57 protein-coding genes and 1 tRNA gene (1 of these 58 only partly in view) are annotated in these 56,475 nt (G+C 64.9%); 16 read left to right on the plus strand and 42 right to left on the minus strand.

Annotation, left to right across the window (positions count from 1 at the left end; all coding sequences use genetic code 11):
- Positions 1-177: 177 nt before the first annotated feature.
- Positions 178-264 (plus strand) — tRNA-Leu (locus KDC96_RS10670).
- A 116-nt stretch (positions 265-380) separates the two neighbouring features.
- Here the strand turns inward: KDC96_RS10670 and KDC96_RS10675 are convergent.
- From KDC96_RS10675 to KDC96_RS10695, 5 genes are all read right to left on the minus strand, one after another.
- Complete coding sequence (locus KDC96_RS10675) at positions 381-1,307, minus strand: AraC family transcriptional regulator (protein ID WP_212448422.1); 927 nt, start codon at positions 1,305-1,307, stop codon at positions 381-383.
- 103 nt (positions 1,308-1,410) lie between these two features.
- Positions 1,411-2,448 (minus strand): transporter, encoded by a 1,038-nt coding sequence (locus tag KDC96_RS10680; RefSeq protein ID WP_212448423.1) that lies wholly within the window; start codon positions 2,446-2,448, stop codon positions 1,411-1,413.
- A gap of 159 nt (positions 2,449-2,607) precedes the next feature.
- Positions 2,608-3,003 carry a cupredoxin family copper-binding protein gene (locus tag KDC96_RS10685; RefSeq protein ID WP_212448424.1) on the minus strand — a complete coding sequence of 132 codons (396 nt, stop codon included), beginning with the start codon at positions 3,001-3,003 and terminating at the stop codon, positions 2,608-2,610.
- Positions 3,003-3,533, minus strand: a complete 531-nt coding sequence (locus KDC96_RS10690) for a DUF4142 domain-containing protein (protein WP_212448425.1) — start codon at positions 3,531-3,533, stop codon at positions 3,003-3,005. Before KDC96_RS10690 ends, KDC96_RS10685 begins: the two co-directional genes overlap by 1 nt.
- A gap of 70 nt (positions 3,534-3,603) precedes the next feature.
- Entirely contained in the window at positions 3,604-3,816 is a 213-nt protein-coding gene (locus tag KDC96_RS10695; RefSeq protein WP_212448426.1) for a hypothetical protein, read from the minus strand.
- 92 nt (positions 3,817-3,908) lie between these two features.
- Between KDC96_RS10695 and KDC96_RS10700 the strand changes: the two genes are divergently transcribed.
- Together KDC96_RS10700 and KDC96_RS10705 are read left to right on the plus strand one after the other, a co-directional pair.
- Positions 3,909-4,274, plus strand: coding sequence for a DUF4383 domain-containing protein (locus tag KDC96_RS10700; protein ID WP_212448427.1), 366 nt, complete (start codon positions 3,909-3,911; stop codon positions 4,272-4,274).
- Between the two features lie 86 nt (positions 4,275-4,360).
- Positions 4,361-5,029 (plus strand): glutathione S-transferase family protein, encoded by a 669-nt coding sequence (locus KDC96_RS10705; RefSeq protein ID WP_212448428.1) that lies wholly within the window; start codon positions 4,361-4,363, stop codon positions 5,027-5,029.
- Between the two features lie 41 nt (positions 5,030-5,070).
- Here the strand turns inward: KDC96_RS10705 and KDC96_RS10710 are convergent, their stop codons facing one another.
- The 3 genes from KDC96_RS10710 to KDC96_RS10720 are packed head-to-tail and all read right to left on the minus strand — an operon-like array spanning position 5,071 to position 11,458.
- A complete protein-coding gene (locus KDC96_RS10710) occupies positions 5,071-8,874 on the minus strand; it encodes a GMC family oxidoreductase N-terminal domain-containing protein (protein WP_212448429.1) in 3,804 nt (1,267 codons plus the stop codon).
- Entirely contained in the window at positions 8,871-10,307 is a 1,437-nt protein-coding gene (locus tag KDC96_RS10715) for a metallophosphoesterase (RefSeq protein ID WP_212448430.1), read from the minus strand. The genes KDC96_RS10710 and KDC96_RS10715 overlap by 4 nt, the downstream gene beginning before the upstream one ends.
- Positions 10,304-11,458, minus strand: coding sequence for a serine hydrolase (locus KDC96_RS10720; RefSeq protein WP_249171757.1), 1,155 nt, complete (start codon positions 11,456-11,458; stop codon positions 10,304-10,306). The genes KDC96_RS10715 and KDC96_RS10720 overlap by 4 nt, the downstream gene beginning before the upstream one ends.
- A 216-nt stretch (positions 11,459-11,674) precedes the next feature.
- Between KDC96_RS10720 and KDC96_RS10725 the strand changes: the two genes are divergently transcribed.
- The 9 genes from KDC96_RS10725 (at position 11,675) to virB11 (ending at position 20,626) form a co-directional block, all read left to right on the plus strand.
- Complete coding sequence (locus KDC96_RS10725; RefSeq protein ID WP_212448432.1) at positions 11,675-11,875, plus strand: hypothetical protein; 201 nt, start codon at positions 11,675-11,677, stop codon at positions 11,873-11,875.
- Between the two features lie 71 nt (positions 11,876-11,946).
- A complete protein-coding gene (locus KDC96_RS10730) occupies positions 11,947-13,164 on the plus strand; it encodes a diguanylate cyclase (RefSeq protein ID WP_212448433.1) in 1,218 nt (405 codons plus the stop codon).
- Between the two features lie 238 nt (positions 13,165-13,402).
- Complete coding sequence (locus tag KDC96_RS10735) at positions 13,403-13,636, plus strand: type IV secretion system protein VirB3 (RefSeq protein ID WP_249172015.1); 234 nt, start codon at positions 13,403-13,405, stop codon at positions 13,634-13,636.
- Positions 13,615-15,990: a VirB4 family type IV secretion/conjugal transfer ATPase gene (locus tag KDC96_RS10740; RefSeq protein WP_212448434.1), complete on the plus strand. Its 2,376-nt coding sequence runs from the start codon at positions 13,615-13,617 to the stop codon at positions 15,988-15,990. The genes KDC96_RS10735 and KDC96_RS10740 overlap by 22 nt, the downstream gene beginning before the upstream one ends.
- Positions 15,990-17,180, plus strand: a complete 1,191-nt coding sequence (locus KDC96_RS10745; protein WP_212448435.1) for a type IV secretion system protein — start codon at positions 15,990-15,992, stop codon at positions 17,178-17,180. Before KDC96_RS10740 ends, KDC96_RS10745 begins: the two co-directional genes overlap by 1 nt.
- Entirely contained in the window at positions 17,177-17,911 is a 735-nt protein-coding gene (locus tag KDC96_RS10750) for a virB8 family protein (RefSeq protein ID WP_212448436.1), read from the plus strand. The genes KDC96_RS10745 and KDC96_RS10750 overlap by 4 nt, the downstream gene beginning before the upstream one ends.
- Positions 17,908-18,609: a TrbG/VirB9 family P-type conjugative transfer protein gene (locus KDC96_RS10755; protein ID WP_212448437.1), complete on the plus strand. Its 702-nt coding sequence runs from the start codon at positions 17,908-17,910 to the stop codon at positions 18,607-18,609. Before KDC96_RS10750 ends, KDC96_RS10755 begins: the two co-directional genes overlap by 4 nt.
- Positions 18,606-19,652, plus strand: coding sequence for a TrbI/VirB10 family protein (locus KDC96_RS10760; RefSeq protein WP_212448438.1), 1,047 nt, complete (start codon positions 18,606-18,608; stop codon positions 19,650-19,652). The genes KDC96_RS10755 and KDC96_RS10760 overlap by 4 nt, the downstream gene beginning before the upstream one ends.
- Positions 19,649-20,626 carry a P-type DNA transfer ATPase VirB11 gene (gene virB11, locus KDC96_RS10765; RefSeq protein WP_212448439.1) on the plus strand — a complete coding sequence of 326 codons (978 nt, stop codon included), beginning with the start codon at positions 19,649-19,651 and terminating at the stop codon, positions 20,624-20,626. Before KDC96_RS10760 ends, virB11 begins: the two co-directional genes overlap by 4 nt.
- Positions 20,627-20,635: 9 nt before the next feature.
- On the opposite strand, the gene KDC96_RS10770 is transcribed toward virB11, so the two are convergent.
- The 12 genes from KDC96_RS10770 to KDC96_RS10820 all read right to left on the minus strand — a co-directional run bounded on the left by KDC96_RS10770 (position 20,636) and on the right by KDC96_RS10820 (position 32,463).
- Positions 20,636-20,983 carry a TrbC/VirB2 family protein gene (locus KDC96_RS10770; RefSeq protein WP_212448440.1) on the minus strand — a complete coding sequence of 116 codons (348 nt, stop codon included), beginning with the start codon at positions 20,981-20,983 and terminating at the stop codon, positions 20,636-20,638.
- Between the two features lie 18 nt (positions 20,984-21,001).
- Positions 21,002-21,793, minus strand: a complete 792-nt coding sequence (locus KDC96_RS10775; protein ID WP_212448441.1) for a hypothetical protein — start codon at positions 21,791-21,793, stop codon at positions 21,002-21,004.
- Positions 21,794-22,245: 452 nt separating this feature from the next.
- Positions 22,246-22,749 (minus strand): tetratricopeptide repeat protein, encoded by a 504-nt coding sequence (locus KDC96_RS10780; RefSeq protein WP_212448442.1) that lies wholly within the window; start codon positions 22,747-22,749, stop codon positions 22,246-22,248.
- A 1-nt stretch (position 22,750) separates the two neighbouring features.
- Positions 22,751-23,635: an RHS repeat-associated core domain-containing protein gene (locus tag KDC96_RS16620; RefSeq protein WP_212448443.1), complete on the minus strand. Its 885-nt coding sequence runs from the start codon at positions 23,633-23,635 to the stop codon at positions 22,751-22,753.
- A gap of 187 nt (positions 23,636-23,822) precedes the next feature.
- Positions 23,823-24,227, minus strand: a complete 405-nt coding sequence (locus KDC96_RS10790) for a hypothetical protein (RefSeq protein WP_212448444.1) — start codon at positions 24,225-24,227, stop codon at positions 23,823-23,825.
- 298 nt (positions 24,228-24,525) lie between these two features.
- A complete protein-coding gene (locus tag KDC96_RS16440) occupies positions 24,526-25,005 on the minus strand; it encodes an RHS repeat-associated core domain-containing protein (RefSeq protein ID WP_249171758.1) in 480 nt (159 codons plus the stop codon).
- A 240-nt stretch (positions 25,006-25,245) separates the two neighbouring features.
- Positions 25,246-25,374, minus strand: a complete 129-nt coding sequence (locus KDC96_RS16570) for a hypothetical protein (RefSeq protein WP_256439001.1) — start codon at positions 25,372-25,374, stop codon at positions 25,246-25,248.
- A gap of 47 nt (positions 25,375-25,421) precedes the next feature.
- Positions 25,422-25,811: a DUF2750 domain-containing protein gene (locus KDC96_RS16685; RefSeq protein WP_212448445.1), complete on the minus strand. Its 390-nt coding sequence runs from the start codon at positions 25,809-25,811 to the stop codon at positions 25,422-25,424.
- Positions 25,808-26,830: a polymorphic toxin type 8 domain-containing protein gene (locus tag KDC96_RS16625; RefSeq protein WP_305819758.1), complete on the minus strand. Its 1,023-nt coding sequence runs from the start codon at positions 26,828-26,830 to the stop codon at positions 25,808-25,810. Before KDC96_RS16625 ends, KDC96_RS16685 begins: the two co-directional genes overlap by 4 nt.
- Positions 26,831-26,975: 145 nt before the next feature.
- The gene (locus KDC96_RS10810) at positions 26,976-27,398 is read right to left on the minus strand and encodes a hypothetical protein (protein WP_212448446.1); all 423 of its coding nucleotides are present in this window, start codon (positions 27,396-27,398) and stop codon (positions 26,976-26,978) included.
- A 15-nt stretch (positions 27,399-27,413) separates the two neighbouring features.
- Positions 27,414-32,162, minus strand: coding sequence for an RHS repeat protein (locus KDC96_RS10815; RefSeq protein WP_212448447.1), 4,749 nt, complete (start codon positions 32,160-32,162; stop codon positions 27,414-27,416).
- 40 nt (positions 32,163-32,202) lie between these two features.
- On the minus strand, positions 32,203-32,463 hold the full coding sequence (locus tag KDC96_RS10820) for a hypothetical protein (protein ID WP_212448448.1): 261 nt from the start codon (positions 32,461-32,463) through the stop codon (positions 32,203-32,205).
- Positions 32,464-32,812: 349 nt separating this feature from the next.
- On the opposite strand from KDC96_RS10820, the gene KDC96_RS10825 reads away from it, so the two are divergent.
- Entirely contained in the window at positions 32,813-34,042 is a 1,230-nt protein-coding gene (locus KDC96_RS10825; protein WP_212448449.1) for a nucleotidyltransferase family protein, read from the plus strand.
- Here KDC96_RS10825 and KDC96_RS10830 read toward each other — a convergent pair.
- A complete protein-coding gene (locus KDC96_RS10830) occupies positions 34,009-34,509 on the minus strand; it encodes a flavin reductase family protein (RefSeq protein ID WP_212448450.1) in 501 nt (166 codons plus the stop codon). The genes KDC96_RS10825 and KDC96_RS10830 overlap by 34 nt on opposite strands.
- Positions 34,510-34,732: 223 nt before the next feature.
- Between KDC96_RS10830 and nhaA the strand changes: the two genes are divergently transcribed.
- Positions 34,733-35,950, plus strand: coding sequence for a Na+/H+ antiporter NhaA (gene nhaA / locus KDC96_RS10835; RefSeq protein WP_212448451.1), 1,218 nt, complete (start codon positions 34,733-34,735; stop codon positions 35,948-35,950).
- Between the two features lie 82 nt (positions 35,951-36,032).
- The gene (locus tag KDC96_RS10840) at positions 36,033-36,809 is read left to right on the plus strand and encodes an alpha/beta fold hydrolase (RefSeq protein ID WP_249171759.1); all 777 of its coding nucleotides are present in this window, start codon (positions 36,033-36,035) and stop codon (positions 36,807-36,809) included.
- A 2-nt stretch (positions 36,810-36,811) separates the two neighbouring features.
- Here the strand turns inward: KDC96_RS10840 and KDC96_RS10845 are convergent, their stop codons facing one another.
- The 19 genes from KDC96_RS10845 to KDC96_RS10930 form a co-directional block, all read right to left on the minus strand.
- On the minus strand, positions 36,812-37,186 hold the full coding sequence (locus tag KDC96_RS10845; protein WP_212448452.1) for a hypothetical protein: 375 nt from the start codon (positions 37,184-37,186) through the stop codon (positions 36,812-36,814).
- A gap of 6 nt (positions 37,187-37,192) precedes the next feature.
- Positions 37,193-38,626, minus strand: a complete 1,434-nt coding sequence (gene fliD, locus KDC96_RS10850; RefSeq protein ID WP_212448453.1) for a flagellar filament capping protein FliD — start codon at positions 38,624-38,626, stop codon at positions 37,193-37,195.
- Between the two features lie 30 nt (positions 38,627-38,656).
- A complete protein-coding gene (locus KDC96_RS10855) occupies positions 38,657-39,793 on the minus strand; it encodes a flagellar biosynthesis protein FlhB (RefSeq protein WP_212448454.1) in 1,137 nt (378 codons plus the stop codon).
- The gene (locus KDC96_RS10860; RefSeq protein ID WP_212448455.1) at positions 39,790-40,587 is read right to left on the minus strand and encodes a flagellar biosynthetic protein FliR; all 798 of its coding nucleotides are present in this window, start codon (positions 40,585-40,587) and stop codon (positions 39,790-39,792) included. The genes KDC96_RS10855 and KDC96_RS10860 overlap by 4 nt, the downstream gene beginning before the upstream one ends.
- A gap of 6 nt (positions 40,588-40,593) precedes the next feature.
- Positions 40,594-40,866, minus strand: coding sequence for a flagellar biosynthetic protein FliQ (locus tag KDC96_RS10865; protein WP_212448456.1), 273 nt, complete (start codon positions 40,864-40,866; stop codon positions 40,594-40,596).
- A 9-nt stretch (positions 40,867-40,875) separates the two neighbouring features.
- Entirely contained in the window at positions 40,876-41,676 is an 801-nt protein-coding gene (gene fliP / locus KDC96_RS10870; RefSeq protein WP_212448457.1) for a flagellar type III secretion system pore protein FliP, read from the minus strand.
- A complete protein-coding gene (locus KDC96_RS10875; protein WP_212448458.1) occupies positions 41,676-41,957 on the minus strand; it encodes a flagellar biosynthetic protein FliO in 282 nt (93 codons plus the stop codon). Before KDC96_RS10875 ends, fliP begins: the two co-directional genes overlap by 1 nt.
- The gene (locus KDC96_RS10880; protein ID WP_212448459.1) at positions 41,954-42,283 is read right to left on the minus strand and encodes a FliM/FliN family flagellar motor switch protein; all 330 of its coding nucleotides are present in this window, start codon (positions 42,281-42,283) and stop codon (positions 41,954-41,956) included. The genes KDC96_RS10875 and KDC96_RS10880 overlap by 4 nt, the downstream gene beginning before the upstream one ends.
- A complete protein-coding gene (locus KDC96_RS10885) occupies positions 42,280-43,191 on the minus strand; it encodes a FliM/FliN family flagellar motor switch protein (protein ID WP_212448460.1) in 912 nt (303 codons plus the stop codon). Before KDC96_RS10885 ends, KDC96_RS10880 begins: the two co-directional genes overlap by 4 nt.
- Before the next feature lie 2 nt (positions 43,192-43,193).
- Complete coding sequence (gene fliL, locus KDC96_RS10890) at positions 43,194-43,604, minus strand: flagellar basal body-associated protein FliL (protein ID WP_371815475.1); 411 nt, start codon at positions 43,602-43,604, stop codon at positions 43,194-43,196.
- A gap of 41 nt (positions 43,605-43,645) precedes the next feature.
- On the minus strand, positions 43,646-43,786 hold the full coding sequence (locus tag KDC96_RS16690; protein WP_371815476.1) for a hypothetical protein: 141 nt from the start codon (positions 43,784-43,786) through the stop codon (positions 43,646-43,648).
- 34 nt (positions 43,787-43,820) lie between these two features.
- On the minus strand, positions 43,821-45,146 hold the full coding sequence (locus KDC96_RS10895; protein WP_212448461.1) for a hypothetical protein: 1,326 nt from the start codon (positions 45,144-45,146) through the stop codon (positions 43,821-43,823).
- Positions 45,147-45,337: 191 nt separating this feature from the next.
- Complete coding sequence (locus tag KDC96_RS10900) at positions 45,338-45,793, minus strand: hypothetical protein (RefSeq protein ID WP_212448462.1); 456 nt, start codon at positions 45,791-45,793, stop codon at positions 45,338-45,340.
- Positions 45,786-47,114 carry a FliI/YscN family ATPase gene (locus tag KDC96_RS10905; protein ID WP_212448463.1) on the minus strand — a complete coding sequence of 443 codons (1,329 nt, stop codon included), beginning with the start codon at positions 47,112-47,114 and terminating at the stop codon, positions 45,786-45,788. Before KDC96_RS10905 ends, KDC96_RS10900 begins: the two co-directional genes overlap by 8 nt.
- Positions 47,111-47,740, minus strand: a complete 630-nt coding sequence (locus tag KDC96_RS10910) for a FliH/SctL family protein (RefSeq protein WP_212448464.1) — start codon at positions 47,738-47,740, stop codon at positions 47,111-47,113. The genes KDC96_RS10905 and KDC96_RS10910 overlap by 4 nt, the downstream gene beginning before the upstream one ends.
- Positions 47,724-48,767 carry a flagellar motor switch protein FliG gene (fliG, locus tag KDC96_RS10915; protein ID WP_249171760.1) on the minus strand — a complete coding sequence of 348 codons (1,044 nt, stop codon included), beginning with the start codon at positions 48,765-48,767 and terminating at the stop codon, positions 47,724-47,726. Before fliG ends, KDC96_RS10910 begins: the two co-directional genes overlap by 17 nt.
- Entirely contained in the window at positions 48,764-50,416 is a 1,653-nt protein-coding gene (fliF, locus tag KDC96_RS10920) for a flagellar basal-body MS-ring/collar protein FliF (RefSeq protein WP_249171761.1), read from the minus strand. The genes fliG and fliF overlap by 4 nt, the downstream gene beginning before the upstream one ends.
- Before the next feature lie 3 nt (positions 50,417-50,419).
- Complete coding sequence (gene fliE / locus KDC96_RS10925) at positions 50,420-50,785, minus strand: flagellar hook-basal body complex protein FliE (protein ID WP_212448465.1); 366 nt, start codon at positions 50,783-50,785, stop codon at positions 50,420-50,422.
- Positions 50,782-52,101, minus strand: a complete 1,320-nt coding sequence (locus tag KDC96_RS10930; protein WP_249171762.1) for a sigma-54-dependent Fis family transcriptional regulator — start codon at positions 52,099-52,101, stop codon at positions 50,782-50,784. The genes fliE and KDC96_RS10930 overlap by 4 nt, the downstream gene beginning before the upstream one ends.
- A gap of 249 nt (positions 52,102-52,350) precedes the next feature.
- Between KDC96_RS10930 and KDC96_RS10935 the strand changes: the two genes are divergently transcribed.
- Complete coding sequence (locus tag KDC96_RS10935; RefSeq protein WP_212448466.1) at positions 52,351-53,169, plus strand: flagellin; 819 nt, start codon at positions 52,351-52,353, stop codon at positions 53,167-53,169.
- A 96-nt stretch (positions 53,170-53,265) separates the two neighbouring features.
- Here KDC96_RS10935 and KDC96_RS10940 read toward each other — a convergent pair whose 3' ends face one another.
- Positions 53,266-55,716 (minus strand): HAD family hydrolase, encoded by a 2,451-nt coding sequence (locus tag KDC96_RS10940; protein WP_212448467.1) that lies wholly within the window; start codon positions 55,714-55,716, stop codon positions 53,266-53,268.
- A gap of 47 nt (positions 55,717-55,763) precedes the next feature.
- On the minus strand, positions 55,764-56,475 hold the 3' portion of the coding sequence (locus KDC96_RS10945) for a flagellar motor protein MotB (protein WP_212452618.1). Its footprint extends 194 nt past the window's final position; 712 of the gene's 906 nt are visible here — the last part of the coding sequence; the start codon falls outside the window, past its right edge; it ends in the stop codon at positions 55,764-55,766.

Genomic DNA, 56,475 nt, shown 5'->3' on the forward strand with positions numbered 1-56,475 from the left:
TAACCCTGTTCGCAAGTGATTTGGAAAGGTGGTCCCGGGCCGGGACACACGCGCGGGCGCAGTCAGACGCGGGGTCGCGATGCCCAGGTGTCAAAAGCCTTGCGGAAGGCAGGACCGCTTGCTAATGGCGCGCGCCTACCAAGGGGCAGCGCCGCGGCGCACCCCGGACTCCCGAGTGCGGTCGTGGCGGAACTGGTAGACGCGCAACGTTGAGGTCGTTGTGGGCTAACGCCCGTGGAAGTTCGAGTCTTCTCGACCGCACCAAAAAGTCTTTGCGAGTACCGAAGAATCCTGTTGGCGACTTTCCGGCGCCATGAGCACACTGGCTGTAACCGGTCGGTGGGGCGGGAGAGGCAGCGTCATCCGCGCCACTGGCAGGTTCAGCCGGTTCTGCGCTTCAATTCCCGTGGTGAGCAGCCGAACCGCGAGGTGAAGGCGCGGGTGAAGGCTGCGGGCGACTGGTACCCGGTTCCGGCGGCTGCCTGCTGCACCGAGCATCGTGTGTCCTCGAGCAGCGAGAGGGCCTTCTGCAGGCGCCACTCCGACAGATAGCTCATCGGCCCCATGCCCAGCAACTCGCTGAAGCGATCGGCGAAGCTGCTTCGCGACATGCCGACTTCGCTGGCGAGAAGGCTGACAGTCCACGGCTGTTCCGCGTGGCGATGCATCAACTGGAGTGCCTTTCCGATCTGGCGGTCGGACAGGGCCTTGAGAAGCGAGGTCATTTCTGGCGTCCGACCCACCCCGAGCCGGAGCAGTTCGATAAAGAATACCTCGGAAAGGCGCGTGATCGTCGCGTTGGCGACCGCTCCTTCGCTGAACATCCGGCGCGTGAGCAATCGCAAGACCTCGTCCAGCCACACTTCGCGTGCGCGGATCGAGGAACAGGTGAGCAGATAATCGGGCAAGGCCCGCAGGAGCGGGTGATCGGCACCGTTGCGGAACGAGAAATGGCCGCAGATCAACTGGGTCGATGCGTTCGGGTCTCCGTCTCCGACGACCAACACACCTTCGCCGTCATACTCGGCATCGGCCAGGACCGATTCGAGCGCAGGAGCACCATCCGCCTGCGAACAGGAGATCGTGTGCGACCTGCCGCGCGGCACGAGGATAAGATCGCCGGCTTTCAGTTCGACGCGGTCGCCACTGGCAAAGCCGACGAAGCAGGTACCTTGCACGCACAGGTGAAACCGCGCTGCCTGGTCCAGCTCGGGCACGGCAACCGCCCAAGGGGAAGACAAATCGGTTCTGAAGTACAGCACGCCCTTGAGATTGAGGGTGCTGAGAATGTCATCGAGGACGTTCATGGCCGGCTCCTCTCGGGTGGACCGGAGAAGCAACGGCTACCGGGCGACCCGCGGGATGGAGCGTCGGTGTCCGTCCCGCGGTCGTCAGCATGGGAGCGCGAGTTCAAAGGGATAGCGCCACCCCGAGCTTGAAGCGGATGTCGGTATCGTTCTGGATACCGTTGAGATCTTCATGCACCGGAATTCCCAGAGAGGAATAGATCGCCCAGCCATGGGCCGAGCTGTAGCGCAATCCGGGAGCGAGGAAGATCTGGGTCCCGCCGCTGTGCACGTCCCGCACCGCACCGACCCGCTCGCGCTCTTCCCACTCGCCGTTGACCTCGACGATTAGGTCGAGCGCCTGGTGCCGCTCGAAAGTCCCGTCTGCGTGGATGTGCGGGCCTTTCCCGATCCGCCAGCTCAACCCCGCATTGAACGCGAGATGGTCGCCCAGATTGGTATCCTGCGAGCCTTCGGTGCGAAGCGTGTAGAGCACGCTGGCGTCGAGCGAGACCGGGCCGAAGCCCTTCCCGATCGCCAGGCCGATGCGAGGATCCCACGAGCCAGAGCCGGGTTGGAACTCGGTTTCGAACCTTTCCCCGTCGTTGGTATCTTCGTCGGCGTTTCCGGTGGGAATGCTGAGCCCGGCGAGCAATGCGAGGCCAACGCCATCGGCATTGCGATCGAGCACCGCGTACTTCGCGCCTAGCTGAAGATCGCCGATCCCGGTCGAGCTTCCGAGCTGTTCGATCTCGGGGTGGGCGCTGGCAGCAGCGCCGTCGTCTTCGTGGTGCTCGGCCTCGCGAATGCCGGTCCGGATGAAGAACGGGACGGTCAGGCTCACGCTGAGGCGGTCGAGCAGCCCGTATTCCACATTGAGCGACGTGACATAGGCGGCATCGGTGTTGTGCACGCCGTCAAGGTCCATCTCGGCGAAGTCGAGCAGTTGCGCGTCGCGGAAGGCATCGTAGTCTTCGATGTAGAAATCGGTTCCGATGGAAAGCGTGCCTTGCTCGGGCGTAGCCGCGGTGATGGTCGTGATCGGGCCGGCCTGGTTGGAGGGGCCGGACACCGACACATGGTGTGCCCAGGCAGGTCCGCCCGATACCGCCCACAGGGCGATTGCCGGCACAATGAGAATGGATTTGGTATTGCTGATCATGGATCTGGTTTCTTTGCGATTGGGGGCATCCGGCTCGAAGCGCTTGAAACGTCTCGTGCGGACTTGAGAAAGCGTGGCCGAACCCCGGCTTCAGGACGGTTGGCCATGCAGGCCTGTCGATCGGTTGGGGGATGCGCGTGGCTCGGCCCGGTGTCGGGGTCACTCGACCACGATCTTGCCCTTCATGGCCGGATGATAGGCGCAGATGTATTCGATCGTGCCCTTGCGGGTGACCTTCAGGCTCCAGCTCTGGTTTCGGACGAGGTTGCCCGAATCCCATGCCTCCGCCGTCGCGGTATGCGGCGCGATATCGAGGTTCTTCCAGACGATCACATCGCCCGGCTTCGCCTTGATCATCGCAGGCAGGAACTTGAACTGTCGTATCTCCACCACGTGCGTGCGCGACCGGGAGCCGGCTTCCCTGGCGTAGGCCGGGTTGCCGTGGTCGGCCGCGAAGCCGACGACCAGGTAGGTCAGCGGAGCCAGCAGCAGCGTTGCATAGATCAGGAGGCCGCGCGCGCGGCCTCCTGATGCGGGGGTTGCCTGCTTCCGCATTACCGCAGCGCCTGAACCATCTGTTCGGCGTGCTGCTCGTGAACCTTGAAGACCTGCAGCGCAGACTTCAGCAGATTCTTGAACTCGCGATTGTCGACCGCCGGAATGAAGCTCGTTTCGACGGTCTGGTTGACGAATTGATGGTACCCCAGCTCGTTGGCCGCATAGGCGCGATCGAAGGCCGCACCATCCATCCGCGCCATTTCGTTGAGCTTGGTGTTGGCGCTGGCCGTCAGCTGCTGGCTGGTCGGGTTGTCCTCGGGCGTGGCGCCCAGCTTGGTCAGCAGCGCGACGGCTTGTTCGTTCACCGATTCGTGGTCGCGGATCATCAGCTCGGCGAACTTGCGCACTTCGGGGTTGTTCGATTTCGCCAGCGCCAGGTGGGCGTAGCGGATGTCGAGATTGCCGGCCGTATACGCGATATGCGCGATCTGCATGTCGGACGGGCCTTCCTCCGCCGCAGCGGGGGTTGCAAGGGCCACTCCGGTGAGAAGAACAGCAGCGGCCGCGTTGGTAAGCTTGCGGATCATTGGGATTTCCTTGTTTCGGTTAAGGGGCGTTCGAATGTGCGAACGCACAAGGACTGGCACTCCCGATCGATCAGGAAAATAGGCTCACCTGCATAAAGGACTGGCGGCACAGCACTTCGGACGATCGGCAAGAAAAATCGAAAAAAAGCGCGCCGCAGACCAGCAAACGACCACCTATCGGCAATGTATCGGCAGTGGTTCGCGACAGGCAATAAGTGCCGGCCCAGCGTTCAGCGGCCCCCATATCTTGCACGCGATCCGGAATGCATTGCGCAGCGTCCATATTTCCGTGCGCAGTCTGGTTTAGTCGCGTCCAACCGATCTAGCTGCGAGCGACATTCAACAACAAGTCACCGCCAGAACAAGGAACCAGACATGATCGAAGCAAAGCTTCTCGCGCGCGTGCTCGGCGCAACTTTCATCGGGGTCGGCCTGCTGGGCTTCGTTCCCAATCCACTCGTCTCGCCGGACGGACTCTTCGCGGTCAACACGATGCACAATCTCGTGCACATCGTAACAGGGGCCGGCTTCCTGATTGGCGCGTCGATGGGCAAACCGAGACATACCGTCATCGGTATCGGCGTCGCCTATGTCGCCGTTGCTCTGCTTGGGTTTGTGACGACCGGCAACATGCTGCTCGGCATCATCCACATCAACGAAGCTGATCGCTGGCTTCACGCCGGTTTGGCGGTGGCGATCCTGGGATCCGGCTTCATCTCGAAGCAGCGCGCGCTCGCCTGACGCAACCGCATCTGGAACGGACACCGCCGCCACCGGGGACCGCAGCCCCGGGAGCGACGGTCGCATCGACAACGCATCTCACGAACATGACATTAGCCCTTACACTGATCAGCCATGACCTGTGCCCGTATGTCCAGCGGGCGCTCATCGCTCTGGCGGAAAAGCAGGTCGAACACGAGCGGATCTACGTCGATCTCGCGAACAAGCCCGACTGGTTCGCCGAATTGTCCCCGCTGGGTAAAACGCCGCTGTTGCTGGTCGGGCAAACGGCGATATTCGAGTCTGCGGTGATCCTGGAATACCTTGAGGAAACCCAGCCCCGCCCCCTGCACCCGGCCGATCCGCTGAAGCGCGCCGAGCATCGATCATGGATCGAATTCGGCTCGAGCATCCTCGACGATATCGCCCGCCTCTACAACGCAAGGGACGAGACCGGGTTCGACGCGGCCATCGTCACGCTGTCGCAAAAGTTCGCCCGCGCCGAAAAGCGTCTCGTTGGGGCACCGTGGTTCGATGGAAATCGCTTTTCTCTGGTGGATACGGTCTTCGGGCCGGTGTTCCGCTACTTCGACACATTCGACAAGATCGCGGACTTCGGGTTCTTCGCAAACACGCCGAAAGTGGTGGAGTGGCGCCACGCCCTTTCCGGGCGAGACAGCGTCGTCGCAGCGGCCCTGCACGATTATGACGAGCGTCTCGGCGTATTCCTGGCCAACCGCGACTCGCACATCTCGGAGCTGATGCGGCGAATTTGACCGCAGCGCGAGTGGACGCAGCGCCAGGCTCGAGGAAATTCTCAGGCGGTATCGCGAACCTCTTCGAAGCCACCCTGTCGGTCGAGCCGATCGAGCTCTTCCACGATCAACGGCGTCACATCCCGGTGCGCGTTGCGGCCGATGAACAGGTCCATGTGACCGTAACCGGGAATGATCTGCTGGCGATACAGCTCACTGCCATTGTGTTCCGCCAGCCAGACGCGGGTGCGCTGACCGCTTTCAGGGTAGAAGATCTGGTTGGTCGCGCCCGACAGGAACGTGATCGGCAAGGCCAGACGCCGCGCCGCTTCCTTTCCGGTGTAGATCGCTTTGCCCTCGACATCGACGGCCAGCCCCTTGTGCATGATCTCGCCCAATTGCTTGAACGGCGACAGCGAGACCCGGCTGAACATGCTGCCGAGCGCCAGATGCGTGTCGTGGCCGAGCTGGCGGTGATCCCAGCTTGGACCGAACGTGCCGAACACGCGGCGGCAGGTCGGGTTCTTGCACGCCTGCCCTTCGGGCACGGGAATCTGGTACGCGACCGCATCGATCTCGTAATCCGCTTCGGTGCCCTGGCTGACGAAGTCCATATGCCCGTCGAGCAAGGAAATCTCTCCGAGCATCCCCGCGACGCCGAGATCGGCCTTCATGTAGTTGAGCCAATCGGTGACCGGATGCAGGGTCAGCTGTGAGCTGATCAGCGAGCTGACACCACTGACCCAACCCGCACCGATGCCCATCAGCAGGCTCATCGATCCGACGCAATGTGCGAGCGCCTGGACGCTGTCGGCACCGGTCACCGCGCGGATTTTCGTGACGGCAGCAGGCCAGTCGTAGCGAGCGATATCGTCGATGGTGAACTCGGGCGGATGCTCGGTGTCGTTGCCCGAATCCGCACTCGCGCGATAATCGAACAGCCACACGTCATATCCCTGCGCAACGAGGCTTTCGGTGAGGTTCTCGTCGACCGTGGGAGTCGCGAAGCTCGACGCGCGCACCGAGAAACCCGGGGCCAGCACCACCGGACCTCGCGCGCCGCCGCGATAGCGTGTGAGGGCGATGTTGACCCCGTCGCCGGTCGGCACGATGTGGCGCTCCGCAGGCGGAAGGTGCAGGTCGCGCAGCTTGAGTGCCGCCGCGTCCTTGCCCGAGAAATCGTTGAGCGTCGCCAGCATCCCTCCATAGGCGCGGAACACCGTCATCGCGAAAAAGCCCGCATACTTGGCGACGAAATAGGTCTCGATCGCCTTCTTCGCACGCGGGATCAGGTTGACGACATGGCCAACCAGCGTGTCCGCATCGTGGACGGTGATGGTGGTGAGCTGGCGCATGAACTCATCGATCCCGAGCTTCAACACGCCGCGCCCGATCAGTTTGCCGGTCGCGTCTTCGCCGTGGCGCAGGGTGACGAACAGCGTGGTCAGATCGGTCCACGGGTCGGACTTTGCGCTCCCTTGGCCGCGCTCTTCCAGCGTCTTGAAGCCATGAAAATGGATCGGTCCCTTGGGCCCCTCCAGCACCATGTCGTAGAGCATTTTCCAGCTCTCAGCCTTCTCCGGATTGGCGACCAGCAAGCGGAATGTGCCTTCGCGCACCGGCATAGGATCGGGCGCGATTGCGGTCAGCAGCACTTCGCCCGTGATCCGCGAACGGTGCTCCGGCTCCTCGATCATGCGGTGGAGATTGTCGGTCGTGACGGTCAGCTTGAAGCTGCACACGCTCTTTTCCACCTGACCCCATGCCGCACCGTTGGCGTAGTCGTCGCGAATGCGCTCGACATGGCCGCAGGGGCGATGGTGGCAACCGGTGGCGCTGATGTGGCCCGCCATGGTTTCGGTGAAGGCGAGACCCGGGCTCATCGCTTCGGGATGCTCCTTCACCAGCTGGCGGATCGCGGCCTTTCCTTCCTCGATCGCCCCGCTTTCGAAGTGTTTGGCGGCATGGGTGACAGCATCGGCAACGGGTTCGATGGCATGACCGCCGACCCATTTGGCGATGGAAAGCTTGAGGTGCTCGGGATGCGGAAGCTCTTGCGGCTCCGCTTCGTCCAGCTCTTCGGCAGGGACCTCCTGAGGCAGCGGCCCCTCCTCGCCGAGCGAATAATCGATGGTCCAGCCTTCGCGCTGGACGAGCTTTTCGACCGCGCGCTCGGCAACAGCCGTGATGGTCAGCAGCGGATTGACCCCGACTGCGCCCGGGAGCGCGGCACCGTCACAGACATAGAGGCCTTGGTGAACATCGGTGCCGCTGGTGCCCGCGAACACCCGGCAGGTATCGTCGACCACGCCCGAAGCGGCGTCGTCGCCCATGCCGCAACCGCCGATCGGGTGCACGGTGATCAGTTTGCGGCCCAACTGTTCGGACCATAGCGGGTCGGAGAAGTACTGCGCCTCGATCGCTTCGGCCGCCTCGCGCATTGTGTCGTCGTCGTGACGGAACGTCGCTTGCTGGCCATCTTCGGCCCAGCGGATGGTGATGCGGTCGTCTTCGAGCGCGAGTTGCCCTTGGGAGTCGTCCACGCTCATGACGAGATAGGTCAGCGTGCGCGACATCGGGCCCTTGTACGCCCATTCGGCGATGCTGCCGGGATCGGTCTGCACCGCCTCGCCCATCGCCTTGGCATCGAGCAGGCGCGGCTTGACCTGGTCGAAGCCGAAGCGGGTGAAGCCATCGGCGAGAGCCTCGCCGAAGAAAAAGGCGGGGCCGAGGCCTGCGGCGAGAATTCCAGGGGCGACGCCCTCTTCGATCACCAGTCCCTTGGTCACGTCCTCGCTGTCGCGCATGTCGATGACGCCGGTGATGCAGGGGCCGGGATAGGCTTCCTGTGCGACGTTGTTCGTGCCGACACCCATGGCGTAGATGGGCGCGGCGGTGACATCATCGCCGTCCTTGTGCGCCTTGAAGTAGCTGTCATAGGCGAAGCCGAGCGCATCGCCATTACCCGAGAAACTCTCGCCGAGCCGGTCGGACAGGGGCAGGCCCTTGTCGCGCGAGCGCAGCAGGATTTCGGTCGATCCGATCGCGCCTGCGCCGAGGATTACGTGATCGGCGGTGATGGTCACCGGCGCACCATCCTCGCCATTGTGCTCGACATGCACCCGCCACTGGTCGCCATCCCGCTCGATCCACAGCACCTTCGCCTGCGTGAAGATCTCCGCCCCGTGATTGGCGGCATCGGGCAGGTAGTTCATCAGCGTGGTGTTCTTCGCACCGACATTGCAGCCCGATGTGCAGTCGCCGCAATTGGTGCAGGCGGGCTGCGGGACGCCGAACTTGTTGGTCTTGTCCTCGAAGGTGACGTTGATCGGGGTCTTGTAGAAGCGCTTGCGCATTGCCTTCGCCGAATGCTCGAGCGCTTCGAGCTTGCCGAGCGGCGGGTGCGTGTCGGGATAGACGTTGGGCGCAAGCATTTCGCGCGCGCGCTCGTAATAGGTGTCGATCGCGTGCGGATCGTCGCGGAAGGCCGCGGGCCAGTGCGCCTGGTCGAGCAGACGCTTGTCCAGTTCCAGCGACACGTTGGCATTGATCAGCGAGGTCCCGCCGAGACCGCATCCCACCAGCGCATACTGATCGTCGTTGACGTGAACTTCGAACAGCGCGTCGGGCGATCCGATCCACCCGGCCTTGACGTTGAACTGCATCGCGCCCTGCGCATCGGCCAGCTTGTTCGGATATTCGCCGGGCAGCATTTCCTTGCCGCGCTCGAGCACGCACACGTCCTGCCCTGCCCGCGCGAGACGTGAGGCGGCGACGCCCGCGCCATAGCCAGACCCGACAACAAGAACGGTGTAATGCGATTTCGCCTCGGAAAGGCCGCGAGCGATACGTTTCTGAAGAGTCATTCCGCCGCCTCTCGCAGCTGTTCGTTGGATTTATCGAGCATCTGGCGGACGCGTTTGTCGGCCTCCTCGACAATGTGCGCGTGGACGATGCGCGAGAACTCGGCCCAGTGCCTGGAAGCCCGCTCCACCGCCTCGCCAGCCTCATCGACCAGCCGTGTTTCACGACCGCTGCCCTCGACCCGGACCGGGGCAATCGTGCCGTCGGTCGGATCGTTGAACAGCCGCAGCGATGCGACCTCCAGATCGTCCGAAACCAGCATCGCCGCACAGCCCTGCACCGGCATCAGCGTCGGCTCGTCGAGCACCCAGCCGCCGGTGTTGAAGATGCCGACGGGGACGTCGCAACCATCGACCAGCAGCTCGTCCTGGAATGGCTTGTGCGTATGGCCGAATATGAAGGACAGCTCGCGCGGCGTGTACGCCAGTTCCTGACGCATTTGCTCAGCCAGAGGCTTGCCGAGATACCAGCCGATATCCTCGATCTCGGCTTCGCCAAGCACGTGTCCATAGCCGTCGCGCTGGCGCTCGGCGGCACGACCCGCCGTCAGATCGACCGCAGCGCGGATCAAATTGTCTAGCGTAACCCCATATTTGAGTTCCATCTTCGGGTCGATGCCGAGCCTGGAATGCAGGCCACCGGTCACCCGCCGCGCAATGCTTTCGGCGAAGTCGTGGCTGGCGCCCGCGCTCAGCATCGTCCCATAGAGCGAACCGGCTTCGCCGCCGATCTCGCCCGCGCTGCCGAGGTCGGACCACAGGAAATCGATCCACGGCCCGTTCTCCTGCTCCAGCTGACGCATCGTGGCAGGACGCGGATCGCCATCGCCGAGAAAGCCCCGCACATGCGAGAGCGCGCGGTACATGCCGTCGAGATAGTGCCCGTGATGCATGACCACTGCGCGTCCTGAACCGGCATCGTGTAGTCCCCAGTTCGGGTAGGCGATCCTCACCGATGCGTCCTGCAAATGCGGCCGGTGAGCGATGAGCGATTCCATCATCCGGCAGCGATGCGAGGGCGTTCCGAAGATGGTCGTCACCGCATCGAGATCGCCGGGAATCTGCCCGCCCGCGATCGCGCTGACGAAGCCATGGTCCTGCGCCATGCGCCACAAATGGTGGTCATGGTTGCCAGCGACATAGATGATTTCGCGGTCGAACAGGTCGGTGCCATCCGCAGGGAAGAATGCGTCAAGCAGTTGGAGAAAGCTCTTCGACACGTCGCCGAACGGCGAGAGGCCCAGGTCGAGCGCATCGCCGAGCAAGACGAGTTGCGGCTTTTCTTGATCGGCCAAAGTCTCACGCATACCGTTGGCGAAGGCGGCAAGCACTTCGCACGGACCGTCAGCAATCTCGCCGCTTCCGTGCACATGGGTCAGCAGGCTGTCGCGCGCACCGAGGTGTAGATCGGACAGGACGACGTGGCGAATGCTCATGAGCGGTTCTCCAGGCAGGCATAAAAGGCTTCGCGCACCGTCTTTTCGCGGGGATCGTCCCACTTGCCGGTGCCAAGTGTGTTGGTGATCCAGGCGTAGGCAACGCCGTCTTCGGGGTCACAAAACGCCAGAGAACCGCCGACCGCGAAGCTGCCGAAGGCGCTGCGGGTCCGGGCGAATTCCCATTCACTGAACGGCTTTTCGAAGCCGTAGGAATAGTACATGTCGGCGGTCAGGACCTGATCCTTGAGCCCCTTGCGCGGGTAAGGATGGCCGGCGGAAAGGTTGGCCATGACTTCGGGCGTCACACCCAGCTTGTCACCACCCTCGGCGAAAGCACCGTAGAGCGCAGCCAGCCCGCGCGCCGACGCCATCCCACCGGCCGCGCCCTGCCCCACACGCCAGAACGCTTCGTTGTCGAGCGCCCCCGGCCCTTCGAGGACCAGCGGATTGTTGAGCGTGCGGAAGGCGAGCGTGCCCGGCAGGCACATCTTCAAGGTGAGCGCCCATGGCATCGTGGTATGGTGGAAGAACAGATCCTGCATCCCGAACCCTTCGATCCGCGCGATCCGATCGCGGTCGAAATTTTCGGGCAGGCCGACGAAAACATCGGCCCCAATCGGCCCGGCGATCTCCTCGGCGAAGAATTGCGGCAGGCGGCGTCCAGCCGGGTCGCGGCGATGGATCAGCTCGCTGGCGATCCATCCGAGCGTGTAAGCGTGGTTCCCGGAATGATCGCCCGGCGCCCAGTTGGGCTTCTGTTCGGCGATAGCCGCGCAGATCGCCGCTTCGTCGCCGATATTTTCGAGCGTGAGCCTGGTGTCGATCGCGGCAAGACCCGCCTGCTCGGACAGCGCCTCGCCCACCGATACTGCGCCCTTTCCGTGAGCGGCAAATTCCGGCCAGATGTCGGCAACACGCTCGTCGTACGTGAACAGCCCGCGCGAAACCGCCACGGCGGCAGCCATCCCCGTCAGCCCCTTGGTCAACGAATAGACCAGCGCGATATCGTCGGCTTCCCAGACACGATTGCGCGACTGGTCTTTCCATCCGCCGTGAAGATCCACCAGCGTCTTGCCGCGATGCATAATCGTGCACGCCGCACCCAGTGCCGCGCCCGAAGCGATCGATGCCTGGAAAGCATGGGCCACCGGTTCGAAGCCCGCGGCAACGTAGCCGCCTGTCCGTGGACCAGGTCCTGATCCCTGCGTCACTGACCTTGCAGACAAGCCTGCTGGCAAATTCATTGTGTGCGCCCCCTCGCGCACGAAGGCAAAGGTGCCGTGCGCTCCAGCTCACAGGGCTACTGAAGAATGGTTAATGGCGCGTTTCGGCAGTAAAGATACAAAACGCTTGAAATCTACTGTATGAACAATTTCTCGTCATTACTTGACGATTACACGGCAGCGCGCACGGAACATGCGACCCCCGACCGGGAACGCGATACCGACCATGGCGTGTCCAATCCTTCGGTTCCAGCTGCGCCTGGGGCAGCGGTCGTCGCCTTGTTCGAGTGCGATCCGAACCGCGATGGCATTCCCGCAGCCGACGACCAGAAGCACCGCTGACATAGGGCAGACCCTAAATACGTCTTTAACCTTGTTGCCCTAACCCGCTTGCACGGGAGCGCTACGGGTCGATGCAAACTCAAATCCTAGGACTGTTGCCGCCGCTGATGGCGCTGTTCTTTGCAGCGACATTCACGGCGCTTTGGCGGGCGGGGCGGCTCAAGCGCCACGTGCTGGGCTTTGCCATCGCCTACGTCCTGTCGGCGATCGGATTTCTGATTACCCATTTCCTCCCGGCCGATGCGCTCTACACCTTCCACACCACGCAGCTGTTCTACGCTACGGCTTCGGCCGTCATTCTGGCGGCCGCCTGCGAGCGGGCAGGGCAGCGCCTGCACCTGGGAAGCATGACGTTCGTCTACCTCCTCACCGCAGCGGTGCTGGCGATCACGATCAGCGTTTCCAACGATGTCGCCCCGCGCCTGATCATCGTCAACATGGGCTACGGGGTGATGTTCGCGATGGGCGTCACGACCCTGCTGACCGCACGTCGGCGCGAACTCATCGATCTTGCGGTGATCGCTGTCATGGCGTTTCAGGCGGCCGACTTCCTCATCAGGCCGACGCTGACCTTGCTGTTCGAACGCTCGATCCCGGCGGAAATCTACCGCGATTCGATCTACTATTCCGTGATCGGTCTCGTGCTCGGGATAAAGGGCGTGACGACCGCCCTGGTCCTGATCGGTGCAACGATCGCCGAATGGACGACCGCCCTCCGCGAAAGCAGCGAGCAAGACCTGCTCACCGGGCTGCACAACCGCGGCTCGTTCGAACAAACCATGCGCAAGCTTCTCCCGCGGGCGCAGATGGAACGCCGCGCGCTCAGCCTCGTGGTTGCCGATATCGATCACTTCAAGCAGGTGAACGACATCTGGGGGCATCAGGCTGGCGACCAGGCGATCGCGGCCTTCGGCGAGCTGGTGGGCAAGATGGTGCGCGGATGCGACACGTCCGGTCGGATCGGCGGCGAGGAATTCTGCATCGCGGTATGGAATTGCGAAACCGGCCCGGCGGTGCGGCTGGCCGAAAGGATCAGGCAGGCATTCGCCTCGCTCGAGCATTCCGGTCTCAACGACGACATTCGCCTGACCGCGAGTTTCGGTGTGGCGACGGCGCGCGACGGAGAGACCTATGAGCAATTGTTCGCCCGCGCCGACGAAGCGCTGTACCGCGCGAAAACGAACGGGCGCGATCGCGTGGTCAACGCCGAGGAACGGCGCCTCGATCCTGCTTCCGCCAGACCGCAATCCGAACTCATCGAATTGAAGCGCGCGGCGGCCGAGCGCTAGTCCGCGAGGTCGAGCGTCTCGACCTGCCATGCGGGCGGCACCAGCCGGCCCGGCGCTGCTCCCCTGATGTCCCGAAATGGTCGCAACCGGCGGAATTGCCCGGTTTTCGGTTGCATTGCCCCGATAAATGGCCAGAGTTCGGTAGCGAGTCGGCGACCGTGTCGCGACGACCAAGGGGGGATAGGTGGAAGAGCAACTGCGCCGCGATACGCTGTTTGTCGCGCTGACGCGTCCGCAGATGTTCGCCGGCGTCACCTACACGTTTTTCGTCATCAACGCCGTGATCGCGGTCGAGCTGTTCCTGATCTTTCGCGCCTGGTGGGTGTTGCTGGTGGCGGTGGTGATCCACGGTATCGGAATGCTCGCCTGTCTGCGTGAACCGCGGATCTTCGACCTCTGGATAACCCGCGTGCGCAATTGCCCGCGCGTAAGAAATTACGCGATCTGGAAATGCAATTCCTATCGCCCCTGACGCGTGATCCCAAGGTGATCGCCCGCGAGGCACCGGCAGGGGCGCACCTGCCCTATGCGCGGCATATCGACGACGCCACGATCGAGACCCGCGACGGGCTGCTGATGCAGACCATCCGGCTCGGCGGCCTGCTGTTCGAAACCGCCGACAGCGATGAACTGAACTATCGCAGCCAGCTGCGCGATGCGATGCTGCGGACGCTGGGGAGTTCGCGCTTTGCGGTCTACCACCACGTCGTCCGGCGGCGCGCCGAAGCGTCGCTTCAGCCGGTCATCGCCGACGATTTCTCGGCCCGGCTCGACGAGCGATGGCAGGCGAAGCTTGCGGGCAAGCAGCTGTACGTCAACGAGCTGTTCCTGACGATCGTACGCCGCCCGCTGCAGGGGCGGATCGGGCTGGCCGACCGGATGCGCAGCTGGCTGCTGCGCAGCGCTCACCGCGATGCCGGGCAGATCGCAGCCGACAAGCACGCGCTCGATCGCGCGCGCGATGCGCTGATGGCATCGCTGTCGGCCTACGATCCGCGGCTGCTTACGGTCTATGAAAGCGACGCGGGTCCACGATCCGAACCGCTCGAATTCCTCTCCTGCCTGTTCAACGCCGATATGCGCCCGGTCGCGCTGCCGCATGGCGATCTCGGTCACTTCATCCCGGCGCGGCGGATCAGCTTCGGGCAGGACTGCGTCGAACTCGGCCCGACCGGCGAGCTGCCCCGCCGCTTCGTCGCGATGATCTCGATCAAGGATTATCCCGGCGCGACCTTTCCCGGCATGTTCGACGAGCTCTATCGCCTGCCGTTCGAGCTGCACGTGTCGCAAAGCTTCGCGATGGTCGAACGCGCCCAGGCGCTGGGCCAGATGAACCTCGCGCTGCGGCGGATGCGCTCCGCCGAGGACGAGGCGCTGTCGCTGCGCGAGGAACTGACGGTCGCGAAGGACGAGGTTGCGGCCGGGCGTGCCGGTTTCGGCGAACATCACTCGACCATCTCGGTCCATGCCGAAGACCTCGCCGCGCTCGAAGAGCATGTCGCCGAAGTGATTGCCCTGCTGGCCGATCTCGGGATCAACGCCGTGCGCGAGGATATCGCGCTCGAGCCGACCTACTGGGCGCAGTTTCCCGGCAATTTCCGCTATATCGGACGGCGGGGACTGGTCTCGACCACCAATTTCGCCGGACTTGCCAGCCTGCACAATTTTCCGGTCGGGCGCGCACGCGGCAACCACTGGGGCGATGCGGTCACCCTGTTCGAAACCACCGCTGCGGGCCCGTATTTCTTCAATTTCCATCAGCAGGATCTGGGCAACTTCACCGTCATCGGGCCGTCGGGTTCGGGCAAGACGGTGCTGCTCAATTTCCTTCTGGCGCAGGCGCGCCGGTTCAACCCGCGCACGATCTTCTTCGACAAGGATCGCGGGGCGGAGCTGTTCATCCGCGCGATCGGCGGTCAGTACGACCGGCTGCGTCCCGGCTCGCCTTCGGGCCTCAATCCGCTCCAGCTCGACGACACGCCCGACAACCGGCAATTCCTGATCGACTGGCTCACGCTGCTCGCGGGCGGCGCCAGCGCGGCGGAAACCGACCGGTTCCGGGATGCGATAGACACCAGTTTCCAGCAGCCGTTCGAACGGCGGCGGTTGCGCTACCTGGTCGAACTGTTTCGCGGCGGCGACCGGCCCCGGCCCGACGATCTTGGCGCGCGGTTGCGCCCATGGTGGGGTGAAGGCGAGCGCGCCTGGCTGTTCGACAATCCGATCGACCAGACCGATCTGTCTCATCAGACCGTCGGCTTCGACATGACCGCGATCCTCGACGATCCGGCGGCGCGCACTCCGGCGATGTTCTACTTCTTCCACCGGGTCGAACAGCGACTGGACGGCAGCCCGGCGATCATCCTGATCGACGAGGGCTGGAAGGCGCTCGATGACGAGGTGTTCGTGCGCCGGATCAAGGACTGGGAAAAGACCATCCGCAAGCGCAACGGCGTGGTCGGGTTCGCGACCCAGAGCGCGCAAGACGCGCTCGAGAGCAAGATCGCGAGCGCCATCATCGAGCAGGCTGCCACGCAGATCTTCATGGTCAATCCCAAGGCGCGGGCCGAGGACTACATCAACGGCTTCGGTCTCAGCCGCCACGAATTCGACCTCGTGCGCACCCTGCCCGACACGTCTCGCTGCTTCCTCATCAAGCATGGCCGCGACAGCGTGGTCGCGCGGCTCGATCTGTCGGGCGAGACCGAGCTGCTGACCATCCTTTCGGGCCGCGAAAGCACGGTGCGGATTTTCGATACGCTGGTCGAAAAAACCGGCACCGATCCCGCCAACTGGCTGCACCTACTGATCGAGAAGGCCGCGTGATGGCGTGTCCGCAGATCATCACCGGCGAGCAGTTCCTGACCCGCACGCTCGCGCATGTCGATTGCCAGGCCGAAATCATCGGCAGCTACGGCTATGTCGCGCTGGGGCAGCCGGGATCGCTGGCCTCCACCCTGGTGGCCGGGCTGCTTACGCTGTTCATTGCCTTTTTCGGCATTCGCCTGCTGCTCGGCCCGCCGCCGGGCGCGCGCGACGTGGTCTACGATGTGCTCAAAATCGGGATCGTGCTGACACTGGCGTTTTCGTGGCCGGCGTTTCGCACGGTGATTTACGACGTAACGCTGAAGGGGCCAGCCGAGATCGCGAGCGTGATCCAGAATACCAGCCCGTCGGGCGGGACCGGCAACCTGGTCGAGCGACTGCAGCAGGCGGACAGCCAGATCGTTGCGTTGATCGAGACCGGGACCGGTCGCCAGACCGGGCGGTTTCTCAACGAGAGCGAGCCGGGCAACACCTTCGCCGGCACCGCCCTGCAAGACGACAGTGCGTTCGGCACCGCGCGGCTGCTGTTCCTTTCCAGCGTAATCGGAACGCTCGCGCTGCTCAGGATCGGGGCGGGGCTGCTGCTTGCGCTCGCGCCGGTCGTCGCCGGGCTCTATTTCTTCAACCAGTCGCGCGGAATATTCGCCGGGTGGCTCAAGGGTCTGGTGCTGACCATCGCCGGATCGATCGGCGCGACGATCGTGCTCTCGGTGCAGCTGGCGATCATCGAACCGTGGCTTGTCGACGCGCTGCGGGTTCGCGCGTTCGGCTATGCAACCCCCTCGACACCGATCGAACTGTTCGCAATCATGCTCGCCTTTGCGGTGGTGCATTTCGCGATGATCTGGTTTCTGGCCAAGGTGGTGTTTCATCGCGGGTGGCTGACCCTGCCGGACATGCCGCGCTGGCGCCCGGCAGAGATTGTCAGTCAGCCGCTGGTCGCCGCCCCTGTCGACCGCGCGCCGGCGCAGATCGTCCGCGCCGAACAGGTCAGCAACACGATCGAACGCTCGCTCCGGCGCGAAGAAACGGCGACCAGCGAAAGGGTGCTCCGCCGCTCCGATACGCGCACCGCATCCTCGCGCGAGACGGTGGTATACGGGCAGGGTCCCGAGCGGCTGGGCAGCTCCTATCGCCGCCCCGCGCCGCGCATCTCGCGCGCCGCACAGAGACGGGACGATACGCCATGACTGCGCAACCCGAATATGATCTCGCCGACTTGCCGGTGGCCGAGAGCTGGGCGACCAGCGTCACCGACGATCTCGAACGATCGAACCGGCGCGCCTGGATCGTCGCGATTATCGCCGCGCTGATCGCGCTGATCGAAGCGCTCGCGCTGGTGTTCCTGATCCCGCTCAAGGAGGTCGAACCCTACACCTTGCTGGTCGATCGCCAGACCGGCCACGTAGAAGCGCTCGCACCGCTCGATGCACAGGTGGTCGCCCCTGACACGGCGCTCACGCGTTCGTTCCTGGTGCAATACGTCATCGGTCGCGAAAGCTTCTCGCAGGACAGCGTGCAGGCCGACTTCCGCAAGGTCTCGCTGTGGTCGGACACTCTCGTCGGCGCGCAATATGCCCGCGCGATGGACGCGGGCAATCCGGAAAGCCCGCTTTCCTACCTGCCGCGAGGCGCCACGATCCAGACCGAGGTCAAGAGCGTCTCGACTCTGGGCGAAGGTCGGGCGATGGTGCGCTACGCCACCACCCGCACCGACGCGGGTGGCGCGCCGCAAGCGACACAACACTGGGTCGCGGTGATCGGCTATGGTTTCACCGCCGCGGAAATGAGCGAAGCCGACCGCTACATCAATCCGCTCGGCTTTCGGGTGACCAGCTATCGCCGCAGCGCGGAGACCCTGCCCGAAGCCGGTATCGTCAACGGAGTGGCGATTCCGCAAGACGCGGACGGCGCACCATGATCCGCGCCATCACCCTTGCGCTGGCCGCGGTCTGCGCCGCTCCGGCAAGTGCGCAGGTCTTCCCGATGCCGGGCCACGACAGTCCGCGCATCCAGACGGTCGCGTGGCAGCCGGGCGAACCGATCGTCCTCACCGCATTGCCCGAAACCGCACTGACCGTGATGCTCGAACCGGGCGAAACGATCGAGCGCGCGGTGCTGGGCGGCAACCGGCTGTGGGAGGTGACGGTCTCGGCGGAAAGCGACAGCTTCCAGGTCAAACCGCTGGTTAACGCGGCACCGGCGACCCTCAGCGTCCAGACCGATGCCCGGCAATATGAATTCGCGCTCGAGACCGGGCAGAACCTGCAGGCCGCGTATCTGGTGCGGCTCGATTTCGGAGCGCCTGCCGAAACCGCGCAGGCCGTATCGGTCGAGGAAATCGAAGACCTCAGCTGGTCCTATCGCCTGCGGGGCGATCGCTCGGTCCGCCCCGCCTCGATCCGCGACAACGGCCGGAAGACAGTGATCGAATACGCGCCCGGACAGCCGCTGCCCGCAGTGTTCGCGATCGGTGCGACTGGCGACGAAGAGGTAGTCGACGGTTACATGCGCGGCGGAAAGTTCGTGATCGACCGTGTCCACCAGCGCCTCGTGTTCCGGATCGACAAGCAAAAGGCGACCGCACGTCGCAACGCGCACGCGGACGGCGCGACATGAGCGAGTCTGCCGAATCCGCCCAGGACCCGCGCGATGTCCGCCCGGTGATCGCGACCGGTTCGCCCGGCAATTGGGGCCTGTGGGCCTTTCTTGGCCTTCTCGCGATCGGAGGACTGGTGCTGTTCAACGCGCTCAACGCCTCGCGCGAGGCTGCGCAGGCGCATTCGGTGCTGGTGCCCAGCGATCAGGCGGACGGGCGCATCGCCTCGCCCGCGCCGCTGCGCGTGCCCGATCGTTTTGCCGGACGCGGTCCGCTCGAACCGGCTGCGCCGATCGAACCTGCCACGCCAGCGCAGGCTGCGAGATTTCCGGAATTCATTCCTCCGCCTGCACCGCGCCAGATTGCGCCGCTGCCGCCGCAGCCGCTGCCCGAGCCACCGCGCGCGATCCCGCCACCGACACCGCCGCGCGTGGTGTTCGACAACGCCACATCCGCTGCGAGCATCCTTGCGGAATCTGCCGCCCCGGCCGGGGCCGAGCGCGTGGCCGCAGGCCGACTGCGCAACCCCTCGCGCACGATCCCGCAGGGCACGGTGATCCCGGCAGTGCTAGAGACCGCGCTCGATTCGACTCGCGCGGGGGGCGCGCGGGCGCTGGTGCAACGCGACGTTTCCGGGTTCGACGGCACGCGGGTGCTGATCCCGCGCGGCAGCCGGCTGTATGGCGAATACGAAGCCGAATTGCGCCGCGGCCAGAACCGCGCGCTGGTGCGCTGGACCCGCCTGATCCGGCCCGACGGCGTGACGATCGCGCTCGATTCACCGTCTTCGGATCCGCTCGGCCGGGCGGGCATTCGCGGCAAGGTCGATACCAAGTTCCTGCAGCGGTTCGGCGGGGCAATCCTGCAATCGGTGCTCGATATCGGGGTCGGCCTCGCGGTCAACGAAGCCAGCAACGGCGTGATCGTCGCGCTCCCCGGCAGCACCCAGAACGTGCAGGTCACCGACCAGCAGAGCGTGCAGCCGACGCTCAAGGTCAAACACGGAACCAGCGTTTCGGTGTTCGTTGCGCGCGATCTCGATTTCTCGACGGTCGAACAATGAGCGCTGTCGGCGCGGGCTATTACCTCGACAGCTTCCTCGCACCGCTCGCCCCGGTGCTCGAGCGCGCCGACGTGACCGATATCTGGATCAATCGTCCCGGCGAATTGTGGATCGAAAGCATCGGCGGCGGGATCGAGCGGATGGCCGAACCGGGGCTCGACGAAAAGCTGCTCGAACGGCTCGCGCGCCAGATCGCGGCGCATTCGGCGCAAGGTATCAGCCGCGCGCAGCCGCTGCTCGCAGCAACGTTGCCCGATGGATCGCGGGTCCAGATCGCCGCGCCTCCGGCCACCCGCGGCGGCCATGTCTTCGCTATCCGGCGGCATGTTTCGGCGGATCTGTCGCTGGCCGACTGGGAAGACTCGGAGGCGTTCGCCGACATCGCCACCGGCTCGGTCGAGGTCGGCGCGGATCGGCGCTTTCGCGCGCTGGGCGGGCGCGAGGCGGCCTCCTGCCTGCGGGCGGCGGTGCAGGACCGGCGCAACATCCTCGTCTCCGGCGGCACCTCGAGCGGCAAGACCACCTTCCTCAACGCGCTGCTGGCGGAAATTCCCGCGGGCGAGCGGCTGGTGCTGATCGAAGACACGGCCGAGCTGCACCTGCGCCACGATAACGCCGTCGGGCTGATCGCCGCGCGCGGGGAATTGAGCGAAGCCGAGATTTCCGCCGAGGATCTGCTGATTGCCGCGTTGCGCATGCGCCCCGACCGCATCATTCTGGGCGAGCTGCGCGGGATCGAGGCCTTTACCTTCCTGCGCGCGGTCAACACCGGTCACCCCGGTTCGATGACCACCATCCACGCCGACACGCCGCAGCGAGCGATCGAACAGCTCGCCCTGCTTGTGCTGCAAGCCGGCTCCAAACTCAGCCGCGACGATGTGCGGCACTATGTGCGCGAAAGCGTGGACGTGTTCGTCCAGCTCGAACGGCGCGAAGGCAAGCGCCGGATCAGCCAGGTGCTTGCCGCGGATTAGGCCAGCATTTCAGTCGACCGTTTCGTTGCCCGCATAGGGATCGAACGGATTGCCGCGCCGGCTCGGCGGCGGGGCTGTCGATTCGAGTTCCCGCGCGATCGCGACCGCGGGCACCGGCGGCGCGGCGACGGGGACGCTGCCCTGCGGCACCGCCGTGATCAGCGCAGTCGCGATCTGTCCCGAACCGATCAGGATGAACCCACCGAGGATTACCAGCGCCCCGCGCCGGACCGCGATCCGCCCCGTCAGCAGCTGGAAACCGACGACCGCGACCGCGATGGTCAGCAGCACGGTGACCAGCGGGCCGGTCACCAGCGCGACCAGCCAATCGAGCGCGGCTGTGAGTGTGCTCGTCATCCCCCCTCCGTTCCCGCGTCAGTATACCCGTTCGACATAGACCGCGAACCCATCCATCGTCCCGGCTGACGTGTAAATGCGAAACGCGTTGAAGTCTCCCGCTGGCAGGTCGTTGTTGTGCCCGCCGACATTCCGGATGATGTTGCCGATACCGGTGTCGACGCTGAAAATCTCTCCGACGAGTGCGAACTTCTCGGTTGTCGTGACGTTCAGACCTGCGAGCGTGAAGGCGATGATCGTGTTGCGACCGCTATCGACGGTGCGCCGGCCACTGATATCGATCGCGCTCGACGCACCCAGATCGTAGGACTTATAATTGCCCGCACCGTCAAAGAACGTCTGGCCATTGTCGCTCGAGATGCGGAAGTAGATCCGGGTATCGGCGTCGTTCGTTCCTTTGACCAGCACGCGGTAGGCATAGCCGTCATCGGCATCGAGCTTCACGTCGATAAAATTGTCGCCCGGAGTGACGACGGTGTATTTGGTAGCAAGCGCGCTGCCCCCTCCTCCGCCGCCACCGCCCAGCGCGCCGCTGTCGGCAAAGGTCACGCGGCCCTTCTCGTCTACAGTGATGGTGGCATTGGTGTAGGTACCGGGGGTGACGCCGGTTGCGGTGAGCGAGGTCGCAGTGCCACCCGAAGTGGTGACGTCGCCGGTCAGGTCTCCGCCGGTTATCCCAGTAGCCCCCTCGAATACCGCAATTTCGCCCGCGTTGGGCGAACCTTCGTGCGTGACGGCATTGTCGCGCGTTTCGTCGATGCAGGCCGCGACCGCGGTGAAATTGTCCATGACCTCGGTGGCGTCGGCCACTTGTCCGTTCGAGATCGTGTTGGGGACGACACACTGCTGCGCGTGTGCAGGACCGGCGATCAAGTGCGATCCGAAGAACAGGAAAACCCCCAGAACACTACCGACAAATATATTGCGCATAACCGACCCCCGTTTTTCAGTATGACTGCGCACAATTCTTATGCAGGTAAGGCGTCAACTCAAGAAATATTTGTACGCTGTCTTGAAAAAGAAGGAAGGTGTCGAGCGCGCAGTTGCCCGGACCACCCCGATGGATGCGGCCGGCAGGTCGCTCGGCGAGCCCGTTGTAGGCGTAGCTCTGCGCGCCGATCGTGCTGCGGCCGTAGCTCTCGAGCCGGCCGTGGCTGGATAGACCAAAGAGGCTTCGCTATGAATGCGGATTGGTGACTGGCTCCGAAAGTGTTTTGATCGCCACCCTAAGCATCCGCGTCGGAAATCCATCCGATGGTTCGTCAATGAATTCCACCCAAACCTCGTCTACAGTCCAAAATAAGGTCATTCTTGGTTTGCAGTCCGTCAATCCAGATTTCCTCGACGCTCTCAATGCGCTCCAAATCATTCAACGCCGCATCGAATCTCTTCAGATGAGTGAAGTAATATGCTCTAAAAAATAGAGCTTCATCGATAAACCTTTCCCGGTGTTCTTTATTGTCGCATTCGATTATTTGTCCAAAATGCGCTGCTGCTCGTTCAAAGTTTTTCTGCTTAATTTCTATTCGATCTGCCTTGAGATACCCGCGAGGTTTATTTGGTTCAATCAAGATTGCTTGCCTGATGTCATGAGCAGCTTTCTCGTACTTCCCCATGACTAAATAAACATATGACCTTGCGTGCCAAGATAACGCATATTCCTTATGATCTTTCAGAATATTCTCAGCTTCATTCAAGGCAAATTCTGGGTCAGACTTAGCTGTCTCAACGATTGACAAGTATCGCCCTTCAACCTCTTCAGTCATCTCACCTCCATCGTTTTCGGGATCGCGACGAATGACGTCCCGGTGGGCGTGGTGTTCTTGAGTCTAAGAATTTGGTCGTTCGGTTCCCTCCGCACTCTTCATCTACATAACCTTTCGCACAGTCAGTCAAGTTCATGTGACCGCCTGTAATTCTCTTGCTTGGATTGGGTTTTGATAATTCGGCTTCGCATATCTCAAAAGCCTGCTCCCATTGCTCGTCGCACTCTTCTTTTGATCGCCTAGGAATATAGTAGTCTATCTGGGTCGGGTCTTTTGGCTCGCGCGCGGACATTGGCCGACACAAAGCCCATTGATTGGCAGCAGCGAGGGTCAAGCCCGCCGCATAAAGGACCGTTGCCTGTGGAGCCACACGAAGAAGTAGGGGATTGGGCGCTGCAGGCATTCTGAAAAGCCCCAACGGATCGATCCCGTTCACCGGATCCGCCCCGGCATAAAAATACGGGTTCACATCGCCCGCTAGCCCGATCGGGTCCGCCTGGATGTACCGCCCCGTCACAGGGTCGTAGTCGCGGTTGCGGTTGTAGTAGAGGTTTGAGAGCACCTGCGACTGGCCGGGGAAGCCGGGGCGCAGGAAGTCGTTACCGGGGTCTACGACAGAGCCCTGCGCATCGGTGGTGACGAGCGGCACGCCGAGATGGTTGCCGTGGACCCAGTAAGTCTGGAGCGCTCCTTGCGCGTTCGGCGCTACCAGCGCGAGCGGGGCGTAGCCGGCGATATGGTCGCCGCCGCCGAACGGGTTGCCTGCCCCGGACCCCGATCCGGGGTCACTCGCAGCCGGCGGCTCCGCCCAGATGAACTCGGCCCGCACATTGAACTTAGAAGTATCTCCCCAAATTCCCGAATCGACTGGAACGGCAGAAATCAATCAACCGCTTGGTATAATTTATAATTTCTTGCTTGCATCCGGGTCGGACGAAACTCCTCTCAAATTTTCAAATTGTAATCTGCATTCTTCCTAAAATCTGAAGTCAATCGCCACCCGTCCCGGAGCATTATCTGCGCTTCAGGCCCAACGAAGAACGAACGAATCCGTCCGAACTTCTTTCGAATTTCTAATCTGGCTCTATTAAATATTTGGAGAGACCATTCCCTCTGTGAAATTGTCCCGATACCCCCGAAATCAAGGTTTTCTCGCCGAAGATACCACCGAAATGAATGACCATCGAGTTGGCATTTTCCAACTGATCAACGATAACGCGATGACCGCCTATTCGTTGTTCAACTATCCTCGGATTTATCTCGGCGTCCCGAGGAACAAACAAATATCGTTTCTCTTGTATTGAAATTCCCGTCGTGGCCTTCCCCACTGATTTCATATGAGTTAAGCCTGTAGTTCTGATTGGAAACTGGGAGTGACTACCGCCTTGAAAAATATCGAAGGGGATATCCTCTTCAACGGGTGATAATACTTCGATCCAATCTGCACGAGTCGCGAATATTTCAATGGATTTAGACATTACTTGTAATCTTCACTGCTTTGGCTTGGGGACAGTGAGAAGATGGTCCCCCTTCGTGTTTGTACGGATATTCCCAGCATTGCGACTCTCTCGTTTGGTCAGAGTTCTTCCGTCAACAAGCGTATCGACCGTGTTGATCCGAAGCGTTCTTCCATTCTTTGTCGCGGAAATATCGACAACCCCCCCCTTTCGCCCTCCGCCTGGTGGCTTGATGTATTCCTCTGGGAAACGGTTCCCTCCAGCAGCTATTTCCCAACCACGTCTCTCCAGTTCGTCAGCAACATCCCCTACGTGCTTTCTAGTCGATGGTTTTCCCCAAGCGTCCGTACGGGTTTGGCGGTAGCCGCCTTGGCACTGACCCTGACTGATCTCTCAATATCTCCCGGAGCAGGCGGCGACCACCCTGCTTAACCCCGATCTTGGCGAGCGCGCCAACACCGGTCAGGTCGGTCAGCGCAAGTCCAGTGTGGACGAGCGCCCATCCATAGTTTCCGCACATATAAGCATCGTATGCGTCCCAGCCTGAGCCGAGCACGGGAATCCAGTCGGCTGCGTCACGCTCCCATGAACGCAACCCCAACGGATCGATCCCGTTCACCGGGTCCGCATTCGCATACACATACGGGTTCACATCGCCCGCAAGCCCGATCGGGTCGGCCTGGATGTACCTGCCCGTCACCGGATCGTAGTCGCGGTTGCGGTTGTAGTAGAGGTCACTCAGCACCTGGCTTTGGCCGGGGAAGCCGGGGCGCAGGAAGTCGTTGCCGGGGTCGACCACCGTACCCTTGCGCGTCGGTGGTGACGATTGGCACGCCGAGGTGGTTGCCGTGCACCCAGTAGGTCTGGAGCGTCCCTTGCGCGTCGGGCGCGAGCGGGGCGTAGCCGGCGATATGGTCGCCGCCGCCGAACGGGGAGTTGTCATTCGCAGCCGGAGGCTCGGCCCAGATGAACTCCGCCCGCACATCGCTCGCTGAAGAGCCGTATTGTCCTCGCTACGCTCGTTCAGCTGCGCTTCCCGTCACCACCCGGCCCACTCGTCATAGACGAAGTGCCGCGTGCCGGTCGGCTTGTCGACCCGCACCCGGTCGCCCAACCCGTTGTAGGTGTAGCTCTGCGCGCCGATGCTGGTGCGGTCGTAGCTCGCCAAAACTAGCGTCGGCTATTAGTTCGATTCGTTGTTGAGAAGCGCCTGAATCAGTATTTTGCCAATTCGGCCCTCAAATCCACAGCAAGCCGTTGAGGATCTACTAAGACGCCCAAGTCACCGCTAATGGGAAATACGGCAACACTTTGGCCCTCCGTCACTAACTCGGGAGTCCATGATCGAAGCCAGTCTAAGACTGGAATCTCCCTCGGAGTACAGTCCTTCCACGCTTCGACTGCGCATCTCTCAGCAAATGCCGAATGCGGCCAGACCGGAACCAATGGATTACCGGCAGTGTCTGTTGCGAGCACCCAACCGTCGCCCCAAAGCGAGAATAACCTTTCCTCATCGCACGTCTTCTTGACAAAGTACTCGTATCTCAAATGCCCAGCTGCAGCGAGGAGAGCTTCTTCCTCGTGCTTGCTAAGGCTCCAACTCATCTACGCCTCCGACGATCGATTCTGTGCTGAATCTTGTGCAGCTGTATATCTTGAAGATCACTGTTATCATATCCGTATCCGCGCCTTGCTTCAAAGCCACGCTTGTGTGCGAGATTCATCCCTTGGGGGACTCTTAGCCTTCTTCTTTTCCCTCTGGCGATTTCGTTCAGGTCCCGCCTAAGCTCTCCTCTAATCCTTGATGAGAGTTTTGGGTCGTTCACAAGCTCTCTGAGACGTGCCTGCTTTCCGGAGCGTCCAATCGTGGCTCCGCCCGTTTCATCCGCCCAAAGCTTTCGGAAGAATTGACGCCCCCCAATTTTCCCCGCTCGACGCGCAGCGCCTCTAACTGAGAAGAAGCCAGCATAGTTGTAGAAATCGTTGCAAAGATCGATATCGCGATTGGAGCCTATCCATTCGCGAACATACCAAGTCGCCCCGAAGGTGAGTCCGTCCGACCAACCCGCAATGGCATTCATCGTATTCCGGCGATAGCTGTCGGGAAGGCCGGCGTAGTACTCCCACTTGGTCATCAACCCCAACGGATCGATCCCGTTCACCGGGTCCGCATTCGCATACACATACGGGTTCACGTCGCCCGCGAGGCCAATCGGGTCTGCCTGGATGTACCGCCCCGTCACCGGGTCGTAGTCGCGGTTGCGGTTGTAGTAGAGGTCGGCGAGCACCTGCGACTGGCCCGGGAAGCCGGGGCGCAGGAAGTCGTTACCGGGGTCGACCACCGTCCCTTGCGCGTCGGTGGTGACGAGCGGCACGCCGAGATGGTTGCCGTGGACCCAGTAGGTCTGGAGCGCCCCTTGCGCGTTCGGTGCTACCAGCGCGAGCGGGGCGTAGCCGGCGATATGGTCGCCGCCGCCGAACGGCGCGTTATCGTTGGCAGCAGGCGGCTCGGCCCAGATGAATTCGGCCCGCACATCGTTCGCCGACGCGCCGTATTCCGCCACCACCCGGCCCCACTCGTCATAAACGAAATGCCGCGTGCCCGTCGGCTTGTCGACCCGCACCCGGTCGCCGAGCCCGTTGTAGGTGTAGCTCTGCGCGCCGATCGTGCTGCGGTCGTAGCTCTCAAGCCGCCCGTGCCCGTCATAGGCGATTGCGCGAGTGCTAGCCGACTACATTCTTGTCTGAGGGACCGCGAGGATATCGTTCTCACATCCCTCTTGGGACAGAGTTCAAAGCGTCCTCGTAGCTAACGGCGGACGTGAGAGTTTGGTTCAATTCTCCGACAAAATCGCTGTCATATTCTCCCCTCTGCCTTACCCGAATCGCCTGCTTAATGCATTGCTTGAACTCTTCGAGACTTAGCTTCTGTCCTCCTGCGAGAACAGGCGCAGTCTTGAACTCAACAAGCCATTTAAGGATCGGGTTTCTGGTGGATATGATTAACTCATCAACCACATGAAATAGGAATCCTTTCGAGTCGATGAGCTTAACCTCTCCATCGCGCGCCTGCTGGCGTAGCTCTTCAAACATCGTGCGAGGAGTTCGCTCGAAATCGGCTGTCGTTTTGGCTAGGAACACATACTCCTTGCTCCAAACCAAGATCGGATACGATAATTCGCGATGGTCCATCGTTTCTTTCTCGCTCTAATCGCCACGGTTTGAAGCATTGATCAATACTCCTGCTCCGCTTGCGGGATAGGCATAAACAGTAGGAGTTCTGAGTATGTGCCGCCAAGGGGCAGCGAGTGTATCAGACTTCTTAGTCCCTTTCGGATTTCTGTAGGGATCGGTCCTAGCGTGGAATTTCGTGCTTACGTAGTTACCATTCCATCTGCTTCTTCGAAAGCTATTCGGTAATAGTTTGTCTAAGAGCGGCTTGTATTCACGGTTTATGTTTCTTCCTGATAATGTGAGTGGCCTAAAATATCGATCGGGAATAGCATGAGAGAACTCCAATCCCCTACCGGGAGCGGCACCTATTCTTCCGATGCCTCCTCCTACAGCACCAATCGCTCCACTAACCAACACACTATTCCAATCGTAGCAATCTGCATCAAAAATACTTCGACCGGTCCACCAGTTACCTGCGGCCTGGATAGCAAGATCAGTAGCCATACCCACTGCAGCCCCGCACACTGCAGCACCCAGAGGTGTGAAGCAAACTGCAACATTCCCAGTTGGATCGATCATGTTCACCGGGTCCGCTCCGGCATACACATACGGGTTCACATCGCCCGCCAGGCCAATCGGGTCCGCCTGGATGTACCTCCCGGTCACCGGGTCGTAGTCGCGGTTGCGGTTGTAGTAGAGGTCGGCGAGCACCTGCGACTGGCCGGGGAAGCCGGGGCGCAGGAAGTCGTTGCCGGGGTCTACCACGCTGCCTTGCGCGTCGGTGGTGACGATCGGCACGCCGAGATGGTTGCCGTGGACCCAGTAGGTCTGGAGCGCCCCTTGCGCGTTCGGTGCTACCAGCGCGAGCGGGGCGTAGCCGGCGATATGGTCGCCGCCGCCGAACGGGTTGCCTGCCCCGGACCCCGAACCGGGGTCATTCGCGGCAGGCGGCTCCGCCCAGACGAATTCGGCCCGCACATCGCTCGCCGACGCGCCATACTCCGCCACCACCCGGCCCCACTCGTCATAGACGAAGTGCCGGGTGCCGGTCGGCTTGTCGACCCGCACCCGGTCGCCCAACCCGTTGTAGGTGTAGCTCTGCGCACCGATGCTGGTGCGGTCGTAGGTTTCCAGCCGCCCGTGCCCGTCATAGCTCGCGGAGACCGTCTCGCTGCCCGGGCGAGTCTCGGACACGGTGTTGCCCCGGCCGTCATAGGCAATCGTGCGGGTGCCGCTGTCATCGCTGAAGCTCGCCAGCCGGTTGGTACCGGGCGTGTAGCTGTAGCTTTCCGAGGATTGTGCCGAGCCCCCCGAAACCGCCATCGTCAGCCGACCCATTTCGTCATAGCCATACAGCGCCGAGCTCGCCGGGTTGACGTAGTCGGCGATCGCCCCGATCCGACCGACCGCATCGCGGCGATAGGCGAGATGCGAGAGCTCGGCGCCGCCGCCGGTCGGGGCAAGCCGGCGCGCGGCGAGCCTGCCGTCGTCGCCCCAAACGTTCGCGACCGACAGCCCGTTGCCGAGCGCCATCGCGGTCAGCGGCCCGAACGCCTCGTACTCATGCCCGCTCGAAACCGTCACAGAGGCGCTGCTCGAATTTGCGCGCGTGCGGACTTGTGCGACCCGTCCCCAGGCGTCGTAATCGTAGAGCACCCAGCGGCCGGAGGGGTAGATGATCCGGGTGATGCGGTCGGCAGTGTCGTAGGAATACGACAGGCGGGCATTGGAATCGGTGCCAATCGCCTGCTCCCGGATCAGCAGGTTGCCGCGATGGTCGTATTTGAAGCGGGTGAGGCCGGAACCGTCGGTGACCCTCCCGACCCGGCCGATGCCATAGGAGTCGCCGAGCCCGCCGCCGTCCCACTGATAGTCGATCGCTTCAGAGGCAGGGCGGCCGAGCGGTTCGATCCGGGTGACGCGGCCGAGGATGTCGTGGGTGTAGGCCAGCACCTGTCCGCGCCCGTCGGTCGACTGCACCATCCGCCCGGCGGCGTCGTACACATAGGTGCTGGTGCCGCGATCGGGCGAGGTCTCTTCGATCGCCTCGCCGAAGCCGTTGTGGACGAACCGGGTGGTGACCGAGACCGGGTCGGTAAAGCTGGCGGGGTTCCCCTGCGCATCGTAGCTCGAGCCTAGGGTGCCACCATCGGGCGCGACCGATGCGACCACGCGGTCGAGCGCGTCGAAAGACGCGGCGGTGGTAAAGCCGTTGGGGTCGGTTACGCTGGTGAGGTTGTCGACCTTGTCGTAGCCGAACCGCGCGGGAGAGCGGGTGCCGAGTGTCTCACGCAGCAGGCGGCCAAGCTGGTCGAACTGGCGGCGCACATGGCGCGCGGTCGTGCCATCGGCGCGCTTCACGGTCTCGCGCTCGACATTGCCGGCGAGATCGTAAGTATATTCCCAGCGTTCGCCGCTCGCCGCGCTCATGGCCGTCATGCGGCTCGCAGCGTCGTATTCCATCAGCAGCGGAGCGGTGCCGGGCAGCGTCAGCTGGATGAGGTTGCCGACCGCGTCATAGGCCATCGCGGTGGTGGCATCGAGCGAGGGATCGCCCGGATCCCTGACCGTGATTGCCTCGACCCGCCCGAGCTGGTCGTAGGCGATGGTCGTCACGATGCCGTTGGGATCGGTGATCGAAGCCGGGCGGCCGTTGGCGTCGTGCCCGGCATAGCTGGTCACATGGCCGAGCGCGTTTGTGGCGGCGAGGAGGTTGCCACCCGCATCATAGGTATAGCTGGTGAGATCATCCTCGCTGCCGTTCGCGGGAAGCGGGCCGTTCTCCGAAAGCAGGCGGCCGTTGGCATCCCAGCTGTAGGTGTAGGTGCGGGTCTGGCCATTCGTCGGATAGGGCAGCGCGTGGCCGGTGGTGTCGGTCAGCGTGACCGAGGTCAGCCGGCCCTGCGCGTCGTATCCGCGGGTTTCGGTCAGCCCGGGCCCGACGATCGAGACGGGCACGTTGAAATCTGCATGCCAGGTGATCGTCGTCGTGCGCGCCTCCGGCGTGCCGCTCGCCTCGGTGATGCTGACCGGCCGTCCGCGCGCATCGCGCGTGGTGGTGATCAACCGCCCCTCGGCGTCGGTCGCGCTCGAAATATAGGTGTTTCCGCCATAGGCGATCGTGGCGGTGGTCGCGGGCGTGTCGGCGGTGGCGTCCCCAGCCACCGAAGTCAGCCGGTAATCGCGCTGGCTCGCCGAAAATTCCGAGAAAGTGTAGAGTTCCCGCTTGCCGTATTCGTTGGTGACCGCGCGCGTGCGCGCCGAACCGGCGGAGCCGTAGACAAAGCTGTTGCGCTCGGCCCCGTCGGCAAGCTCGCTCGAAATGACCCGCCCGGCGGTGTCATAGGAATAGGTCGACACCGGCTCGCCGCGGTGGTCGACGATCCCGGTGACGTTGCGGGCGTAGACGGCGTTCTCGTGCAGATAGGTGACCGAATCGAGCACCGCATCGTTCGCGGCGCGACGCTCGACTTTGGTGAGGCGCTGGATTTCGGGGAGCAGCACGGCATTCACCACCAGTACCGTTCCCGGCTTGCCCCCGCCGCCCCACGTCCTGCGCCACTTAGGTCCGCCGAAAGCAATGCCGATCCCGGGAGCGGTCGCGTCTTCGTAATCGTATTCGAGCGAGCTCCCGTCGGGCAGATCGATGGTGCGAACCCGCACCGGAACCGGTTCGCTGCCCGCCGGGGCTGGTTCGATCGTTGTGATGCGGTGCCTGTCCCAGGTGAAGCTCGCGCTGCGCCCGAAACTGTCGGTCATCGTCGCGAGGGCGCCATCGGCACCGTAAGTGGAGCTTTGCCAGTAGCCGCTGCGGGTCTCCATCGCGACCGGCCAGCCGAACAGATACGAGCCGCCATTGGGCCCGATGCGGGTCTGGATCGTCCAGACCGTGTCGTTGCGGTCGGTCAGTTTCCAGGTGGTTTGCACGTCGCGCAGCGTCGCGAGATCGGGCGGCAGCGCGTCGAGCAGTTCGAGCTTGAGATTGTTCGATGCGTTGCCACCGCCTGCATCCGGGTGTTCGATCCATGTCCCGTCGGGTTGCAGAACGAACCCGTAGCCGGTCCCGTCGGGCATCAGGATCGCGACCGTGGCGTTCGGTTCGGCCGGCGACCCGGTGACGATGCCGAACTGCAATTCGTGATTGAAATCGAAATTCCAGTATCCGTCGAGTCCGCGCGGGAGATCGCGCGGCAGCACGCGCTGCTGGATCGGTCGCCCGACCTGGAAACTGCGATATTGACGAGCGATCCGGAACAACCCGTCGGCGGAAGAATAATCGAGCGCACTCAGGCGTTTGGCCCCCGTCGCCAGCACCACCGGGTTGCGAGTCTTGGGATTGGCGCGCCCGTCATCCTCGCCGCATGGATCGCTGCATGGGCGCTCGTAGGCCCCGTTGAGCGTGCATCGCCCGTCGGGCGTCGCGAGGTAGTCTTCCGGGCAAGCGATCTGGACGTAGCTCGGGATTTTGACTCCGCAGCTGAAACCGGCACCGGTCTCTTCGGGGCAAAGGTACTGGTAGCGGGTCCATTCGCAGTGGATGAAGCGCAGATCGTCGGACTTGCGCTTGATGCCCATGAACCGCGAATGGCCGTTGTCCATCCCCTGGTCCCGCCACTGCGCCTTGCAGGCCTGCGTTGGAGTTTCGAACACGCCGCCCGGTCCGGACTGCGAGATCCAGCCCAGCGGCTCGGCATCCTCGGGCTGCTGCGCGCGCAGCTGTGTGCCGAGCACCAGCGTGAAACAGGCGAGGAGGAACCCGATTGTCCGCAGCGAAAGTCTCAACCCGTTTCCCCCGCGTTCGAACACCCCAAAGTCCCGGCGGTCACACGCCCCAGATGGCGCAACCGAATGTTGCCGATCCCCACACCATGCCGCCGGAGATCACGCTCGCAGTTGAACTCGCGATCCGGTTGCCGTTGCGATCGTAGGTGTATTGGAAGCAGCCGCTGCCTGCGGGCAGCGAGGCCAGCAATGTTGCACCGGCCTGCGGGCCGATCGCCAGCCACGCCGCAGTCTGGGCCGGAACCGGGAAACTGGCGGCAGCGAGCGCCGCGATCACGCTGACCGTCAGGCGGTCGCCCAACGGCCGCCGTTTCCCGCGCGTGGTTCCCGACAAATTATGCGTGTTTCGACCCTGCATCATTGCATCTACCCCTGCAACCAAAAGACACGAGCCACAGCACCGTTTCTCAAGAACAGGTCTTCGTCAAGGCGGGTGAGTAAAGAACACGTAGACACGATTACTTGAAATCCCGCAGTTCCGCGCTTCGCAGAGTTCAAGGCTACAGAAAATAGTAAGGCATTAAAACTGGCGTCCGGATGCTCGGCAGCGTCGATCGCCGCCGGATGCGGAGCGGGGAAGGGTTGCGGTGCAGCGGCGCCGACGCGTCCAACCATTTGGCGCAGCGCGCCTCGCCCGCTAGGCAGGCGGGATGCACCGGCTGGCTCCCCGAACCGATGGCGATCGCGCGTTTGCGCTGCTGCTTGCCTGCGCCGACCGGCCGCGTTGCGAACGGCGCAATGCGGCGGTTCGCGAAGCGCGGGCGCAGCTGGGCGCGGACTGGGGGGCGTTCGTGCGCGAAGCGAACCGGCATCACCTCGCGATCCTTGCCTGCGAAGGACTGCGCGATGCCGACATCGAGCCGCCCGACGAGCTGGCACGGATCGCGGCCAGCGAAAAACTGCGCGCGCTCGAGCTGCTGGGTCAGGGCAGCCGCGCGATCGACCGGCTGGGAGAGGCCGGCATCGCTGCGGTGTTCCTCAAGGGCCCGGTACTCAGCGAGACGCTCTACGGCGATCCGGCGATGCGCCACAGCGTCGATCTCGACCTGCTGGTATCATGGCGCGACTTCCGGCCCGCTCGCGCCGTACTGGGCGAGCTCGGCTATCGCCTGCACGGCAACGAGCCGCCGTGGGACGACTGGCGGATAGAACCGTGGCGCACCCTGGCAAAGGACATCGCCCTGATCGAACCGCAGCAACGCTTCGCGCTCGAACTGCATCACCGGCTCAAGACTCCGGATGCGCTGCTGCCCGGCCTGGGGATTTCGCAAGCGATGGACACGGTCTCGCTCGCGGGCAAGAGCTTCGCCGCGTTCGGGCGCGAAGACCTGTTCGCGTACCTCTGTGTCCACGCCGCAACCTCGCTGTGGGACCGGTTGAAATGGCTTGCCGACCTGCGCGCGATGCTGGCCGATTGCGATCAGACCGCCATTGCGGCGCTGCAGGCACATTCCGAACGGCTCGGGACGCAGCGCTGCACCGCGCTGGGGCTGCTGCTGTGTGGTCGGCTGTGGGACCAGGAACTGCCCGATCGCGTTGCCGACCTGGAACGTACGGACGCCAGGCTCGCGCAGCTGCTGGAGGCATCGTGGCAGCGGCTTCGGGGGCCGCAACGCCGCCACAGCAGTATCGCCAACAGCCTGCAGCGGCGCCATCTCGTGCATCTGCGCGACGACCGGGCCTACCGCCGCGCGCTCTCTCGCGAACTGGTGCACGACCGCGAGTTGCTCGAACGGTTCATGCTGCCGCGCGCGCTTGCGTGGCTCTACGCGCCGCTGAGACTGTGGCTGTTCATCCGCCGCAAGCTTGGTCTGATTCGCCCGGCGCGTCCGGTCGGACGTCACGATCAATCGGCGATGCGACAGAACCGCCCGGCATAGAATCCGAGCGGGCGCAGATCCTCGCGCGCTTCGATCGCGGCGACTTCGCCGAACACCATGGTGTGATCGCCCGCCAGATAGGTCGACCAGTGGCGGCACTCGATATGGCCGATCGACCCCGCGATCACCGGCAGCCCGCGCGCTGTCCAGGTGAAATCAGCCGGTTGCATCAGACTGTCCCCGCGCGAGGCGTAGCGGCGGGCCAGCCCTGACTGGTTCTCGGCGAGAATGCTGATTGCGAAGCTGTCCGTCTTGGTAAAGCTTTCGAACAGGCTGGAGGAATTCTGGATGCTCCAGCACACCAGCATCGGATCGAGCGACACGGACACGAAGGAATTGGCGGTGATGCCGCTCGGCGAACCGTCCTCGCGCGCGCGCGAGACGATGCACACCCCGGTCGAGAACAAGCCCATGACCTGGCGAAACGCGGCCGGATCGACCGGGTCTGCCGACGCTGTGTCTCGCACTCATGTCTCCGCAATTCGAACCGGTGAACACGCGCGTTCCCCGAAGGCGCGCGCAAAGTCAAACGAACCCGCGATATAGCGATCACAGGCGATTTCGCCACCAATCCCGGAGTGTCGTCAGGAATCGGTTCCACACCGCCGATTTTCGGGCACTCTCCCGCAACTTGCCCGTTGGACATGCAATACCGTATTCGGGACTGGCAATGCAGACAGAGGACAGGAAATGATCGACCGGGTCGGGGCAGCGCTCCGCGACTTTCTGAAACAGGAAAGCGCAGGCGGGATCGTGCTGATTGCAGCGGCCGCGCTGGCGCTGCTGATCGCCAACAGCCCGCTGGCCGACGCCTATTTCGGCACGCTCAACACCAGGCTCAGCATCTCGTTCGGCACGTTCGCGATCGACAAGGGGCTGATCCTGTGGATCAACGACGGGCTGATGGCGGTGTTCTTCTTCCTCATCGGGCTCGAGGTGAAACGCGAGATTATCGAAGGGCAGCTGTCGAGCTGGGACAAAGCCTCGTTACCGCTCGCCGCCGCCATCGGCGGCATGGCGCTGCCGGCGCTGGTGTTCCTCGCCTTCAACTGGAACTCGCCCGATAGCATCAACGGCTGGGCCATCCCCGCCGCAACCGATATCGCCTTCGCGCTCGGCATCCTTTCGCTGCTCGGCCCGCGCGTGCCGGTGGCGCTCAAGGCGCTGCTGCTGGCGATCGCGGTGATCGACGATATCGGCGCAATCACGATCATCGCATTGTTCTATTCGGGCGAGCTCGACACCACCATGCTGATCGGCGCGGCGGTAACTTTCGCTGTGCTGATCGCGATCAACCGACTGCGGGTCGGATCGAGCATTCCCTATGTCGTGCTGACGGTGATCATGTGGGTGTTCGTGCTCAAGTCCGGCGTCCATGCGACCCTCGCCGGAGTGGCGGCGGCGATGACCGTGCCGATGGTGGCGCGCGGCGGCACGCGCCTGCTCGAGCAGATGGAACACGCGCTGCACAAATGGGTCGCGTTTCTGATCATTCCGGTGTTCGGCTTCGCCAATGCCGGGGTGACTCTAATCGGCCTGTCGCCTGCCGACCTGCTTGCGCCGCTGCCGCTCGGCATCGCGCTGGGCCTGCTGATCGGCAAGCAGATCGGCATCTTCGGGTTCGCCTTCCTCGCCGTGAAGGCGGGGATCGCCAAGCTGCCCGACCATGTCGGCTGGCGCCAGATCCACGGCCTTTCGCTGCTGGCCGCGATCGGCTTCACCATGAGCCTGTTCATTGGCAATCTCGCCTTTGCCGACCAGGCGCAGGTCGATGCGGTGAAGCTCGGCGTGCTGTCCGGCTCGCTGGTCGCGGCGCTGGCCGGTTTCTTCATGCTCAAATCGGCACTGCCCGAGACTGTCGCTCACCAAGACGACCAGAAGGATACCGCCCCTGCTTTCGCCGAATGAACCCGCCGCCCACAGTCTGCATATCAACGGTATAGAGCTGTCGTATTTCGAATGGCGCGCGGACCGGGGCGGCGATCCACCGTTGATCTTCGCCCACGCCACCGGGTTTCACGCGCGGGTGTTCGATGCGATCATCGCCCATTTCCCGGATCGGCGGGTGATCTCGATCGACCTGCGCGGGCACGGGCGCTCGACCGGCGGGCCGATCATGCACTGGAACGAGATCGCGAGCGATGTGTGCGTGCTGATCGACCAGCTGGGTATCGAAAGTGCGGTCGGGATCGGGCATTCGATGGGTGCGCACACCCTGCTTCAGGTGGCGCACGACCGGCCCGGCGCCTTCGCACGACTGGTGCTGTTCGACCCGGTCATTCTCGCCCCCGAATTCTACGCTCCGGCAGAGCCGCTGTTCAGCGCCGACAACCCGCACCCGGCGGCCAGGCGCAAGCGCGACTTCGCTTCGCCCGAGGCCATGATGGAGCGGTTCCGCGAGCGCGATCCGTACGACCTGTTCGACGCCCGCGTGTTCGAGGATTACTGCCGACACGGTCTGCTGCCGCGTGCCGATGGCGAAGGCTGCGAGTTGGCCTGCCCGCCCGAGGTCGAAGCCAGCGTCTACGCCTCCAGCCGCAGCAATGCGGGCATTCTCGAAACGGCACGTGCGGTCGATATCCCGGTGTGGGTGGTGCGCGCCCGGCATTCCGGGCTGAACGATTTCAAGAGTTCACCGACCTGGTCCGGCCTCGCTGCGAGCATGCCGCAGGGCAGGGACCTGTATCGGCCCGATCGCACGCATTTCCATCCGTTCGAGGATCCCGAGGACGCGGCGAACATCATCCGCGCCGCGATCGACAGCTAGGCCTAAGCTCCACGCGCCGCTGCCAATACGTCGGCGAGATCGGCGCGCGCGCGGGCGATCTCATCGCGGTCGGGGTGGGTAACGTTGCGCCGGATCGCCGCCGCGATGCCGCCGTAGAATTGCAGCAAATGCTCGCGCAGCGGATTGTCGTCGGCGACCGACTGCGCCAGCCACAGCGCGATCGCGTGCGCCCGCGCCAACGGCTCGCGCGGAGGCGAGGCGGGAGCGCGATCGAGCGCTGCCAGCGCCTGCCCCAGCGCAGCGACCACTTCTTCAAGGCATATCCGGGTCAGATCGCCGCTGTGCGATGCCTCGATCCGTGCGTCGAGATCGACCCGGCGATAGGCGGCGGCAGGGTTGCGAGAGAGCAGCTGCATCGTCGCCTACCGCTGGTTGGCGAACAGTTCGACCTGCTGCTCGAGGAAGCTCAGGGTCGATTGCGAAACCGCGATGTTCTGTTCGGCGCGGATCAGGTTGCGCGTCAGCCGCTCGCGCAGGTTTTCCTGTTGCACCGCGATCCGTTCCAGGCGCACGTCGTTGCGCTCGATCTGCGCTTCGTAGCGCTTGAGCGAGCCGCCGAGCGAGCCCGGATCGGTGATCCGCGAATTGGCCCGAGCGAGCTTGTCGAAGGTCGCGAACACGCCGAACACGCCGGTCGTGAACATCGCGGCGGTGGCCTCGGGGCTATCCGACAAGGTCGTATCGAGCCGCGCGGTATCGAGCCGGAACGTGCCGTCGCGGTTGAGCGAGAGCCCGAGATCGGCAAGCGTTCGCGGTTCGCCTACGCCAGCGTTAGGCATGACGGCTTCGCTGGTAAGCCGCGCCAGATCGCGCTTCAGCTCGCGCGCACCGGGATCGTTGCCCAGCGTCCCGCCTTGCGCTGCGGCGGTTTCCCCCAGCAGCCGCACGATGTCGTTCAGCGCGGCGACGAAGTCGTTCATCACCCCGGTAATCGCGCCGCTGTCGTTGGTGAAGGAAATGGTGGTCGGCGAACCGGTGTTGGTCGCCTTCAGATTGAGGGTCATGCCGTCCGGCAGGCCGGTGACGGTGTTGCTCGCGCTGCTGCGCTGGACGGTGTCCAGGGAATACAGCGCGTCCTGCGAAGTCTGGCGCAACTCGCCGGCATCGCTCGCCGGGCTCCAGGCGAGATAGGTGAGATCGCCCGGCGTCGACGCCGGGTTGGCGGCAGCGCTGGTCGGTTCGAGCACGAACCCGTTCGCCGCACCTTCCGCGCCCTTGATCACGAGCTGCGCGCCGCCGGTGCCGCTCGCCACGTATGCGTCGAGCCTGCCGCCGCTGGCGCTTCTGATCTTGCCCGCAAGCGTCGCCAGCGTGTCGGAGGCGTCGACCGCGATGTCGAGCGCGGCCTGCGCCGTGTCCTCGGTGAAAGTCGCGCCCGCGACAGTGCCGAACCGAAACCGCAGATTGCCCTCGCCGACGAGATCGCCCGCGCTCGCATAGGATTGCGACACCAGCGTCTGGCTGCGCGCCAGCTGGGTCACTTCGAGCGCATAGGTGCCGCTGGGATTGCTGCCTGCGGGGGTGCTGACACTGGCGACTGCCGGGTTGCCGATGCTCGCGCGCGGCGACAGGTCGCCGTTGCGGATGCGGTCCCCCAGCGCGCTGGCAAGGTCGTTGACCGAGCTGCGCAGCAGCGCAGCGGCGGAAATCCGCGCCTGCAGCGTTTCGTTGCGAGACTGCAGGTTGGTGCGCTGGAACGCGAAGCTGGCGTCCGACAGGTCGGAGGCGAGCTGCGCGAAATTCACGCCGCTGCCCGCGCCGAGCGCCGAGATGATCGATGAGCCGGGATTCTCCATGGCTCGAAGAACGGCCAATCACTGCGCCGCTTAAGGGGAAATCTCGGGCTTCCCGTCCGCATCGAACCGCAGTGTTTCGGGCACTTCGACGATCGGCATTCGCGGATCTTCGCCGCGCCTCAGCGACAGCACGAAGGCGACCAGCGCGGCGATCGCGACATACAGCTCCTCGCGCACCATCTGGTTGGCGCGCGTGGTGAAATAGACCGCGCGCGCGAGCTGCGGATAATGCAGCACCGGCAGCCCCGCTTCGCCCGCCAGTTCGCGCATCGCCAGCGCGGTTTCGCCGCGTCCCTTGGCCAGCACCACCGGTGCGGGCGCACTGGCCGGATCGTAGATCAGCGCGACCGCGAAGTGCATCGGGTTGACGATCACGAATTGCGCGTCCTTCATCGCCTTGCCGATGCTTCCGCGCGCGAGGTCGCGCTGACGCTGGCGCCGGGCCATCTTGACCTCGGGCGATCCTTCGGTCTGCTTGGCTTCGTCGCGCATGTCCTGGTGGCTCATCTTGAGCCGTTTGTTGCGCTGAAACCGCTGAAGCGGGTAATCGACCAGCGCGATCACCGCGAGGCCCAGCACCAGCAGGCCGAGCAGGCTCACAACCGTGCTCCAGGCATAGCCGACCTGCGCTTCGAGCGTGCTCCGCCCGAGACCGAGCAGGTGCGGCATGTTCACCAAAGCCCAGTAGGCCGCGATCCCGCCGAGCAGCGCGAGCTTGAGCACGCTCTTGCCGAGCTCGATCAGGCCCTGGATACCGAATATCCGCTTGAGTCCCGACAACGGGTTGATCCGCTTGCCCTTGAACCCAAGGTTTTCGGGCACCCAGCGCCCCTCGCCCAGCAGCAATTGCGATCCGGCGGTGATGGCGATCACCGCAATGCCGATCGCGAAGATCGGCGGCAGCAGCGCTTCGGCGGCGAAGGCAAACAGCGCGTTCGGGGCAAAGGTTTCGAGCGTGCCATGGTCGAAGCGCAAGCTCGCGTGCGCGACGCGGGTAAGACTGTCGAACAGCCACGGCCCGGCGGACAGCAGCACCGCGCCCCCGGTGGCGATCGCCGCCGCCGTGCCGACCTCCTTCGATCGCAGCACGTCGCCTTTCTGCGCGGCATCGCGCTTGCGCTTGTCGGTTGGCTCGAATGTCTTTTCGCCCGCGCTCTCTTCGCTCATCCCGCCGCCCCTCCGGCCAGCAGCAGATCCGACGACCGGACCAGCGCTGTCTCGATCAGCGCGGTGAACTGTTCGACCACGATCGGCATGACGACAATCAGCGCGGTGATCCCGGCAAGCACGCCGGCGGGAAGGCCCAGCGCAAACAGGTTGAGCGCGGGGGCCGAGCGCGAGATCACGCCGGTGACGGTCTGCACCAGCAGCAGCACCAGCACCACCGGAAAGGCGATCGCGGCGGCGGTCGCGAAGCCGTAGCCCATGAACAGCACGATATCGCGCCCGGCCACCTCGGCGAGCGCGAAGCTTCCGGCGGGCAGCACGCGGTAGCTTTCGATCAGCAGCTCGAACCACAACAGATGCGCGCCGATCGCGAAGAACAGCAGCGTCAGGACTAGGCCAAAATAGGTGCCGAGTGCGCCCGATTGCGCGCCGCTGTTGGGATCGATCGAAGTGGCGATGGCAAGGCCCATCGTCCCCGCGATCTGTTCGGCGGCGATCTGCGGGACGACAAAGGCAACCTGCAGCAGGAAACCGAGCGCGGTGCCGATCACGATTTCCTGTACCACCGCAACAACAGCAGAAAAGCTCATCATGTCAGGAAGTTCCGGCAACGGCATCCAGTTGCCGATGAACACCGCGAGCGCCAGCGCGAGCAGCGCACGCAGCTGAAACGGCACGGTCATCCCGCCCAACACCGGCGCGGCGAGCAGCGCGGCTCCGACGCGGATCGACAGGAACAGCACCTGCCACAGCTGCTGATCGAGCGGTCCGAAACCGGGATCGAGGATGCTCATCGCGCGCTAGATCGCGATCGCCGAAATCTGCGCGAAGATCTCGCGCAGGAAATCGCCCAGCAGCGCCATCATCGTCCCGCCCAGCACCACGAATACCAGCGCGACGATGCCCAGCTTGGGCACGAAGGTCAGCGTCTGTTCGTTCACCGAAGTCGCCGCCTGGATGATCCCCACGAACAGGCCGACCACCAGCGCCGCGATCAGCACCGGCCCGGCAATCAGCGCGGTGACCCATAGCGTTTGGTCGGCCAGGGCGAGGAGTTGCGCGTCCTGCTGCATCGTCCCCTCCTATTGGGCGAAACTCATCGCGAGGCTGCCCATCAGCAGTGCCCAGCCATCGACCAGCACAAACAGCAGCAGCTTGAACGGCAGCGAGACGATCGTGGGCGACAGCATCATCATGCCGAGGCTCATCAGCACGCTGGCAACCACCAGGTCGATCACGAGAAACGGCAGGAACAGCATGAAGCCGATCTGGAACGCGGTCTCGAGTTCGCTGGTGACGAACGCGGGAAGCAGGATCGAAAAGGGAATGTCGTCGGGATTGGCGAACGTCGCCCCGCCCGCGAGATCGGCGAACATCAGCAGGTTGGCCTCGCGCGTCTGGCGGATCATGAAGCCGTGAAACGCCTCGCCCGCGCTGGCGATCGCAGCATCGGCGCTCAGCGCGCCGCTGGCATAGGGTTCGATCGCTGCGGTGTTCACTGCCGACAAGGTCGGAGCCATCACGAACAGCGACAGGAACAGCGCCAGCCCGACCAGCACCTGCGTCGGCGGGGAGCCCTGCAACCCGATCGCCTGCCGCAGGATCGAAAGCACCACGAGGATCCGCAGGAAGCTGGTCATCATCAGCACCAGCGCGGGCAGGATCGTCAGCAGGCTCATCACCACGAGCAGCTGCAACGAGAAGCTCAGCGGGGTGGAATCGCCCGCCCCGTCTCCGCCCAGCGCGCGCTCGATCGCGCCGCCCACGCCCGGAACGGAATCGGCTGGCACGGGAAGCGCCGCCGCGTAGGCTGCATCGGGCAGCGAAAACATGGTTAAGGCGCCCAGCATCAATGCGCCTGCAAGGTAAAGCGCGCGGGCCATCAGTCTCGCTCCGGCCCGGCGGTGCGGGCTTCGGCTTCGCCGAGCCGCACCAGACCCTGCCGCGAACAGCCGAGCAGGATCTCGCGTCCGTGAAACCGCACGACCGCAAGCTTTAGGCCCGGCGCGAGCAGGCTGGTTTCGACCAGTTGCAGCGCGCGCTCACCGCCCTGCGCGCCGACCATTCGCCCTTGCAGATAGCGTGTCAGCCTAAGGCTGCCCCAGATCAGCAGCGCAAGCAGCGGCAGCAGCAGCGCCAGCCGGGCAAAGTATTCAAGCATCATTGGTCGCGGCCCGCTTCGTCGAGCGGCGGGACCTCTGGCTTCGCTCGACCGGTGTCGGCGGCGGGTGCACCGGGAGTATCGTCGCCCGCAAGGCTGACGATCCGCAGCGCGAATCGCCCGTCCTGCGTGACCACTTCACCCTTGGCGATGATCCGGCCGTTGGCCGTGACGTCGAGCAGTTCGTCGGTCAGTCGGTTGAGCGGGACGACGCTGCCCTCGCCGAGCGCGAGCACCTCCCTGAGCGGCATGTCGGTGCGGCCGAGCTCGACCGACAGGCGCACCGACACGTCGCCGAAACGGTGCAGCGCGGGATTGTAGGCAGTCATCGGGTGGGTGCTCCCTCTGCGATACGGGTGAGACGGATCGCGAGGCGATCCTCGAATGTGCCGACATTGCCGTGGGCAAAGCGCTGCGCGCCGATCCGCAGGGGAATCTCGCGCGGCATGGCGATCGGAATGCTGTCGCCAGGGGCGAGCCGTTCGAGCCGCGAGAGCGGCAGGTCGAATTCGGTCAGCACTGCCTCGATCGGCAGCGGCATCGCGCCAAGGTGGGCAGCGCCGCCGTCGGTAGGTCCGGATGCTTTGCGACTTGCGCCTCCCCCTTCACCTTGTCCGGGGAGAAGGCTGTCCAGCACGGTCTTCGTTGCCGCCAGAAGCAAGTGCCAGGTCGAGCCTCCCGGCTCGCCCAATTCGATCTTGAATGCCGCGCAAGACGCCGAAGCGCCGAATGGCTTCAGCCGGGTTACGTTTTCCCGATGGAAGATAACGTCGCATTCGCGTTCGACCTGCTCTCCGCTTGCCAAGACAACGCTTTCGGCGACGATCGCTGCCAGCTGATCGATCAGCAATCCTGCCGAGCGGGTCAGCTGCTCGAGCGGGTCCTGAGGCATTTCGCCGGTTCCGCCGAACGAACGGTCGGTCAGCGCAATCGTCGTGGCCAGATCGACCGACAGCAAGAGCTGTTGATCCGGACCTCCGCAGCGCAGCAAGCTGTTGGCCGCCACCGGGCCTATCCGTTCGAAAATCTGCTTGCCGATGAGCCATTCGGGTTCGCCAAGGCTGGCAGCAATCCTGGCACCGCCGAGAAGCACGCCAGTGCGCTCCGACAGCGCCTTGCCTACGTCGCGGCGCCAGGCGGCGATGACCTCCGCGCGCTCTTCGGGCCGCGGGTCACGTGCGGTCAGTTCGGCACAATGCTGCGCCAGCGCCCGCTCGGGAGCGAAGGTCTGGGCCATGTTCATTGGACGAGGAACGCTTCGAAATGAACCGCATCGATGCCGCCGAAGCCTTCGTGCTCTTCGAGCACGGCGTTGACGGCAGCGGTCAGCCGCTTGGCCAACTTGTCGCGCCCTTCGGGGGTGTACACATCTTCTTCCGGGGTGGCGGCGAGCTGGACGAGGATCGCCGAGCGGATCGCGAGCTCGTGGCTCTTGACCCATTGCAGCACGCGCCCGTCGCGCTGGGTCGACACCGCGAGATCGACCTGGATCAGACCCGGCGAATTGGCCAGGTTCGAGGTGAAGCTTTCATCGAAACTGTAATAGGCGGTGCGAAATTCGCTGCCGCCTTCGCCATAGACCGCGCCGTCTGCTTCCGCGTCGCCCTTGCCGGCGGCCGGGGCATAGGGATCGGCATCCCCCTTGCGCACCAGCTGCGGGACCTCGGGGCCGGTATCTTCGCTCCCGCCGATCAGTCCGGCAGCGAATGCACCATAGGCACCCCCGCCCCGGCACCGAGCATCAGCACCGCGACGATAACCATCTTCAGCATCCCGCCCTTCGGCTTCGCCTCTTCATTGTTGCCCTCGGCCTTGTCATTCGCCTTGGCCATGATTTCCTACCTCCTTGACTGTGCGGTGAGCAGCTCACGCGAACAGCCCACTGCCGTCGGCGCTCGCCGCCCGGCTCTCATCCGCCTGGCTTCGACCCGATTGGTCGGTGCCATGCTGTGCGTTCCCCTGCTGCGGCAAACGTGGTTGAGGCGACCCTTGCGAGGACCCTGGGGAAGACCCGTAGTTCGCTCCCGATCCGGAGAACGCGGCGGTGTTCTGGCCCGTGCTTCCGTGTTCCTGCCCGCGCTGGTTGTGGCTGGCCGCCGTGTCACCCGACGCGGCCATGGCGCGCTCCGCGAGCGCGGACTGGATCGCCGGGACGAACCCGGGGTCGCGGCTCGACAAGGACGCTCGCAGGTCGCCGGCGGCGGTATCGAGCCGCATGTTCACGAGACCGAACTCCCCGTGCCGCATCAGCACTTCGGGCCGCACGCTGCGGACGACTTCGCGAATGTCGGTCAGCGCCTCGATCGCGCGCTCGATCTGCGGGGCGATGCGCTGGTCGATCCGGGTTTCGGCTGCGGGAGGAGCGGGTGTCGCAGTCGGTTGTGTGGCCAAGGCGCTAGCGGTCGGCGATGGGGAGCCGGAGGTGGGCTGGACGGCTTCGGAAAGGGCCGCTGCCGCGCCCGACGAATGCGGCGCAGGAAGGGGAGCCTGCGCCGGATCGCTGCTCGCGCGCGGCATGCGCGAACCGAGCGAGGGTTCCGTGTCCGCTTCACCATCGACCGCGAGAATTGGACGAATTACGCGGCTCTCGCTGACGTTCCTGGCGTGCGACGGTATCGGGGCGCGCGACAGGGGCAGCGGCGAAACGTCTTGCCCTGCCTCGGACGCTGGCGCGGCGCGCAGGGGGAGCGGCACGATCTCCGGCTCGGGGTCATGCTGCTGCAGATCACGCGACTCCGAAAGCGCTGTCGCCCGAGGCACGGCAGGCGGCAAACCCCTGAAATCGGTGAGCACCGGCAGCGCCGGGTCAATCTTGCGAGGTTGGGTCGCCGTCGGTGCGATCGGTTGTCCGACTTCCGTTTCGGCGATCGCTGCAGGTTGCGGAATCTGCTGCGGGGCAATGCTGGCGATCGCCGGCACGGGGTCCGTTGCTTCCAGGCCTGCAAAGGACGGCCGGATGGAGACCTCTTGGGCAATCGCCTGCACCGGTTCCCGCGAAAACCGAACATCCGGCGGCGTGATCGTCGACCTTGGCCGGGCTTGCTCGCGACCGCGCGCGCCATCGGGGGAGTGTTCGCTCGCGCTCGACCCGCTCGGCAGATCGCCGCCGCCTGCAGGCAGGGTCTTGCCGGGAACCGGCAACGTCGGGGGCTCGGGCAGCGCGACCAGCGTGGCTGCATCCGCCGGTGCCACGACTGGCTGCGGAACCTGCGGGGGAGCCAGCGCGGAAGCCAGGAGATCGCTGAAACCGGCGCGAACCGGGGTTTCCGCGGGGTCGTTTCGGACAGCCGGGCCTGTCCCGTCGCCCGCTGTACCAGCGCGTCCGGGCCGCGAGGCGGTCTTCGCGGTTGCAGGGGTCGAGGGCAAATCGGGCAAGGCAGGGATCATCGCGGGTTCCTGGTCTGGTGGCGTTCATGCCCCTGCAGTTTGCGTGCCAGTCCGCCGTCGGTCGGGCGCGAGCGCGCTTCGGCGGCCTGGATGGATGCACGGCGCGCTTCGAGCGCGCGATCCTCGAGCCGCCTGACGCGGTTTTCGACCCCGGCAAGCGCGTCGGCCTGCCATGCGGCCTGCAGCCGCGCATCGTCGCGCTTGTTTTCGGCCTGTTCGGCGAGTCTGGCGATCGCCGCCGCCATCGCGCTCAGTTCGCGCAGGTCACCCGCTTCGCCGACGACCTTGCGGCCGCTGTAGTCGCGCGCCATGGCTTTGCTGCGCCGCGCCAGATCGGCGCTGCGCGCTTCCTCTTCGATTGTGCCGGCAAGCGAAGCCATCGCTTCGCGCCGCGCGACCCGCGCCAGCATCAGCTGGCGTTCGGCAAGCCGCAGGCGGCGGCGCTCACGCATCGGGCACGACCCGGAGCAATTGCGCGTGCGCATCGGCAAGGTTCACCGCCGAACCGCGCGGTTGCTGCAAAAACGCGTCGATCGGCCCCGAAAGCTCCAGCGCCCGATCGAGCACCGTGTCTGACCCGGCGCGATAGGCACCCATCATCACCAGGTCGCGGTTGTCCTCGCGCGTCGCGATCAGCGCCCGCAGGCGCCGCGCCGCTTCGGCGATTTCGGGCATAGCGAGGTCGTGCATCACCCGGCTGAGCGAAGCGGGAACATCGATCGCCGGGTAATGCCCGCGCTGTGCCAGTTCGCGCGACAGCAGGATATGCCCGTCGAGGATCGCGCGCGCGGTGTCGACTACCGGGTCGGAGGCATCGTCGCCATCGGCGAGCACGGTGTAGAGCCCGGTCACGGCCCCGCCGGTGCGCGCGGAATTGCCCGCGCGTTCGACCAGCTTGGTAATTGTCGCCAGCGCCGAAGGGGGATAGCCGCGCGCCGCACCCGGTTCGCCGAGCACGAGCGCCAGCTCGCGCGCTGCATGCGCGACCCGCGTCAGGCTGTCGAGGATCAGCAGCACGCGCTTGCCCTGCGCGCGGAAATATTCGGCAACGCTGGTTGCGTATTGCGCCGCGCGCAGCCGCAGGTTGGGCGCATGGTCGGCCGGCACCGCCACCACCACCATCCGCCCGCGCCGCGACCCGGCCATGTGCCGCGCGACGAAGTCCGACACCTCGCGCGCGCGCTCGCCGATCAGCGCGACCACGGTGACATCGGCCACCGCGTGGCCCGCGATCGTATCGATCAGCACCGATTTGCCGACCCCCGACCCGGCGATCACGCCCAGCCGTTGCCCGACGCCCATGGTCGCCAGCGCGTTGATCGCGCGGATTCCGCAATCGAACGGCTGCATCACCGGGGCGCGTTCGAGCGCGCCCTCGCGGTGCCCGGCCAGCGGCCAGCTGTTGCGGCAATCGACCGGTGGTCCGCCATCGATCGGCGCGCCGAGCCCGTCCACCGCCCGGCCCAGGAGCGCCTCGCCGACGCGGACCGTGCCCGGCTCGCCGCAGGCGCGCACCACCGCGCGCGGTTGCAGCAGCTCCGTATCGCCGAGCAGCATCATCAGCGAATGCCCCGCGCGAAACCCGATCACTTCGGCAAGGCTCTCCCCGCCGTCCTCGGATTCGACCGCGCCGAGCGAACCGATCGGCAGCGGCAGGCCCGCCACCTCGATCAACCCTCCATCGCAGGCGATCACCCGCCCGGTCAGCACCGGGCCGCTTGCGACCGGAGCGCTGCGCATCCGCGCCAGATCGAGCTGCAATTCGGCGATCATCCGCGCACCGCCTCGGCAATGGCGCGGCGCCATTCTGTGGGCCCATCGCGCACCGCGCCATCCGCCCCTTCGAACAGCAACGCCCCGCGATCGAGCGCCGGGTCGGGCCGCACCTGCCAGCCGGCCAGCGCGCTCTCGCCGATCAGCGCGATGTCGTCGGGATGGAGGTGCAGCGCGGCGTGGCTGGCCGCGCTGCCGATCCGGCTGGCGGCAGCCTGGCAGCGTACGAGCAAGCCGTCGCAGTCGAGCGCGCTCGCTTGGAGCACCTGCCCGCACAGCGCGACGACCGTGTCGGCAAGTTCGGAGGCAAGACTGTCGAGCGCTGCCTGATCGAGCGCGCGAAACGCCAGCCGCAGCTCCCGCTGATGGCCGATTTCGATCGCGGCCTCCGCTTCTGCCGCCGCACGGCCTGCGGCCTCGCCCTCGGCAAAGGCGCGTGCGATGGCATCCGGCTGTTCGTCGACGTGCGATTGCTGTTCGAGAGGTCCGTGCCCGCCTGATGGCAGACCGGATGCGTACGGCGCGGCCTCGCGGAAGCCCTCTGCTTCTTGAAGAGCGGTAAGCCAGCCGGGAAGCCCGCGTTGGTCGCCGCGCGCCGCGGCAATCCAGTCAGACGAATTCGCCATCGTCGCTTCCGATCACGATCTCGCCCTGATCGGCGAGCGAACGCGCGACCTCGACGATCTTGCGCTGCGCCACCTGGACCTCGCTGCGCGCGAGCCGTCCGCGCAGCTCGATCTCGTCGCGGATACCATCCGCCGCGCGGCTCGACATGGCGGCGAAGAACGGCGCGCGCTGTTCGTCCTTCAGACCCTTGAGCGCATCGACCAGCGCTTCGTTCTCGACATCGCGCAACAGGCGACCCATCGCCTGCGGATCGAGTTCGAGCAGCATTTCGAAGGTGAACATCTCCTCCTCGATCGCTTCGGCGAGTGCCGGGTCGAGCTGGGCGATGGTCGGCAGCACCGTGCGCGCCAGTTCGCCCTCTGCGAGATTGATGAGGTTCGCCGCCTCGCGCGGGCCGCCGAGCACCAGTGCGCTCGATCCGAAGCTCGCGCCGATGCGCTGCGACAGCAGGCTGTCGATCATCGCGATCGCCTGCGAGGAAATCGGGCCGATCTTCGCCACGCGGGTGACCACGTTGGCCTGCTTGTCTTCGGGCAGCGCCGATAGCACTTCGGCCGCCGGTTCCGGATCGAGCATCAGCAACAGCGCCGCAATCACTTGCGGATGTTCGTCCTCGACCAGCTTGAGCAGCACATTAGGGGCGAGCCAGCGCGCCATTTCGATGCTGCGCGGGCGGGCCTCGGGCTCGATCCGCTGCATCATGCTTTCGGCCTTGGTGCTGCCCAGCGAGCGTTCGAGCAGGCTGCGCACCTGCACGCTGCGATCCTTGGCCGGAAGGACTTCGCGATCTGCCTCGGACACGAAATCCTGCAACGCCTCTGCGATACCCGGCTGATCGACTTCGCCGAGCGCGACCATGGCGCTGCCGAGCCGTTCGAGTTCGTTGGGGCCTAGCCGTGCGAGCAGATTGGCCGCTTCCTCGTCGCCGAGCAGCATCAGGAACACCGCCGCGCGATCGATCCGGTTGAGCAGCGGGGCCGGTGCCTGTGCATCAGCCGGTTGCTCGATCTCGTCGGCACCGGTCACGATCGCGATCCTTCGGCGGGCGGCTCGAGCATGCGCTGCAACGCCTCGACCGCGCGCTCGGGCTGGGCAGCGGCGAGCCGCCGTGCCAGTTCGACCTGCTGCGGCAGGTCGCTCTGCCCGGCTGTGGCAGTATCACCCGGTAAAGCCCGGCGCTGCGGTTCGCCGCCCTGGCCGGAAAGTGCGGCGGTGGCATCCGCAGCCGCGTCTTCGTCGTCATCCCGTGCGCCGCGAAGTCTCGCAATCAGCGGACGCACCGCGAGCAGCAGCACCAGCAGCACTGCCAGCAGGGCCGCGCCATAGCGCAGCGCCATCGCGAACCAGGGCTCTTCGTAGAAGGCCAGCGGTTCGATCTCGCTCGCTTCGAATGCGCTCACCACCACCTGCACCTGATCGCCGCGATCGGCATTCGCGCCGACCGCCGCGCTGACGAGGTTCCGCACCTGCTCGGCGGTCAGCGGGGCGGCAGCCTTGAGCGCCTCTTCGCTGATCGCCACCGCCACCGACAGTTTCACCAGGCCGCCGGGCCGGGTCGCCGTTACCGCGACTTCGCGGTCGAGCTCGTAATTGCGCTGCGCCGCGCTTTCGCTGTCGGTCGGCACGGCACCTCCCTCCACCGCTCCGGGCTCGGGCGCGCCGTCGACCAGTTCGGCGTCGGGAGGCGGGGTATTGGCGGTGACGCCGGGTACGCCGCCGACGCCGTTCGCGGCGGTCCTGGTCGAATTGCGCTCGCTTTCGCTGCGGACCACTCCGTCGGGCTGATAGGTTTCGCGCGCCGAGGTGATTTCATTGTGGTCCAGTTCGACCTGGACCTGGCTCGAAAAGTTGCCTTCGCCCAGCAACGGCAGCAGCAATTCGCCCAGTTGATCGCGCAGCTTGGCTTCGAATTCGCGCTGCAAGGTCAAGCCGTCCAGCGACGTGTCGCGCTCGGAAGACAGCAACCGCCCGTTCTGATCGACCACCCGCACCGCATCGGCCGTCAATCCCGGCACCGATCCTGAGACGAGATTGACGATCGCCTCGACCTGGCTTTGCGACAGCGTCCGGCCGCTCACCAGTCGCACCATCACCGAAGCGCTCGGCGCATTCGCGTCGCGCACGAACACCGACCGTTCGGGGGTGGCGAGATGCACCCGCACGCTTTCGATCCCGTCGATTTCGCGGATCGTCAGCATCAGCTCGCGTTCGCGCGCCATTTTCAGCCTCTCGCCTTCAAGCGTGCGGCTGCTGCCGAGCGGGATCGAATCGAGCATCTCGCTCGCCCCCTGCGGCGCGGCAAGTCCGGCGTCGCTCGCGACCAGCATGCGCGCGCGATAAAGATCGTCTTCCGAGACGCTGACCATCCCGGTGGCGCTGTCGATCGCGTAGCCGATCCCGCCGCTTTCGAGCGTTTCGACCACCTTGGCGCGCTCGCCATCGGTGAGGTTCGAATACAGGACACGCTGCGGCCCGTCCGCGATCGCCATGTAGAGCGCGGCGACCGCCGCGATTGCGCCAACCCCGACGATCGCGGGCATGGCCCGCCGGACCGCAGGCTGGTTGGCAAGGTCGCCGAGCCGCGCGCGCCAATCGGGCGCGGGGGCGAGGTTTCGGGATGTCGTCGCCGGCAAGGCTTGCCCATCGGCGGCGACCGGAAGTGCTGCGTCGGCCACTTATCAGCTCCCCATCCGCATGATGTCTTGGTAGGCGCTCAGCAGCTTGTTGCGGACCTGCAGCGTCGCTTCGAACGCTACCCCCGCTTCCTGCCGCGCGAGCATGACCTGCGCGATATCGGTAACTTCGCCGCGCTCGTAGGCGGCCTGCATGTCGGACGAGCGCTGTTGGACGGCACTGACCTGCTGCAACGCATGGCCGAGCGTGTCGCCGAAATCTGCGACCGGCGGCGCGGACGGGCCCGATCCGCTCGCCGGCTGTACACCGGCGGCATCGCGCACATCCTTCAGCGCCTGGCTGCGCGCCAGCACTTCCTGCCGGAGGGCGAGGATATCCTGCAGCCCTGAAGTCGGCCGGATCGTGGTCATGCCCCGGCTCCCGCTGCGATCAGGCCGGATTCACGCATCGAGGCGAGCCGGTAACGCAGCGTGCGCTCCGAAATGCCGAGGCTGCGCGCGGTCTTCGCGCGGTGCCCGGCATGCTCGTCGAGCGCGGCGAGGATCGCCTGTGCTTCGGATGTAAAGGCCACCTCCGATAGCGATCGGTTCGCCGTACCGGTCGCGCCGAGCGAATTTTCTCCATCGACTATCCGCACCGCCTGATCGAACACGACGTGCTCGGAGCCGATGCGCTGTTCTTCGCCCGCCAGCAGGATCGCGCGGCGGATAACGTTTTCGAGCTCGCGGACATTGCCCGGCCAAGCGTGCGTTTCCAGCAGCGCCAGCGCCTGCCCCGATAGCCATTGCGGCTGCCCCTTACGACAGGCGTGGCGCAGCAGCATTCCGAAGGCGAGCGGCGCGATGTCGCCGCGCCGGTTCCGCAGCGCAGGCAGCGCCAGCGGGAACACGTTCAGCCGATAAAGCAAATCTTCGCGGAACCGCCCGGCATCGACTTCCGCGCTGAGCGTCCGGTTCGTGCAGGCGACGATCCGCACGTCGGTTGCAACCGGCTTGGTCGCGCCCAGCGGCAGCACTTCGCCTTCCTGCAGGGCACGGAGCAGCTTGGCCTGCAGGGCGAGCGGCAGTTCGCCGATCTCGTCGAGCAGCAAGGTCCCGCCGTGGGCGGCGCGAAACAGTCCTTCGCGCGCTTCGGCTGCGCCGGTGAAGGCGCCCTTGCGATGGCCGAACAGCAGCCCTTCGAGCATCGCTTCGGGCATCGCCGCGCAATTGACCGCCACGAACGGCCCGTCGGCGCGCGCCGACATGCGGTGCACGAACCGTGCGAACACTTCCTTGCCAGTTCCGGTCGGACCTTCGAGCAGCACCGGAATTTCGCTTTTGGCGATCCGCTCGGCCAGGGTCAGCAGCGCGAGGCTCTCCTCGTCGCCCGCGATCGGCCAGCCGCCCTGTGCGGCACAGGCGACCAGCGCCGATCGCGCCGCAGCGGGAGCCGAATTCTCGTATGACAGCGCGAACCGGCGCTCGCCGAGCCGCACCAGGGCCGGGGTTTCCGCCCGCCGCAGATCGATCTCTACAGTGTCCGCGCCGCGACCGCCGGGGGTGCGTTCGAACTTGCTGTGCTCTCCGAATGCCAGCCGTCCCGCCTGCCAGGTCGTGCCGAGCAGCGGCAGGGCCGGGGCGAGCAGCGACCGATGGCGCGCGCGCAGACCGGATTCTCCTTCGCACGCGAAGTCCTGCGGGTCGGCGGCGTTAACGATCGGCATCGAGCCGGAAGTGGTCCTCATTTCCCTCACCCTGGTTCACCTGTGGTTGCTGGGTGGAAAGAGATTGCCGCCGTGCCGGACAAGATACGGCAAATTTAAGACCCCGTAGGACCCCGTATCCTCGCGCGCATGCGCCGGGTCCTGTCTTCCCGTCGAGCAGCGAGGCTGCATGAAAATTCAGCCCCTTAAACAATCGGGCCGATGGTCGCTCTTAGCCCCAGCAGCTGCGTGCCCCTTCGCACTGCACGGACCAATCGGGAGTTTGAAACAATGTCAGTCATCAACACCAACATCTCGGCCCTGCGGGCGCAGAACGCGAGCATGCAGGCCAACAAGATGCTCGGCGACGCGATGGAGCGCCTGTCGACCGGTCGCCGCATCAACAGCGCCAGCGACGACGCTGCGGGATTGTCGATCGCGACCGGCTTCACCTCGGCCATTCGCGGCATCAACCAGGGCATCCGCAACGCCAATGACGGCATCGCGCTGGCCCAGACCGCCGAAGGCGCGCTGGAAGAAGTCACCAACATGCTGCAGCGCGTCCGCGAACTGGCGATCCAGTCGTCGAACGGCACGCTCGACGCCGAAGACCGCAGCTTCCTCGACACCGAAGTCACCGAACTTTCGGCCCAGATCAGCGACATCCTGTCGAACACCACCTTCAACGGAGTCGCCCTGTTCAGCACCACCAGCGGCACCGACGTGTCGGTCGACATCGCGATCGACGCCGGACGCACCGTAACGCTGACCAGCACCGCGATCGACGGCGCGAACCTCTCGGCCACCGCGCTCGACGTATCCTCGGCAACCAACGCGGCGACTGCGGTCACCAATGTCGATGCTGCGCTGAGCGATGTGAACACGACCCGCTCTTCGCTGGGTGCGGGGCAGAACCGCCTCGACTCGGCGATCAACAACCTGACGACCACGGCGTCCAACCTTGCCGACGCCCGGTCGCGGATCGAGGATGCCGACTTCTCGGCCGAGTCCACAGCGCTCGCAAAGGCGCAGATCCTCGGACAGGCGTCGACTGCGATGCTGGCCCAGGCCAACCAGTCGCAGCAGAACGTCCTCTCGCTGCTGCGGTAACCACCCCCCGCCAGGCACCGCGTCCGGGAGCCGGCAGGCGAGCCCGGGGCCGAAAGGTCCCGGGCTCTTGCCGTTGTAGATGGATGGAAAGAAGAGCTAGGCCGCAGCCGAGCCGAGCCGCGCGATCGCGCTCTGGGCGAGACCCGTTGTCCGCGCCAGCTGGAGCGCCGGATCGCCGCGCAGGCGCAGCGGTCGCACCACGATCTCGATCATCGCCGGTTCGTCCAGTTTGGGCAGTGCCTCGGGTTCGATCAGCAGCAACGCGGTCTCGCCGAGGCATTCGAATATCCCGGGCGCGTGTTCGGTCATGGCGTCGAACCGCGCCGCCACCGGGATCGGGACGGCATCGTTCTGCGCCCCGCCCTTGAGCGAACGCACCGGCGCGCAGGAAATCCCCGCCACCTCGATCCATTCGCAGGCCGCGCCCAGCTGCACCGCGACTCCCGTCCCGCCCTCACCCACCGGCACGCGGATCGCGGCAAAGCCATCATGCGTGGGGAGCGCCTGAACCTGCGCGTGCGCGCTGCCCTGCGCCCCGACGAAGAACGCCGGAATCTCGAGGACGGACGGCGCGTAATCCTCGTAGGTCAGGCCCAGCCCGAAGCGCTTTTGCGCGAACAGCGCCAGGCGGGTGCTCATGTCGGCTTCGGCAAGCTCGGCGGGCAGGTACATCCGCGCCGAGCCTTTCATGTAGAACAGCCCGCGACGGCGCATCCCTTCCCGCGCGCGATCGGCATCGAACAGCGGCACCATCCGCGCGCTGCCCATGTTGATGTCGTGCTCGAAGCTCTTGACCACCTTCAGCTCATCCGGCTGCGGCAGGAACATGAATCGCGCCAGCGCCGCCGCCGCGCCTTCGCGCCAGGCACGCTCCCGGTGCGGATCCGCTACCCGGACGATCGGCGGGTCGAGCGCGGCCCGCGCAAAGTCGCAAACGCCCGCCTGCACTGCGTCGCGCACCGCGCTCTGCGATCCCTTGAGTCCACTGGCGGTGCGAATGGGCTCGCCCGTTTCGCTGTAGTCGGTGACCGATCCCAGTTCGCAGGTAGACAGCTGTTCGAGCACCGCCACGTTGCCGCACAGCGCTTCGCAGAATTCGGGCTCGAAATGGGCTTCATCGATCAGGCCGCGCTTGTCGAGACCGCTTGCCGCCATCTCGCGCAGCAACAGGTATCGCCCGGCGACATGCACGTCGAACGCCTCGGCGAGCAGCGCATCGACCCGGTTCTGCGCCGAACCGTTGTAGCCGAGATCGACCAGCATCAGCGTATCGCCCGGCTGCGGGTCGACCGCCGCGCGCACGTGCTCGACCAGCCGGTCCGCCATCGCGCGGGCACGCCGCAGCGTAACCTTCTGGCGCTGGCCCTTGCGCAACTCGGCGAGCAGCCGCGTGCTTGCCTTGGCTTTGTCTTCCGCGCTCTCGGCGCGACCGACAAGCAGCTCGATCTCGCTTTCGGTCATCAGCATCTGCCGGGCGAGCGTGGCCGGGTTCAGACCCTGTTCGAGCGCGACGTGCCGGTCATAGGCTTCGCGCGAGGTCAGCGATGCAGCGGTAGCCGTAAAGCGGCTGATTTCGACCGGCGCGGAGCGGGTCGCCGGGCCGCCGACCCGGTTGACCCGATGCGACAGGTGCCCGTCGCGCAGCATGAACAGCCAGTGGACCGTGCCGCCCCGCGCGGATTCCAGCGCCTCCGCCTCGCGGCGCAACCATTGATCGAAAGCGTGGAACAGCGGGCCGAGCACGGCGAAGCCGAGCCGCCTGGCGGGATCCGCGATGACCGGTTCGTCGCGGGCGAGCAGAGCGCGATGCGGCTGGAGACCGCGAATGCCCTGCCGCGCCTCGCCCGCCAGCTGTCGGCATGCCCGCTCGAACCGCAGGCGCCGGGCGGCCGCGTCGCCGAACTGCACGAGGTGCAGCGCCGGGATGCCGAGCGCTCGCGCCCCTTCGTAATCGGCGCGCAGATTGTCTCCGATATGCAGCACTTCGTGCGCACGGCACCTGGCTGCCTTGAGCGCGTGGGCAAGCAGGCCCTGGGTCTTCGATATCCCGGCGGTAGAGGAGACGATGATCGTGTCGATCAGCCCGGCGACCTCCTCTCCCGCTGCCGTGGCGATCAGGTCGCGCAGCTGGTCTGCATCGAGATAGGTGTCGCTGACGATCGCGACACGGATTCCGCGCGCCCGGGCGGCGCGCATCAGGTCGACCGTCGGCGCAAAGGCGAAGCATGCGCGCGCTTCGGCAGCGAGTTCGCGTGCGATCGCGGCATGGAGTTGCGTGTCGTCCGCACCGGGCAGGGCATGCGCGTAGATCGCCGGGAGCGTCACTTCGCTGCGCCGGTTCCACGTGGTTTCGGCCTTGCGCGCCTGGGCTTCGCCGCCCATTCGCTGGCCCGTCGTCGGTTCGCCGAGTTCGCCGAACAGGTCCGCCGGCGCATGGCAATCGCGCCACAACAGCGTATCGAAACAGTCGAGCGAAAGCACCCTGATCCCGGCGGGCGCGCGGTCGAGCGCGTGGGGCAATTCGTGCGGCAGGATCGTGTCGGTCATCGTGCTCTCCGGAATGTCTCTGGAGCGCACGGCTAAACAGGTATGGTTTACCGCTTCGGTGCCCGATCCTCAGGGGTTTCACCTGGTCGCGACGCGAGGCGGGCGGGCGATCGGGCCTGATCGAGCAGCAGCACCGATATCCGGCGGTTGCGCGGATCGGTCGGATCGCCCGCGATCAGAGGTTCGCGATCCGCCACCCCCTCGATCCGGGCGAAACGGGCTTCGCTCAGCCCTTCGAGCATCAGCGCCTGGCGGGTCGCTTCGGCGCGCCCGGCCGACAGCGACCAGTTGTTGGCGACGATCCCGTCGCGCCACGGCAGCGAATCGGTATGCCCGCGAACGATCAGCTGCGCGGATTGGTCCTGCAGGGTCTGTCCGATCACCTCGAGCAGCGCGCGCGCCTCTCCGGTGAGAATCGTGGTGCCGAGCGCGAACATCGAGAAATCGGCGTCGTCGACCAGATCGATACGGATGCCCTCGGGCGAGCTTTGCACCCGCACCTGACGCACCAGGTGCCGGACCCGTTCGTTCTCACGCAACCGCTGTTCGATCTCCTCGCGGATCTTCTGCATCTGCTCGGCTTGCTGTTCGCCGCGCCCGCCGCCCTCGACCGGCCCGCCGCTGGCCGCGCGCGGAATGGTGATCGAGCGGGTGCCGGTCTGGCCTGCGGCGTTGGGATAATTGTCGACATCGGTGATCGAACTGCCCCCCAGCATCCCGTCGGACCCGGCGCTTTGCTGACGCAACTTGACCAGCGTC

It is taken from the genome of Erythrobacter sp. JK5 (genome assembly GCF_018205975.1).
Lineage (GTDB): Bacteria > Pseudomonadota > Alphaproteobacteria > Sphingomonadales > Sphingomonadaceae > Erythrobacter.

Coding starts and splice junctions, on each gene's coding strand:
- KDC96_RS10705 (WP_212448428.1), top strand. CDS start 4,361: ATGACATTAGCCCTTACACTGATCAGCCATGACCTGTGCCCGTATGTC.
- KDC96_RS10780 (WP_212448442.1), bottom strand. CDS start 22,749: ATGACTGAAGAGGTTGAAGGGCGATACTTGTCAATCGTTGAGACAGCT.
- KDC96_RS10865 (WP_212448456.1), bottom strand. CDS start 40,866: ATGCAGCAGGACGCGCAACTCCTCGCCCTGGCCGACCAAACGCTATGG.
- KDC96_RS10770 (WP_212448440.1), bottom strand. CDS start 20,983: ATGACGAGCACACTCACAGCCGCGCTCGATTGGCTGGTCGCGCTGGTG.
- KDC96_RS10935 (WP_212448466.1), top strand. CDS start 52,351: ATGTCAGTCATCAACACCAACATCTCGGCCCTGCGGGCGCAGAACGCG.
- KDC96_RS10715 (WP_212448430.1), bottom strand. CDS start 10,307: ATGAGCATTCGCCACGTCGTCCTGTCCGATCTACACCTCGGTGCGCGC.
- KDC96_RS16685 (WP_212448445.1), bottom strand. CDS start 25,811: ATGAGTTGGAGCCTTAGCAAGCACGAGGAAGAAGCTCTCCTCGCTGCA.
- KDC96_RS10725 (WP_212448432.1), top strand. CDS start 11,675: ATGAACAATTTCTCGTCATTACTTGACGATTACACGGCAGCGCGCACG.
- KDC96_RS10880 (WP_212448459.1), bottom strand. CDS start 42,283: ATGACTGCCTACAATCCCGCGCTGCACCGTTTCGGCGACGTGTCGGTG.
- KDC96_RS10755 (WP_212448437.1), top strand. CDS start 17,908: ATGATCCGCGCCATCACCCTTGCGCTGGCCGCGGTCTGCGCCGCTCCG.
- KDC96_RS10695 (WP_212448426.1), bottom strand. CDS start 3,816: ATGGACGCTGCGCAATGCATTCCGGATCGCGTGCAAGATATGGGGGCC.
- KDC96_RS10680 (WP_212448423.1), bottom strand. CDS start 2,448: ATGATCAGCAATACCAAATCCATTCTCATTGTGCCGGCAATCGCCCTG.
- KDC96_RS10710 (WP_212448429.1), bottom strand. CDS start 8,874: ATGACTCTTCAGAAACGTATCGCTCGCGGCCTTTCCGAGGCGAAATCG.
- virB11 (WP_212448439.1), top strand. CDS start 19,649: ATGAGCGCTGTCGGCGCGGGCTATTACCTCGACAGCTTCCTCGCACCG.
- KDC96_RS10790 (WP_212448444.1), bottom strand. CDS start 24,227: ATGTCTAAATCCATTGAAATATTCGCGACTCGTGCAGATTGGATCGAA.
- KDC96_RS10885 (WP_212448460.1), bottom strand. CDS start 43,191: ATGGCCCAGACCTTCGCTCCCGAGCGGGCGCTGGCGCAGCATTGTGCC.
- KDC96_RS10860 (WP_212448455.1), bottom strand. CDS start 40,587: ATGAGCATCCTCGATCCCGGTTTCGGACCGCTCGATCAGCAGCTGTGG.
- KDC96_RS10760 (WP_212448438.1), top strand. CDS start 18,606: ATGAGCGAGTCTGCCGAATCCGCCCAGGACCCGCGCGATGTCCGCCCG.
- fliD (WP_212448453.1), bottom strand. CDS start 38,626: ATGGAGAATCCCGGCTCATCGATCATCTCGGCGCTCGGCGCGGGCAGC.
- KDC96_RS10825 (WP_212448449.1), top strand. CDS start 32,813: ATGCACCGGCTGGCTCCCCGAACCGATGGCGATCGCGCGTTTGCGCTG.
- KDC96_RS10845 (WP_212448452.1), bottom strand. CDS start 37,186: ATGCAGCTGCTCTCTCGCAACCCTGCCGCCGCCTATCGCCGGGTCGAT.
- nhaA (WP_212448451.1), top strand. CDS start 34,733: ATGATCGACCGGGTCGGGGCAGCGCTCCGCGACTTTCTGAAACAGGAA.
- KDC96_RS10940 (WP_212448467.1), bottom strand. CDS start 55,716: ATGACCGACACGATCCTGCCGCACGAATTGCCCCACGCGCTCGACCGC.
- KDC96_RS10930 (WP_249171762.1), bottom strand. CDS start 52,101: ATGAGGACCACTTCCGGCTCGATGCCGATCGTTAACGCCGCCGACCCG.
- KDC96_RS10735 (WP_249172015.1), top strand. CDS start 13,403: ATGTTCGCCGGCGTCACCTACACGTTTTTCGTCATCAACGCCGTGATC.
- KDC96_RS10685 (WP_212448424.1), bottom strand. CDS start 3,003: ATGCGGAAGCAGGCAACCCCCGCATCAGGAGGCCGCGCGCGCGGCCTC.
- KDC96_RS10875 (WP_212448458.1), bottom strand. CDS start 41,957: ATGATGCTTGAATACTTTGCCCGGCTGGCGCTGCTGCTGCCGCTGCTT.
- KDC96_RS10910 (WP_212448464.1), bottom strand. CDS start 47,740: ATGGCGAATTCGTCTGACTGGATTGCCGCGGCGCGCGGCGACCAACGC.
- KDC96_RS10745 (WP_212448435.1), top strand. CDS start 15,990: ATGGCGTGTCCGCAGATCATCACCGGCGAGCAGTTCCTGACCCGCACG.
- KDC96_RS10905 (WP_212448463.1), bottom strand. CDS start 47,114: ATGATCGCCGAATTGCAGCTCGATCTGGCGCGGATGCGCAGCGCTCCG.
- KDC96_RS10900 (WP_212448462.1), bottom strand. CDS start 45,793: ATGCGTGAGCGCCGCCGCCTGCGGCTTGCCGAACGCCAGCTGATGCTG.
- KDC96_RS10855 (WP_212448454.1), bottom strand. CDS start 39,793: ATGAGCGAAGAGAGCGCGGGCGAAAAGACATTCGAGCCAACCGACAAG.
- KDC96_RS10810 (WP_212448446.1), bottom strand. CDS start 27,398: ATGGACCATCGCGAATTATCGTATCCGATCTTGGTTTGGAGCAAGGAG.
- KDC96_RS10700 (WP_212448427.1), top strand. CDS start 3,909: ATGATCGAAGCAAAGCTTCTCGCGCGCGTGCTCGGCGCAACTTTCATC.
- KDC96_RS10690 (WP_212448425.1), bottom strand. CDS start 3,533: ATGATCCGCAAGCTTACCAACGCGGCCGCTGCTGTTCTTCTCACCGGA.
- KDC96_RS10750 (WP_212448436.1), top strand. CDS start 17,177: ATGACTGCGCAACCCGAATATGATCTCGCCGACTTGCCGGTGGCCGAG.
- KDC96_RS10740 (WP_212448434.1), top strand. CDS start 13,615: ATGCAATTCCTATCGCCCCTGACGCGTGATCCCAAGGTGATCGCCCGC.
- fliP (WP_212448457.1), bottom strand. CDS start 41,676: ATGGCCCGCGCGCTTTACCTTGCAGGCGCATTGATGCTGGGCGCCTTA.
- fliE (WP_212448465.1), bottom strand. CDS start 50,785: ATGACCACGATCCGGCCGACTTCAGGGCTGCAGGATATCCTCGCCCTC.
- KDC96_RS16690 (WP_371815476.1), bottom strand. CDS start 43,786: ATGGCCAAGGCGAATGACAAGGCCGAGGGCAACAATGAAGAGGCGAAG.
- KDC96_RS10675 (WP_212448422.1), bottom strand. CDS start 1,307: ATGAACGTCCTCGATGACATTCTCAGCACCCTCAATCTCAAGGGCGTG.
- KDC96_RS10730 (WP_212448433.1), top strand. CDS start 11,947: ATGCAAACTCAAATCCTAGGACTGTTGCCGCCGCTGATGGCGCTGTTC.